Annotated in this window: 54 protein-coding genes, 1 tRNA gene and 1 other annotated feature (1 of these 56 running past the window's edge); of the genes, 21 read left to right on the forward strand and 34 right to left on the reverse strand. The window is 58.6% G+C overall.

What is annotated here, in order from left to right; all coding sequences use genetic code 11:
- Positions 1-60: 60 nt before the first annotated feature.
- On the reverse strand, positions 61-828 hold the full coding sequence (locus tag ACH2ED_RS08815) for a DUF1080 domain-containing protein (RefSeq protein ID WP_395090287.1): 768 nt from the start codon (positions 826-828) through the stop codon (positions 61-63).
- Positions 829-948: 120 nt separating this feature from the next.
- Here ACH2ED_RS08815 and polA point away from each other — a divergent pair, with 120 nt between their 5' ends.
- The 3 genes from polA (at position 949) to ACH2ED_RS08830 (ending at position 5,158) form a co-directional block, all read left to right on the forward strand.
- Positions 949-3,780 (forward strand): DNA polymerase I, encoded by a 2,832-nt coding sequence (gene polA / locus ACH2ED_RS08820; RefSeq protein WP_395090289.1) that lies wholly within the window; start codon positions 949-951, stop codon positions 3,778-3,780.
- 330 nt (positions 3,781-4,110) lie between these two features.
- Positions 4,111-4,725 (forward strand): hypothetical protein, encoded by a 615-nt coding sequence (locus ACH2ED_RS08825; protein WP_395090291.1) that lies wholly within the window; start codon positions 4,111-4,113, stop codon positions 4,723-4,725.
- Position 4,726: 1 nt separating this feature from the next.
- Positions 4,727-5,158 (forward strand): fibronectin type III domain-containing protein, encoded by a 432-nt coding sequence (locus ACH2ED_RS08830; protein WP_395090292.1) that lies wholly within the window; start codon positions 4,727-4,729, stop codon positions 5,156-5,158.
- A gap of 214 nt (positions 5,159-5,372) precedes the next feature.
- Here the strand turns inward: ACH2ED_RS08830 and ACH2ED_RS08835 are convergent, their stop codons facing one another.
- The 6 genes from ACH2ED_RS08835 to sthA all read right to left on the reverse strand — a co-directional run bounded on the left by ACH2ED_RS08835 (position 5,373) and on the right by sthA (position 9,334).
- Positions 5,373-5,786, reverse strand: coding sequence for a hypothetical protein (locus ACH2ED_RS08835; RefSeq protein ID WP_395090294.1), 414 nt, complete (start codon positions 5,784-5,786; stop codon positions 5,373-5,375).
- Positions 5,786-6,034, reverse strand: a complete 249-nt coding sequence (locus tag ACH2ED_RS08840) for a hypothetical protein (protein ID WP_395090296.1) — start codon at positions 6,032-6,034, stop codon at positions 5,786-5,788. Before ACH2ED_RS08840 ends, ACH2ED_RS08835 begins: the two co-directional genes overlap by 1 nt.
- A gap of 30 nt (positions 6,035-6,064) precedes the next feature.
- Entirely contained in the window at positions 6,065-6,253 is a 189-nt protein-coding gene (locus tag ACH2ED_RS08845; RefSeq protein ID WP_395090298.1) for a hypothetical protein, read from the reverse strand.
- A gap of 373 nt (positions 6,254-6,626) precedes the next feature.
- A tRNA-Glu gene (locus tag ACH2ED_RS08850) sits at positions 6,627-6,699 on the reverse strand.
- 36 nt (positions 6,700-6,735) lie between these two features.
- Positions 6,736-7,779, reverse strand: a complete 1,044-nt coding sequence (locus tag ACH2ED_RS08855; protein ID WP_395090300.1) for a hypothetical protein — start codon at positions 7,777-7,779, stop codon at positions 6,736-6,738.
- A gap of 148 nt (positions 7,780-7,927) precedes the next feature.
- Positions 7,928-9,334, reverse strand: coding sequence for a Si-specific NAD(P)(+) transhydrogenase (gene sthA / locus ACH2ED_RS08860; protein WP_395090301.1), 1,407 nt, complete (start codon positions 9,332-9,334; stop codon positions 7,928-7,930).
- Between the two features lie 68 nt (positions 9,335-9,402).
- Here sthA and ACH2ED_RS08865 point away from each other — a divergent pair, with 68 nt between their 5' ends.
- A complete protein-coding gene (locus ACH2ED_RS08865; RefSeq protein ID WP_395090303.1) occupies positions 9,403-9,558 on the forward strand; it encodes a hypothetical protein in 156 nt (51 codons plus the stop codon).
- A gap of 23 nt (positions 9,559-9,581) precedes the next feature.
- Complete coding sequence (locus tag ACH2ED_RS08870) at positions 9,582-11,435, forward strand: ABC transporter ATP-binding protein (RefSeq protein ID WP_395090305.1); 1,854 nt, start codon at positions 9,582-9,584, stop codon at positions 11,433-11,435.
- Positions 11,436-11,452: 17 nt separating this feature from the next.
- On the opposite strand, the gene ACH2ED_RS08875 is transcribed toward ACH2ED_RS08870, so the two are convergent.
- The 10 genes from ACH2ED_RS08875 to ACH2ED_RS08920 are packed head-to-tail and all read right to left on the reverse strand — an operon-like array spanning position 11,453 to position 22,049.
- Positions 11,453-12,121, reverse strand: a complete 669-nt coding sequence (locus tag ACH2ED_RS08875; protein WP_395090306.1) for an intradiol ring-cleavage dioxygenase — start codon at positions 12,119-12,121, stop codon at positions 11,453-11,455.
- 38 nt (positions 12,122-12,159) lie between these two features.
- On the reverse strand, positions 12,160-13,062 hold the full coding sequence (thrB, locus tag ACH2ED_RS08880) for a homoserine kinase (protein ID WP_395090308.1): 903 nt from the start codon (positions 13,060-13,062) through the stop codon (positions 12,160-12,162).
- Complete coding sequence (locus tag ACH2ED_RS08885; protein WP_395090310.1) at positions 13,055-14,551, reverse strand: AAA-like domain-containing protein; 1,497 nt, start codon at positions 14,549-14,551, stop codon at positions 13,055-13,057. The genes thrB and ACH2ED_RS08885 overlap by 8 nt, the downstream gene beginning before the upstream one ends.
- Entirely contained in the window at positions 14,548-15,921 is a 1,374-nt protein-coding gene (gene yvcK, locus ACH2ED_RS08890; protein ID WP_395090311.1) for a uridine diphosphate-N-acetylglucosamine-binding protein YvcK, read from the reverse strand. Before yvcK ends, ACH2ED_RS08885 begins: the two co-directional genes overlap by 4 nt.
- Positions 15,922-15,923: 2 nt before the next feature.
- A complete protein-coding gene (gene rapZ, locus ACH2ED_RS08895; RefSeq protein WP_395090312.1) occupies positions 15,924-16,766 on the reverse strand; it encodes an RNase adapter RapZ in 843 nt (280 codons plus the stop codon).
- A gap of 6 nt (positions 16,767-16,772) precedes the next feature.
- Positions 16,773-17,159, reverse strand: a complete 387-nt coding sequence (locus tag ACH2ED_RS08900) for a phage holin family protein (RefSeq protein ID WP_395090314.1) — start codon at positions 17,157-17,159, stop codon at positions 16,773-16,775.
- A gap of 24 nt (positions 17,160-17,183) precedes the next feature.
- A complete protein-coding gene (locus tag ACH2ED_RS08905; protein WP_395090316.1) occupies positions 17,184-17,897 on the reverse strand; it encodes an ABC transporter ATP-binding protein in 714 nt (237 codons plus the stop codon).
- Positions 17,890-19,128: an ABC transporter permease gene (locus ACH2ED_RS08910; RefSeq protein WP_395090318.1), complete on the reverse strand. Its 1,239-nt coding sequence runs from the start codon at positions 19,126-19,128 to the stop codon at positions 17,890-17,892. Before ACH2ED_RS08910 ends, ACH2ED_RS08905 begins: the two co-directional genes overlap by 8 nt.
- A gap of 9 nt (positions 19,129-19,137) precedes the next feature.
- Positions 19,138-20,724 carry an efflux RND transporter periplasmic adaptor subunit gene (locus tag ACH2ED_RS08915; protein WP_395090319.1) on the reverse strand — a complete coding sequence of 529 codons (1,587 nt, stop codon included), beginning with the start codon at positions 20,722-20,724 and terminating at the stop codon, positions 19,138-19,140.
- A 23-nt stretch (positions 20,725-20,747) separates the two neighbouring features.
- Positions 20,748-22,049 carry a sigma-70 family RNA polymerase sigma factor gene (locus ACH2ED_RS08920; protein WP_395090321.1) on the reverse strand — a complete coding sequence of 434 codons (1,302 nt, stop codon included), beginning with the start codon at positions 22,047-22,049 and terminating at the stop codon, positions 20,748-20,750.
- 104 nt (positions 22,050-22,153) lie between these two features.
- Here ACH2ED_RS08920 and ACH2ED_RS08925 point away from each other — a divergent pair, with 104 nt between their 5' ends.
- The 4 genes from ACH2ED_RS08925 (at position 22,154) to ACH2ED_RS08940 (ending at position 27,456) form a co-directional block, all read left to right on the forward strand.
- A complete protein-coding gene (locus ACH2ED_RS08925; RefSeq protein ID WP_395090323.1) occupies positions 22,154-23,440 on the forward strand; it encodes a type IV pilus twitching motility protein PilT in 1,287 nt (428 codons plus the stop codon).
- A 6-nt stretch (positions 23,441-23,446) separates the two neighbouring features.
- The gene (locus ACH2ED_RS08930; protein WP_395090325.1) at positions 23,447-24,661 is read left to right on the forward strand and encodes a type II secretion system F family protein; all 1,215 of its coding nucleotides are present in this window, start codon (positions 23,447-23,449) and stop codon (positions 24,659-24,661) included.
- 158 nt (positions 24,662-24,819) lie between these two features.
- Positions 24,820-26,589 carry an ATP-binding protein gene (locus tag ACH2ED_RS08935; protein ID WP_395090327.1) on the forward strand — a complete coding sequence of 590 codons (1,770 nt, stop codon included), beginning with the start codon at positions 24,820-24,822 and terminating at the stop codon, positions 26,587-26,589.
- A 162-nt stretch (positions 26,590-26,751) separates the two neighbouring features.
- Complete coding sequence (locus tag ACH2ED_RS08940; RefSeq protein ID WP_395090328.1) at positions 26,752-27,456, forward strand: winged helix-turn-helix domain-containing protein; 705 nt, start codon at positions 26,752-26,754, stop codon at positions 27,454-27,456.
- A gap of 4 nt (positions 27,457-27,460) precedes the next feature.
- On the opposite strand, the gene lon is transcribed toward ACH2ED_RS08940, so the two are convergent.
- Entirely contained in the window at positions 27,461-29,896 is a 2,436-nt protein-coding gene (lon, locus tag ACH2ED_RS08945) for an endopeptidase La (RefSeq protein ID WP_395090330.1), read from the reverse strand.
- 109 nt (positions 29,897-30,005) lie between these two features.
- Between lon and ACH2ED_RS08950 the strand changes: the two genes are divergently transcribed.
- Positions 30,006-30,617, forward strand: a complete 612-nt coding sequence (locus tag ACH2ED_RS08950; RefSeq protein ID WP_395090332.1) for a hypothetical protein — start codon at positions 30,006-30,008, stop codon at positions 30,615-30,617.
- An 18-nt stretch (positions 30,618-30,635) separates the two neighbouring features.
- Here the strand turns inward: ACH2ED_RS08950 and ACH2ED_RS08955 are convergent, their stop codons facing one another.
- Positions 30,636-31,616 carry an RIO1 family regulatory kinase/ATPase gene (locus ACH2ED_RS08955; protein WP_395090334.1) on the reverse strand — a complete coding sequence of 327 codons (981 nt, stop codon included), beginning with the start codon at positions 31,614-31,616 and terminating at the stop codon, positions 30,636-30,638.
- 52 nt (positions 31,617-31,668) lie between these two features.
- On the opposite strand from ACH2ED_RS08955, the gene ACH2ED_RS08960 reads away from it, so the two are divergent.
- The 3 genes from ACH2ED_RS08960 to ACH2ED_RS08970 all read left to right on the forward strand — a co-directional run bounded on the left by ACH2ED_RS08960 (position 31,669) and on the right by ACH2ED_RS08970 (position 34,841).
- Positions 31,669-33,810, forward strand: coding sequence for an ADP-ribosylglycohydrolase family protein (locus ACH2ED_RS08960; protein WP_395090336.1), 2,142 nt, complete (start codon positions 31,669-31,671; stop codon positions 33,808-33,810).
- 3 nt (positions 33,811-33,813) lie between these two features.
- A complete protein-coding gene (locus tag ACH2ED_RS08965; protein WP_395090338.1) occupies positions 33,814-34,482 on the forward strand; it encodes a hypothetical protein in 669 nt (222 codons plus the stop codon).
- Between the two features lie 74 nt (positions 34,483-34,556).
- Positions 34,557-34,841: an ArsR/SmtB family transcription factor gene (locus tag ACH2ED_RS08970; protein WP_395090340.1), complete on the forward strand. Its 285-nt coding sequence runs from the start codon at positions 34,557-34,559 to the stop codon at positions 34,839-34,841.
- Here the strand turns inward: ACH2ED_RS08970 and ACH2ED_RS08975 are convergent.
- From ACH2ED_RS08975 to ACH2ED_RS08990, 4 genes are all read right to left on the reverse strand, one after another.
- Positions 34,838-35,212 (reverse strand): 3D domain-containing protein, encoded by a 375-nt coding sequence (locus ACH2ED_RS08975; protein WP_395090342.1) that lies wholly within the window; start codon positions 35,210-35,212, stop codon positions 34,838-34,840. The genes ACH2ED_RS08970 and ACH2ED_RS08975 overlap by 4 nt on opposite strands.
- Before the next feature lie 165 nt (positions 35,213-35,377).
- Positions 35,378-36,043, reverse strand: a complete 666-nt coding sequence (locus ACH2ED_RS08980) for a hypothetical protein (RefSeq protein ID WP_395090344.1) — start codon at positions 36,041-36,043, stop codon at positions 35,378-35,380.
- Between the two features lie 2 nt (positions 36,044-36,045).
- Positions 36,046-36,597 carry a KdsC family phosphatase gene (locus tag ACH2ED_RS08985; RefSeq protein WP_395090346.1) on the reverse strand — a complete coding sequence of 184 codons (552 nt, stop codon included), beginning with the start codon at positions 36,595-36,597 and terminating at the stop codon, positions 36,046-36,048.
- 17 nt (positions 36,598-36,614) lie between these two features.
- Positions 36,615-37,610, reverse strand: coding sequence for a KpsF/GutQ family sugar-phosphate isomerase (locus tag ACH2ED_RS08990; protein WP_395090348.1), 996 nt, complete (start codon positions 37,608-37,610; stop codon positions 36,615-36,617).
- A gap of 54 nt (positions 37,611-37,664) precedes the next feature.
- Between ACH2ED_RS08990 and ACH2ED_RS08995 the strand changes: the two genes are divergently transcribed.
- The 4 genes from ACH2ED_RS08995 (at position 37,665) to rplL (ending at position 40,896) form a co-directional block, all read left to right on the forward strand.
- Entirely contained in the window at positions 37,665-38,270 is a 606-nt protein-coding gene (locus ACH2ED_RS08995; RefSeq protein WP_395090350.1) for a hypothetical protein, read from the forward strand.
- Positions 38,271-38,326: 56 nt separating this feature from the next.
- The gene (locus ACH2ED_RS09000) at positions 38,327-39,736 is read left to right on the forward strand and encodes an HD-GYP domain-containing protein (RefSeq protein WP_395090352.1); all 1,410 of its coding nucleotides are present in this window, start codon (positions 38,327-38,329) and stop codon (positions 39,734-39,736) included.
- Between the two features lie 65 nt (positions 39,737-39,801).
- Positions 39,802-39,956 (forward strand) — a sequence feature (ribosomal protein L10 leader region).
- Between the two features lie 21 nt (positions 39,957-39,977).
- Positions 39,978-40,493, forward strand: a complete 516-nt coding sequence (gene rplJ, locus ACH2ED_RS09005) for a 50S ribosomal protein L10 (protein ID WP_395090354.1) — start codon at positions 39,978-39,980, stop codon at positions 40,491-40,493.
- A 34-nt stretch (positions 40,494-40,527) separates the two neighbouring features.
- Positions 40,528-40,896: a 50S ribosomal protein L7/L12 gene (gene rplL / locus ACH2ED_RS09010; RefSeq protein ID WP_395090355.1), complete on the forward strand. Its 369-nt coding sequence runs from the start codon at positions 40,528-40,530 to the stop codon at positions 40,894-40,896.
- Positions 40,897-40,992: 96 nt separating this feature from the next.
- Here the strand turns inward: rplL and ACH2ED_RS09015 are convergent, their stop codons facing one another.
- On the reverse strand, positions 40,993-42,846 hold the full coding sequence (locus ACH2ED_RS09015) for a DUF1592 domain-containing protein (RefSeq protein ID WP_395090357.1): 1,854 nt from the start codon (positions 42,844-42,846) through the stop codon (positions 40,993-40,995).
- A 7-nt stretch (positions 42,847-42,853) separates the two neighbouring features.
- Entirely contained in the window at positions 42,854-46,219 is a 3,366-nt protein-coding gene (locus tag ACH2ED_RS09020; RefSeq protein WP_395090359.1) for a tubulin-like doman-containing protein, read from the reverse strand.
- A gap of 84 nt (positions 46,220-46,303) precedes the next feature.
- On the opposite strand from ACH2ED_RS09020, the gene ACH2ED_RS09025 reads away from it, so the two are divergent.
- Genes ACH2ED_RS09025 through iscX form a run of 3 tightly spaced genes read left to right on the forward strand, consistent with a single transcriptional unit; the run spans position 46,304 to position 47,538 of the window.
- Positions 46,304-46,504: a hypothetical protein gene (locus tag ACH2ED_RS09025; RefSeq protein ID WP_395090361.1), complete on the forward strand. Its 201-nt coding sequence runs from the start codon at positions 46,304-46,306 to the stop codon at positions 46,502-46,504.
- Positions 46,505-46,528: 24 nt separating this feature from the next.
- Positions 46,529-47,299: a hypothetical protein gene (locus ACH2ED_RS09030; RefSeq protein ID WP_395090362.1), complete on the forward strand. Its 771-nt coding sequence runs from the start codon at positions 46,529-46,531 to the stop codon at positions 47,297-47,299.
- A 29-nt stretch (positions 47,300-47,328) separates the two neighbouring features.
- On the forward strand, positions 47,329-47,538 hold the full coding sequence (iscX, locus tag ACH2ED_RS09035; RefSeq protein ID WP_395090363.1) for a Fe-S cluster assembly protein IscX: 210 nt from the start codon (positions 47,329-47,331) through the stop codon (positions 47,536-47,538).
- A gap of 1 nt (position 47,539) precedes the next feature.
- Here the strand turns inward: iscX and ACH2ED_RS09040 are convergent, their stop codons facing one another.
- From ACH2ED_RS09040 to ACH2ED_RS09080, 9 genes are all read right to left on the reverse strand, one after another.
- The gene (locus ACH2ED_RS09040) at positions 47,540-48,547 is read right to left on the reverse strand and encodes a Clp1/GlmU family protein (protein WP_395090365.1); all 1,008 of its coding nucleotides are present in this window, start codon (positions 48,545-48,547) and stop codon (positions 47,540-47,542) included.
- Between the two features lie 6 nt (positions 48,548-48,553).
- Positions 48,554-49,123 (reverse strand): peptide-methionine (S)-S-oxide reductase MsrA, encoded by a 570-nt coding sequence (gene msrA / locus ACH2ED_RS09045; protein ID WP_395090367.1) that lies wholly within the window; start codon positions 49,121-49,123, stop codon positions 48,554-48,556.
- A 99-nt stretch (positions 49,124-49,222) separates the two neighbouring features.
- Complete coding sequence (locus ACH2ED_RS09050; RefSeq protein WP_395090369.1) at positions 49,223-50,410, reverse strand: ABC transporter permease; 1,188 nt, start codon at positions 50,408-50,410, stop codon at positions 49,223-49,225.
- Positions 50,410-51,177 (reverse strand): ATP-binding cassette domain-containing protein, encoded by a 768-nt coding sequence (locus ACH2ED_RS09055; protein ID WP_395090371.1) that lies wholly within the window; start codon positions 51,175-51,177, stop codon positions 50,410-50,412. Before ACH2ED_RS09055 ends, ACH2ED_RS09050 begins: the two co-directional genes overlap by 1 nt.
- On the reverse strand, positions 51,177-51,962 hold the full coding sequence (locus tag ACH2ED_RS09060) for a hypothetical protein (protein WP_395090373.1): 786 nt from the start codon (positions 51,960-51,962) through the stop codon (positions 51,177-51,179). The genes ACH2ED_RS09055 and ACH2ED_RS09060 overlap by 1 nt, the downstream gene beginning before the upstream one ends.
- Positions 51,963-53,192, reverse strand: a complete 1,230-nt coding sequence (locus tag ACH2ED_RS09065) for a S41 family peptidase (RefSeq protein ID WP_395090375.1) — start codon at positions 53,190-53,192, stop codon at positions 51,963-51,965.
- 59 nt (positions 53,193-53,251) lie between these two features.
- Complete coding sequence (locus tag ACH2ED_RS09070) at positions 53,252-54,070, reverse strand: sugar phosphate isomerase/epimerase family protein (RefSeq protein WP_395090377.1); 819 nt, start codon at positions 54,068-54,070, stop codon at positions 53,252-53,254.
- Positions 54,051-55,178 carry a PQQ-binding-like beta-propeller repeat protein gene (locus ACH2ED_RS09075; RefSeq protein WP_395090379.1) on the reverse strand — a complete coding sequence of 376 codons (1,128 nt, stop codon included), beginning with the start codon at positions 55,176-55,178 and terminating at the stop codon, positions 54,051-54,053. Before ACH2ED_RS09075 ends, ACH2ED_RS09070 begins: the two co-directional genes overlap by 20 nt.
- Positions 55,175-56,245 carry a Gfo/Idh/MocA family protein gene (locus ACH2ED_RS09080; protein WP_395090381.1) on the reverse strand — a complete coding sequence of 357 codons (1,071 nt, stop codon included), beginning with the start codon at positions 56,243-56,245 and terminating at the stop codon, positions 55,175-55,177. The genes ACH2ED_RS09075 and ACH2ED_RS09080 overlap by 4 nt, the downstream gene beginning before the upstream one ends.
- Before the next feature lie 48 nt (positions 56,246-56,293).
- On the opposite strand from ACH2ED_RS09080, the gene ACH2ED_RS09085 reads away from it, so the two are divergent.
- Positions 56,294-56,555: the beginning of a phytanoyl-CoA dioxygenase family protein gene (locus tag ACH2ED_RS09085; RefSeq protein WP_395090383.1), read on the forward strand. 563 nt of this gene lie beyond the right edge of the window; the window shows 262 of its 825 coding nt (coding positions 1-262); the start codon lies at positions 56,294-56,296; its stop codon lies beyond the right edge, outside the window.

Consider the following 56,555-nt stretch of genomic DNA (forward strand, 5'->3'; position numbering starts at 1 on the left):
CAGGCATGGGGCATCCTCCGATCGAGATAAGATGCCTTGATTATGACATGAAATTCTGCTTCAATGTAGGGGGAGAAAATTTATGCCGGGTTGTACTAGCTTGGTATCAAGCGTGAGCTTCTGAATCCAGACATTTCGGAACCGCACCGGGTTGTGGTGCCCTTGCAAAAGAATAGGCAGGGGCTCCGGCCCTTCCTTTCGACCCGCGCCGGTCTTGCGGGGAATGGCGTAGTCATCGTGGATCAGCTGCTGATTCTGATACACCGTGATCCGCGCATTCTCGGTCTTTTTCTCACCGTCGAAACGGGCGGCGCGGAAGACAATATCATAGCTCTGCCACTCTCCGGCCTTTTTGTTGACAAGACGATCCGGCTTCTTCAGCTGGTACACGCTGCCGCCGTAGCTGGCCTTGTAGTCTTTTTCCGCCACGCCGAAGGAGTTGAGAATTTGGATTTCGTAGCGCTGTTGGAGGTAGATCCCGGAGTTGCCGTTCTTCTCTGGATCGGTGGCATCTTTGACTTCGTTGACATTGAATTCCACGTGCATACGGAAGTCCTGGTACGACTCTTTAGTGACGAGGCTCTCCCAGCCAAGAGGGGCGGTAAGGACGCCCCCCTCAAAGACCCACCGTGTGGGAGGCTCTTTCTCCGGAACCAGCTCGTATCTCGTTGCACCGACCAGTTGAACCGCATCCGCTGGACGACCCATCTTGTGGATGTCAATGATTCCACGAGTCGAGCCCAGACTCGGCTTCTCCTGTGCGGCGGCGCAGAGTGCGCACAGGAGAAGTGCCAGAAGAGTAAGCGGGGAGTTTAGCGTGCGCTGCATGGTTTTATAATCCTCACGTTGGACGGAACCGTTTTTGGTCTGCACCATTGTAACCCATCGAACATTTAGTTTCGCTCGGCGAGGCACCGTTCCTGGAACCGGGCAGGTAAAATAGCCCAAATGGCAAAAACACTCGTTCTCCTCGACGGTAACTCGCTGCTTTTCCGGGGCTTCTTTGCGGTGCGCTCACTCACAAACTCCAAGGGCCTACCCACTAACGCCCTGTTTGGCTTCACGCAGATGCTGTTGGGCGTGACGGAGAAGCACCACCCCGATCTGATGTTCTGTGCCTGGGACACGCACGAGCCCACTTTTCGACACGAGCTGTTCACCGAGTACAAAGGCACGCGCCAAGACACACCCGATGATCTTATTCAGCAAGGGCCGTATGCACGTCGCCTCGCCGATGTCTTTCGGGCAATCTCACTGGAAGCGCCCGGCTACGAGGCCGACGATATTATCGGGACGCTCGCCACGCGGGGCAAGGCGGCGGGCTACGACGTGCTCATTGTGAGTGGCGACTCCGATATGCTGCAACTCGTGCAGCCAGGAGTGACAGTGCTGACCACCATTAAAGGCATCACGGATACGGTGCTCTATGATGAGGCGGCAGTGGAGGCGCGCTACGGCCTCAAACCCTTCCAGCTCACGGACTACCGCGCACTCAAAGGCGACTCCAGCGACAATATCCCCGGCGTGCCGGGCATCGGCGAGAAAACGGCCACGACACTGCTGCAAGCCTTCCCGACCGTGGAGGAGCTGGAGGCGCGGCTCTCGGAAGTAACACCGGCACGCATTCAGGAGAAGATTCGCGAGAACTTAGATAAGATGCGCCTCTCGAAGTATCTGGCGGTGATTAAGAAAGACATTCCCCTCCCCGAGGCCGCTGCTCTCCCCACTCCCGACACCTGCCCCGATTACTCCCCTGACTACGCGGCGATAAAAGTCTTCTTCGATGAGCTAGAGTTCCGCACGCTGGCACGGCGGGTGGAGGCCATCAGCCAAGGCTCCCCGACCAGCCCCCCCCGCCCCCGCCCGGCGGGGGAGCCTGAAGCAGAGGTGGTAGCGGAGGCAAAGGCGGTTTTACTGACCGTCACTGAAGTTGAAACCGATGCCGATGTGGCGGAGCTGCTTGCTACGGCGAAAGCGGCAGGCAAGATTGCCATTCGGCTGCACACAGATGAGCAGTCAGCACTAGATGCGACTCTCTATGGAATTGCTATTGCCACCGGAGACGGACGCGTTTTCTACTGCGCCATCACCGATGTCCCTACCGTGCCAAGCAGCGACGGTCTCGGAGGGCTCTTCGATTCTCCTTCCTCAAATCCCCCCCGCCGGGCGGGGGATGGGGGGGAGGTTGTGCGGGCAGGGCGGATCACGACAGTCGCTCAGCTTCTTGTAGACAATGGCATTGGCAAGCTGACCTATGATGGACGAACTGACCTCACGGTTCTTTCACGGTACGGTATCAGTGTTTCCTCACTTGCCTTCGATGCAGAGCTAGCTGCGTATTTGCTCTTCGCCGGCCAGCGCGCGACCTATCCTTTGCGTGACATTGCGCAGAACCATGCCGGGCGGGAGTTGCCGCCTACCCTGGAGAAGAAAGAGCGTGCGACGCTGGATGTGGCGATGGTGTTTGAGCGCGATAAACAAATGGCGATTGCGTCGGCGGAGGCGATCTTTGCGCTACAAGAGGTGCTGGAGCCGCGCTTAGAAAAAAATAAACTCTCGGAACTTTTGCAGACTCTAGAGCTGCCGCTGGTGCCAGTTCTGGCCGAGATGGAACGCACGGGGCTGCTCCTAGACACGGTACTGCTGGGCAAGATCGCGGCGGAAATGGGGGGTCAGATCACGACACTGGAGAAGAGTATCCACGCACTCGCTGGGGAGCCGTTTGCGGTGAACTCGCCCAAGCAGCTCGCCGAGGTGCTCTTTGAAAAACTCAAGTTGCCGTCGGGGAAGAAGACCAAGACGGGATACTCAACCGATGCGGATGTGCTGGAGCCCCTTGCACTGGAGTACCCGATCGTGGCCAGTGTGGTGCAGTACCGCGAGCTGGCAAAACTCAAGAGCACCTACGCCGATGCGCTCCCGGCGCTAGTACGCTCAGACGGCCGGGTGCACACATCGCTGAACCAGACCGTGGCGGCGACGGGGCGCCTGTCGTCGTCGAATCCCAATCTTCAGAACATTCCCATTCGTACGGCCATTGGTCGGGAAATTAGAAAAGCGTTTGTCGCGCCGCCTGGAAGAATCCTGCTCTCGGCGGACTACTCCCAGATCGAGCTGCGTATCTTTGCCCACGTGGCAAACGACACGGACATGCGGGCGGCGTTCTCCTCGGGCGAGGACATCCATAAGTACACAGCGAGTAAAGTCTACGGTGTCGCGCCCGGGGACGTCACTTCCGATATGCGGCGTGCGGCCAAGACGGTGAACTTCGCGGTGCTCTATGGCATCTCGGACTTCGCGCTGGCGCGGCAGCTCAAGATTCCACAGAGCGAGGCAAAAGCCTTGAAAGAGTCGTACTTTGCGCGCTTCCCGGGCGTGAAGGTGTACTTAGACTCCACGATCGAGTTTGCGCAGAAGAACGGCTACGTCCAGACCCTCTTTGGCCGTCGCCGCTGGATCCCCGACATCAACAACCGCGTGTTTAACTTCCGCCAGGCGGCGGAGCGGGCGGCGGCGAACATGCCGATTCAGGGGCTGAGTGCGGACATCATGAAGAAGGCAATGCTCTCGGTGTCGGCGATGCTGAAAGACACGCAGCTCCCGGCGCTACTGCTGCTACAGGTGCACGATGAGCTGCTCTTTGAGGTGGAGAAAGACGCGGCAGGCGAGCTTGGGTCGCAGGTGAAGGCGTGCATGGAGGGAGCATATGCGCTGACAGTGAGCCTGGACGTGGAGGTAAAAACGGGGCTGTCGTGGGGCGATACGACGGTGGTCGGGTGAACCTAAAAACAAGCTCTGCAAAGACAGCAAGTAGCCCCGCCATAGCTCTGGCTGTGGGAGTCATCAAGTCCAAAGCCTCCGTCAAGGAGAGAAAGCCCGCCGCCTTGCCGCTTTCATCAGGGCTTCACGTTCAGGGCGGAGTTTTGCCCCGAATGAGATGTAGGTGACTTCACCAGCGATAGTCCAGCCCCGCGAGGTGACGTACTGGCACACAGGGCTCCGATCCGAATACGCTCCGGGAATTCGCCAACAAGGTCAATGATTGTCAGAGCCCATTTCCGGTATTTTAACGATCTCAGGGAAAGATATAACTCTGCCGCTATTTAGGGCATGATTAGACGCCGTTTCCTCAAATCGTTTCTGTCCACCGCGCTTGGTCTCGTGGGAGGTAGTCTGTTTCTCTCCCCCGTACCCGCTGCCGCACAATCTGCCCTGTTTAACATGAACACGGCCAGTGTGCCCAATGAGGTGCTCGTCGGCGTGAACCCGGAATTTGGGTCTCTTGCGCTGATGAATATCGAAGCCAGTGTGGGGCACGTGATCGAGTACCTTCCTGCGCTACGAGTCGCCCGAGTGCGCTTGTACGGAGGGCTGGAGGGCTACCGTGTGAGCACTTTCGCAAGCCGGATGGTTGGGGTGTCTTTTGTTGAGCCAAACTATGTACTAACGGCCTACCAGGCGACGACGGAAGCGGCTCCCAACGATCCTGGCTATGCCGCGCAACAGTGGGCACCGCAGAAAGTGAAAGCGGACCTCGCTTGGCCTCTCTGGAGCCCCAAAGAGTCCACCGTCATTGCCATTGTAGATACGGGAGTGGCGATGGATCATCCTGATCTGGTTGATAAGATCTACCGAAACTCCAGCGGTCAGGTTATCGGCTACGACTTTATCAATGGGGATGCCGACCCCAGCGACGATCATGGCGGCTCCTTTGGTAGCCGGTGAAGTGGCACTCTTAGCCTCGCACGCCCCCAATCTCTCCAATGCCGCCTTGCGTGACTTTGTGCTGAACAACACCGATCCTGTGAAATCCTTTTCGGGTCGGACGATCAAAGGAGGGCGGGTCAATATCTACAAGGCGATCTTTGCAATCAACTCACTGCCTGCCCCCCCCAGTAATCTCAGTGCAACAGCAAAATCGCGCTCGCAGATTACTCTGACGTGGACGGACAACTCCACCAACGAGGCCAATTTTGTGCTGGAGCGCTCCTTGGATAACATCACTTTCACGACGGTGGCAACGCTGGTAGCCGGGGCGAAGACCTACACGAACTCGTCGCTGATAGCAAATAAGCTCTACTACTACCGACTACGTGCAAAGAACACCTACGGAGTTTCGGACTACTCCAACGTCGCCAGCGCGAGAACCCTTCCGTAGCCTCCTGCCCCCCACAAGTGCTAATCTTGTCCCGTAACTTCTTGTGCGAAGAGGGGCCTTGATGCGCTCCATAGGACTTTCGTCAAGTTTGCCTTCAGCAGGGCCGTGGGTAAGGTAGTGCCCGAGAAGCCCACCAATACGCTCGCGGGAAGGGTGTCTTCCTGCGAGCCTAGTTTTTCAAAAGGAGGAATGCTTTCTACAGACCTATTTCGGGCTATCCGGTCTCCTGAGGGTAATCGGTATCGTCGCTCATGATCTCCTGTGCACTCTTTGTTTTCACCCCGACGTAACGAAGAATACGAACCTGGCCCGCATCGGGATCTTGCTGCGTAGGATCATAGATTGAGAAGACGATTTTGCAGCCTACCCACTCCGGGTTCTTTCGATCTGGCCCGCGATAAAGCCGTGTGCGCACTTCAGCCCGTCGGCGCTCTGACTCCGGGCCATTCCTGGGAAACGAACGTGGGCCGGGAAACTCAGCAATACCATCCGTCGCGGAGAGCATGCCATCCCACCAACGCCTCGCGTACTCAGCGCCACGGGCCTGGCCAATCGTCAAGAAGAGTACGTCACGCTCCGCATGGGCGACATCGGTCAGAATCACTTCCCAAGGAGCGGGATCAAGCATCAAACAAGACCCGCTGCCTTGAGTAATTCCTCAGCATGAGCAAGTGACTCAGCACGATTGTGTGGCCTCGTCTTGCCTGCTTCGACTTGCGCCAAAGCCTCATCTACCTTGCTCCATTCGTCGGGAGTTAAATCCATGTTTTCCTCCGCAAAGGCGGCGTCTACAATCTCTCCGGCCTTACGGAGCGCCTCAGGATCGTCTACGAGCCGTCGGGCAGTTTCGGGAGAGACATTTATCATCAGTGTCATAATTTTTCTTCTTCGCTTAAGTCTGTCGCACTAGGCGGAGGTCGCCCCCTCATTGATCCGAGCCTGTTCCTGCTTGAGAAGCCGCCGCACCACCTCAGACAATCCCCCTGGTTGCTGTTTCCCCCACTCTGCAAGCAGCTCATCAAGGTAGACAGTAGTACGAACACGCCCTGGAATGGGAGCTGGCCCTGGGGGTCTTCGTCGCTTTATCTCAGTCATGTTTACCAGTCTATCCTGGACATAAAAAACATGCAAAGTGGCAGGGATGTACTGACTCAGTGGTGAATCTCTCAGGGACAGGCGCTGAATACTCATGCACAACACCTCTGGCCTTACCCATAATTTTGCCCAACTTCAGGAGCACGATGTCGCGTGTGGGGCTGCTGACGGCACCCGATGCGACGTTCTTCGACCTGCTCGACCGACTGCGGGATGAGGACTTTCTCCCCCGTGAAGTAGCTCAGCTCTTCGGGGAGCGCCTTCCCCTTCGAAGGGCCAGAGTTTCAGCCCCTGGTCGGCTGAATTTGTCATGCAAGACTCACTAAAAAGCCTGCTGGAAGTATCTTCCAGCAGGCTTGGTTTCTAGCGAGAGTAGCCCGTAGGGGGATCGAACCCCTGGTCTCCTCCGTGAAAGGGAGGCGTCCTAACCGCTAGACCAACGGGCCAAAGCGTGAAGATTATACCGTGCTCCGACCACTGCGTCAAGCTTTGCGGCGACGACAGAAGGGAACAAGGCCAAGCAGGCAGAGCGCCACCGTCGTGGGCTCGGGAGCTACCGCTGCAGCCCCTTCGGACTGGGAATAGAGCCAGTCGCGGTTGGCAAGGCTACCAAAAACAGCGCTGGAGACGCTAAAGTGATTCTCCCCGGGGAGGAGCTGCGCGGTTCCGATTGCACCCGCGTTATTTAGAGCCGTCTGCATCTTGAGCAAGGCACTCTGCTGATCCGGGAGGTCGCTGCCCCCTGCGAAGGCACGTAAAGGCTGCGACAAAAGGCCAGATATCAGGTGGCTCCCAAAGGCCCCCGAATCCCCCACACCAGAGAGAGGAATTGCCGCGGCGTACTTGTGAGGCTGGCGGGTGACAGCATCCCAGACACCATCGCCTCCGGATGACCAACCGACCAGGTACTGACGGTTAGGATCTACCAGAGGAATGCTAAACGGGGTGCTGTCTACTAGATTCGTAAAGGTCGGGGAGGTCAGTAGAGCATCGGTGAGGCTAAAGGTGCCGCGCAGGCTCGCGGAGATTGGGAAGTTACGGTAGTCGTACTCATCACTCGTGCCATAGTTATTGAGCCAGTATTCACCCAGGCTATCGTAGCCATAGTTGACCGGCGCAGTGCTTCCCCAGCGTGCCTGGTTCTCCAGATACTCCGCATCGCTCGGGAGAAAGTCCTTGATCCCACGAGGCGCGACATAGATCGCGGGGCGGTCAATGAGCTGGAGGGAGTCGGCAAAGGCCCAGCTATCAATTCCCGGAGTGCCATCTATATCAATCCCATTACCGCGCTCGCCCTGTCCATGCAGATACATCACCACGGGCAGCGGCACCAGAGGATTGTAGGTTCCCGGCGCAGGGATATAGACCTTAGTAGGAATCGTCCTCGTCACCGATGCGCCCCCCGCAGTCGTGTAGCTGTAGGTGTAGTTGAAGACTTTCAAGCTACTCTCTGTAGGTTGAGCAAGAGCGGGCACACTCGCCAACCCGACCCAGGCAAAAACAAGGAGAAAACGCGAATTATTCACAAAGTCGAGACATGAGCAAGAGTTATGCCAGTAGCACTCGGCCTTCACCCACCGATTGGATCGGTGATTCGTGAAAAACATTAAGATCTCAACGTCATTTGGATCTGGCTACCCTCTAGGCAAGAACAATGCCAAAGTGTATAGTTCTTCAGACAGGCTCTCGACGTTTTAGAGCATCATAGGTGGCAGATTTATAGGATTCGGAGAGCGTCGGATAGTTGTAGCAAGTGCGCAGAAACAAGTCCGCCCCTTGTTCGGCCAGCATCGCAGTCAGACCGATGTGCACGAGCTCCGAGGCGCTCTCGCCGATAATATGCACTCCAATAAGCCGCATGTCCTCGCGACGGAACACCAGCTTGATAAACCCGAACTGCTCCCCGATAATCTGCCCTCGGGCGTTGGCGGCAAAGCTGGCACGCCCACAGACCGCGTCTATGTTTTTCTCCCGTGCGCTCTGCTCGGTCTCGCCCGCACTACTCGCCTCAGGGATGGTGTAGATGCCGTACGGGAGAATCGGGGCCAGATGGCCCGTGAAGTTGCTCTGAAACGCGTGCGACATCGCCAGGCGCGCCTGCTCCATAGAGGCGGAGGCAAGCGACGGAAAGCCTACGACATCACCCGCCGCGTAGATTGAGGGGACGTTAGTCTGAAAGCACCCATTGACCGTGAGCAGCCCCCGTTTGACAGCCTCCAGCCCGGCGGCGGCTAGATTCAGGCTCTCGGTATTGCCGCTACGCCCCGCCGCAATCAGAACCGTATCGGCAACAATCGAGCCGCCGTAGCACAGGGCGCAGCGCCAGCCCACTTCATCGCCTTCGTCGTCGCGCTCTACATGCTCGATCTGATCAGGCATCCGAAAGAGTATCCCCAGGGCGACCATACGCTCTTTCAGCGCACGTGAGAGATCGCGGTCAAGAAATGAGAGTAGCTCGTCGCGAGCCTCCACCACGGTCACTTTCACGCCCAGGGTCGCAAAGAGGCAGGCATACTCGCATCCGATCACGCCGCCCCCCGCAATAATCAGACTCTGTGGGATATGCTGCAGCTGCAAGATCGTATCGGAGTCGTAGATATCAGGCTGGCCTGAGGGGAAAACCGGCGGGTGCCAGGGCCGAGAGCCGGTGGCGATGAGCACAATATCGCCCCGCAGAACCGTCGTCGTCGCCCCCTCAACTTTCACGGTGTGTGCATCCACGAACGACGCCGCGCCGCGATAGAGCTCAATGCCGTGGCTGCCGATGCTGCCCGCGATCCGCTGCCGCTCGGTCTCGGCCACACGCCGCTCACGCCGCAGAAAATCCTGCACGGTAGCTTTATCACGTAGGCACGCATCCAGGCCATAGAGCTCTCTCTGCTGAAACCCCGAGAGAAAGAGTGCCGTCTCTCGCAGCGTTTTCGAGGGAAGCGTCCCCGTGTTGGCCGCCGCCCCGCCCAGATGTTGGCCCCGTTCAATCAGCGCGACTTTCTTTCCCAGAAGCGCCGCCTGCGCCGCCCCTTTCTCCCCCGCCGGGCCGGAGCCAATCACGATCAAGTCGTAGCGCGTTGTCTCTTCCATGTAAGCCTCAGCATACCCGAAATGTCAGAGAGCGTATCTTGCAGCACACTTTCTGCGTCTACTTTGCTATGACTCTTTTCTTCACCGGACTCGCCTGGTGCTTTCAGGGCTTTGGGCTCCCCACTCTCCTCGTTCTTACCTTTGTGGGTCTGGGGCTCGTCGCTTACAACCGTCGTAATCCTCCGCAGACCAGTCCCCCGGAGCGCCTGAAGCAGCACTACTAGCCCAAAACGGGTATGGTAGAGCCATGGGTGTAGGAGGTGGGTGGCGGGGGCCGGATCAGAGCCTGGGGGGCTTGCCTCGGACGTTTGGGTTGCAGAACCGCAATACCGGCGGCGAGGGGCCAAAAGGGCCGCTGGATCGAGCGCTGCTAAAACGCGTGCTGACGTGCCTTGCTCCGTACAAAACGCTCTGGCTGGGGATTTTTGGCTGCCTCGGGGTGAACGCGGCGCTCGGGGTGGTGCCCCCGCTTTTGGTGCGCGGGATTCTCGACGACGCGATTCCCAAGCACCAGCTCGCTCTCCTCTTCTGGCTGGTCGGCGGCATCCTCGGAGTGAATATCCTGATGGGCCTGCTCGGGGTTTTGCAGAGCTTCTTGAGCGCCCAAGTCGGCGAGGGACTACTCTACGATCTTCGCAATCGCTTATTTTTGCGCCTCCAGCAGATGTCACTTAGCTACTACACGAATACCCGGGCAGGGGAGATTGTGGCGCGGGTGAGCAGTGATGTCGGGGCGGTTCAGGGCGTCGCGACGGGCACGGTGATTAGCATTGCCAATAACTTGCTGACCGTGATTGCGACCATTATCGTGATCTTTGGGATGAATCCCAAGCTGGCGTTGGTGGCGCTGATCGTGGTGCCGGGCCTCTACCTGCCGACAAAGCTTGTTGGGAAGCTGCGGCGCAGGCTCGCCACCGAGGCGCAGGAGACGCAGGCGGACTTGCTGGCCTTTGTGCAGGAGCGCCTGCATGTGGGCGGGATGCTACTGACTCAGCTCTACGGCCAGGCAAGGCCCGATGCGAGCGCATTCGAAAAACTCACACAGCAAGTGAAGTCTCTGAATCTGCGCCAGACACTCGCGGGGCGCTGGCTGTTCATGAGCCTAAGCGTTTTCTCCGTGGCAGGGCCCGCCCTCATCTATCTTTTTGGTGGCATTGAGGCATTGAGCGGGCGGCTGACCCTAGGGAGCATTATTGCAATCGTGGCATATCTGGCAAACCTCTACCGCCCGCTGGCGAATTTAGCGAATGTTTATGTAGATGTGCAAGGTGCACTGGCGATCTTCGAGCGCATCTTCTCCCTACTCGATCAAGCGCCAGAGATCGCCGATGCACCAACTGCCAAAACGCTCACACAAACACGCGGCGAAGTCCGCTTTGAGAGTGTGGGTTTTTCCTACCCAAACGCCGCGACTCCCGCACTAGCTGAGGTCTCTTTTACGATTGCGCCAGGTGAGCGCGTGGCCTTGGTCGGGCCAAGCGGCGCGGGCAAGACGACGATTACCTACTTACTGCCGCGCTTTTTCGATCCCACGTCGGGCAAGATCACACTCGACGGCCTGGACTTGCGCGAGATTACGCTGGAGAGCCTACGGGCGCGGCTCGGGATGGTGACCCAAGAGACTTTTTTGTTCCACGCCACCGTCCGACAGAACCTGCTCTATGCCCGCCCCGATGCCACTGATGAACAGCTTAGCGCCGCCGCAAAATCCGCCCACATCCATGACTTTCTCGCCAGCCTTCCCGATGGCTACGACACTATCGTGGGCGAGCGCGCGTTTCGCCTCTCCGGCGGTGAGCGTCAGCGGCTCTCAATTGCGCGTGCTTTGCTCAAGAATCCACAGCTCTTGATCCTAGACGAAGCCACGAGCAGCCTGGATGCCACGTCCGAAGCGCTGATCCAGGAGGCACTGGAGACGCTGCTTAAAAACCGCACGGCGCTGATTATCGCCCACCGGCTCTCTACCATCCGCACCTGCGACAAGATTGTCGTGCTGGAACAAGGCCGCGTGGTGGAAGTGGGGCCGCACGAGCAGCTCCTCGCCCAGAACGGCCTCTACGCGGAGCTGTACCACAAGCAGTTTCGCACAAACGCCCAATAAAATTGCCGACACCGATCTCAATCAGCGTCGGGGGTGATGCCCAGCACGATATCAAAACCCGCCGTGAGCTCCCCGATCTTGGAACCCTTCAGCGGCTTGAATTCGGCTAAAAGCAGCTTGCGCTGCGCCTCGGCGATTCCCTTCAACACACCGTCGGTCTGGTTTTGCGCCTCGCCCGCAATGTAGCACTGGGTGACGAACTTCTCTTTGCCTTTGAGCTTCACGGCCACATGAATGTGCGGCGTGCGCCCTGGGTACGGAACCGGCTTGATCGTGCGGAACAGATACTCGCCGGTCGAGCCGGTAATAAAGCGCCCAAAGCCCTGGAAGCCTTTGTCTTGCTTCTCTTTTTTAGGAACGCTGTCCTGGCTGTGGATATAGACCCCGTTGTTGTCGCACTGCCAGATCTCCACCGTGGCGCTGCGCAGGGGGTTGCCCCGTGCATCCAGAATCCGACCAGAGAGATAGGTGACGACTCCCACGGCAGGCGTGAGAGCATCGTTGATGGATAGCAAGTCGTTGTCCGTATCAAGCGGGAGCTTGTCCGGGTAGAACGGCCCTTCCGTTTGTTTGGGCGTGCGTACCAGTTGTTTAGGCGTACGCGCCGAGGCTAGCTCTTGGGCGAACGCGCCCGGTGTGGCGAGCAGCACGCTGCCCAGTGTCAGAAAACTTCGTCGTTGCATCATAGGAAAAGCGTACCATACATTCGCCCGCTCTGTGCAGGTCAAGGGGCTTCAATGCTCGCCCCATTCGCATCCAGATTGAGAGCCATCCACTGGGCTAGCACCCCAGCACTGCGGATAGCACCCGCCATTGCCTCCCCAATACGCTCTTCGTGGGCTTCGGTGAAGGCCAGCATGGCACTGCCGCTGCCAGAGAGAGCGGCTCCGTAGGCCCCTGCGGCGAGTGCGGCATCGAGTGCGGCACGAAAACCAGGGATGAGTTTCTCACGGTAGGGCTGGTGAAGGCGATCGTCCATTCCCACACGCAAAAGCTCCCAGCGGCGGGAGAGCAGTGCCGTCATGAGCACCGCAACCCGGCCCAGGTTGGCGACAGTCTCCGCGCGTGTCCAGGACTCCGGCAGAGCGGCGCGCGCTTGCTCGGTGGGAAGAATCAGCTCCGGGATGCAGACAACGGCTTTTAATCCCTCAGGCGCGGGCACCGAGACGCGTGTAATCGTGCCATCGGGCTCACGCACGGCAATCTGAAAGCCGCCGAAGAGTGCAGGTGCGACATTGTCCGGGTGTCCCTCGATCTCCAGCGCAAGCGCAAGAATTTCTTCGCGATCCAGAGGGTTCCCTAGCAGCGCATTGCCTCCCAGCAAGCCGCCCACAACCGCCGTGGAGCTACTTCCTAAACCACGGGAGAAGGGAATGTTTGCCTCGGTCTGCACAAAGAGCTTCGGGCGCTGTTTGCCCAGCTTTTCGTAGAGCCGATTGAGCGCGAGATGCGCCAGGCTATCCTCACCCAGCACGAGGGTACGGGGCCGTAGCACAGGCGATGCGCTGGCCGTGAGCACATCGAAGTAGAAGACATTGTGCAGATCCAGCGCAACCCCAATGGTATCAAAGCCGGGGCCGATATTAGCCGATGTTGCAGGGACACGAACCGAAATAGAGTTACTCAAGGTGTTTTCTCAGGTAGTTTTCGTAGAGTAGGCAGCGCAGACGTGTCTCGGAGGCACTCTCTCCAAACAGCACACCCGCAGCCCGCAGGCGGAAAAAGGCATCCACGGAGGGAGTTTTGCCTCCCAGTACCCGCAAAATGGCTTCACGAAGAAGGGGTTCCTGGCTCAAGGAGAAGAGGAGCCGCTCCAGGTGATCGTCGAAGACGTGGGTTGTCTCCAGCGTACCACCTGTGGCCAGCACTTCCAAGCCCCGACGGGTCAGATACGGGTGCCCACTCAGCAGCGCATACAGTGCGGCGGTTGCATCGCTTTGGTAGCGCCTGGCAAGCTGCTCGACTTCGCTTAGTGTAAAGTCCGTGAGAAGCAGGCGCACACCGACATTGAACGGCGACTGATTGGGATCCGTAATAAAAAGATGCGCCTCCGTGGCATAGGCAATCGCCACGCTCAGACGGCTCCACGGCCCTTCGGGATCAAGCGTCCGACGGTTGTGCCAGGAGCGCAGGAGCCCGAAGACCTCGCTCCCAAAGCTCAGGGGAAACAGCCGGTCAGCTTCATCCAACCCCCAGACCAGCGGGCGCTCACTAACGGCAAAAATAACCCGTCGCAGATAACGCTCTAAGTTCGCCGCCCCCGAGCGACTTGCACTCCAGTGGCTCTCGGGGAGTGTGTCGAGGTCGAGCTGTTCACACAGGCTCTCGGCCATTGCCCGGTAGAGGCTCTCCGCCGAAGCAAGAACATCACTGCCCAGGCTCTGAAAATCCAAAATCACCACTTGTGCGCCACGCTGGCGTGCCGCCTGCAAGCCACGAGCGAGCAGGCTCGTCTTCCCCACCTGACGTGCGCCTTTAAGCAGCACAATAGCCGACTGTGCCTGCAACGCTGCATGAAACTGCCCGTCTGTAGCGCGCACCACGTAGTGCTCCGAAGTTAGAGGGACGGCACCACCAGGGGTAGCGCCGTGGATTAAAATCCATGGTGCCAGCTCCCACACGCGCACCCGCTCCCCGTGCTTGGTGTCGCGCTCGCCCACAAACTCAAGTCGCTCTTTCCAGGCATCGTGCTCTCTCACTAAAGCAACGGCAGCATCGGAGAGAAAGATCTGGCCCGCATCGGCAAGGTCCATGATGCGCTTGGCAGTGTTGATCCCACTTCCCGTGACACTTACCGCGCCGTTGATATCACTGACACGTGTCACCGGGCCAACATGAATCCCCATGCGCAGCGGAAGCGCGGCGGCCTTCTCCCTCACCTCACAAGCACAGGTCAGGGGCGCTAGCGCGTAGCGCAAAAAGACAAGTGCCACGCCATCGCCCGTTGCGATAGGAATAAGCTCTCCCGCCTGCTCCGCCCTCTGAAAGGCAGTCGTACTTCGAACACACGCCAGCAGCTCGGTGACACGCGCTGCCTGCGCCTCTTGCGAGAGCAGTGAGTAGCCCACGAGATCCAGAAAGAGAACGTGGCCTGTCTCTGTCAGGTTGACCGTCACAGCGGGCCTCGTCGCTTGATACGCCGCTCCTGCCAGAGACGAAGAATCGCACGGGCGAGGCGCTCATGGTCGTGGCGGACGAGCTGCGCTTCAAAGAGGAACTTACCGACGATAGGCCGGTAGCCCATGTCTTTAATGGCCTCAATATCCGCGGAAACAATCTCAGCCCCGGTCTTTGCATAGCGCTCCATCGCCTCCAAAGACGGGCGTGTCGTGTTCACTAACACATAGTCCACGATCTTACGGCCGACAGGCAAAGGGAGCAGATGCCTCTCAATAGCCGCCAGATGCTGAGAGGCCGTAAAACCATCGGTCTCACCAGGCTGAGTCATGACATTGCAAATATAAATACGTAGCGCACGGCTTTTGGCAAGCTCCTCCGCAATAGGACGTACCAGCAAGTTCGGGATCACCGATGTAAACACACTCCCAGGGCCGAGCACCACAATATCGGCATCGCGGATGGCTTCCAGAACAGCCTGTGGAGGAGTCGGCGCTTCTGGACAGAGCATAATCTGATCAATCGCACTCGGGTCCTTGACAATCTTCGTCTCCCCCGTCACTTCCCGACCATCGGCAAGCTTCCCCACAAGAACGACGGACTCCACGGTGGAGGGCAGTACCCGGCCACGAATCGCCAGAATCTCACTGGTCTTCTCCACGGCCTTTTCAAAATCCCCCGTAATCTGCATCATCGCCGCAATGAGAAGATTACCAAAACTATGACCGCTCAGACCGTCTTTCGTGTCTCGGGTCTCGAAGCGAAACTGAAAAAGCTGCTGCATCAGCGGCTCCGCATCGGCGAGCGCCACTAAACAGTTCCGGATGTCCCCCGGTGGCGGCATTCCCCCGAGCTGCTGCTGAAGCAAGCCCGACGAGCCACCGTCATCGGTCATGGTCACCACCGCCGTTAGATTCGAGGAATATTGTTTCAGGCCGCGCAAGAGAGTCGAGAGCCCCGTCCCGCCCCCGATCACCACGATCCGCGCCCCCTGATTGAGCGAGCGCTTCCTCTGAATTACCTCAGGCAGGCTCTCTAAATGCTCGGGCGAGATCACCCCGACGATACTGCGATTGACAGCGATCAAGGCGCTGAGAATCAGCAAGAGGCCCAATAGAATCAGCGCCAGCCCCACCGGCAGATAGAAGCGCATGTCGGCGATATCCACATGCAGAAGCTGGTTGATCCGGTGATCGAGCCAGTCGTAGTAGTCCGTATTGCGAATATTGATGAGAAGCGCCACCCCGATCACAACCGGCAAAAGCCCGATGGGGATCAGTAAAAGATAGCGCTTGACCTTCAGACCAGGTGCCAGCCACTTGACACCACTGACGACCATCTGCTGCGGATTGGAGAGCGGAGTGGCCACGCTTAGCGCCTCTCCACATCACGGTGCTGGGTGAGCACTCTGTAGCCCAGCGCTTTCAAGAACGCCGAGAGCTTCTCCGAGATCATCACGGAGCGGTGCTTGCCCCCTGTGCAGCCAATGCCAATGGTCAAGTAGGCCTTTCCCTCCGCAATATAGTGCGGGAGCGACCAGCCCACCAGATCATAGAGCCGCTCCAGAAACGCTCCGGTTCTTTCATCCGCCTCCACAAAGGTTCGGACTTCTTCGTCGCGCCCGTCTTTTTCTCTGAGTGCCTGATTGTAGTAGGGATTGCGCAAAAAACGCACGTCAAATAATAAATCCGCGTCGAGGGGTGTCCCGTGCTTGAAGCCAAACGAGGCAACGGTCACCGTGATGGGCTGCTGCTGGTGCTCGGGGGCGGCAAAGCGCTCGCGCAGAAACGCCTGTAGCTCGGGCATGCTCATGCCCGACGTGTCAATCACAAGATCAGCCTGCTCCTTGAGAGAGGTTAACCGTGTTCGTTCCAGAGCAATCGCGGGGAGGATCCCGCCTGCCTCAAAGAAAAACGGATGGGGACGGCGGGTTTCCTTGAAGCGGCGGATCAGGATCTCATCACTAGAGTCCAGAAAGACAAGAGTGGGCGCGACGGACAGAGAGAGAATTCCGGCGGGGAGCGCCTCAAACTCCCCGGAGCGCACATCGTTGACAATGCAGAGCGGCTCGTCCTTGGGCATGCCCGCAAGCAAAGACGAAAACAGGCGCGGCGGGATATTCTCCACGACCTGCCAGCCCATGTCCTCAAAACTGCGCGCCGCTGTCTGCTTGCCCGCCCCGCTCATTCCTGTCAGCACCACCACGGGAGTCATGCGCGCTTAGTCCTTATCCTTGGGAATCAGCAAATCCAGCACCCCCGAGATAGACGAGAGTGCTATGGAGCCATAGAGCGCGGGCAGAAACCCCTGCACCGAGAGCCCCAGCCCTACCGACCCGGCGATCCAGAAGAGAAGCGCATTGACCACGAAGCGCATCAGGCCCATTGTCAGGCAGTTCAGAGGCGCGGCCAGCAAGCGCAGGAGCGGCCCCACAAAGGCATTGACCAGGGTTACCACGGCGATGGCGAAAAACGCCCCGACCGCCCCCTCCAGCACCAGCCCCCGCTTGCCTCCGAGAAACGGTGCGAGCGGCTGAACATAACTCCAGGAAAACACGGTCAGGTAGAGCGCCACGGCCCCCACGATCCAGCGAACAATCCAGTTCATTTCTTTAATTTTCTCCCTTGGGCATTATACCGGGGACGAACCACCCCCAGAGACTTCGCTGATCAGGCCGTCTTCGATCCGCAGGATCCGGTCGGCGGCGGCGGCTAAGCGATCGTCGTGCGTTACCATGAGAAACGCGACACCCGTCTCTCGGGCGATCTCGCGCATGAGCTTGAACACGTCCTGGCCGGAGCGTGAGTCAAGGTTCCCCGTGGGCTCATCGGCGAGCACCAGCTTGGGCTTGTTGCAGAGCGCCCGCACAATCGCGTTGCGCTGCTGCTGCCCGCCCGACATCTGGTTTGCCCGCTTGTGCATCTGGCTCTCCAGCCCGACGCGCAGAAGGAGGTGCTTGGCGTAGGCGATATCCGCTTTCTCAGGCGCACCCTTCTGGATCGCGACCGGCATGAGGGTGTTCTCAAGGCAGCTAAACTCATCGAGTAAGTGATGGAATTGAAAGACAAACCCGATCTTCGTGCCGCGCAGGTTCGCCAGGCCATCCGACGAGAGCGTGGCGATATCAATGCCATCAATCAGCACCTGACCGCTTGTGGGCGTGTCCAGTGCCCCCAAAATATTGAGCAGTGTGGACTTGCCCGAGCCCGACTGCCCGATAATGGCCACAAACTCCCCCGCGAACGCCTGCATGTCTACTCCGTGCAGCACCTCAACTTCTTTGTTGGTGCCCGGGTTGTAAGCTTTGTACAGTCGGATCGCTTGAACAATCGGTTGCTCAGCCACGGATCACCTCGACCGGGTTGAGCTTGGAGGCACGACTTGCAGGAAGAATCGCGGCGATCAGGGTGGCGATAATCGCAGCAGCGGCAGCTCCCCCAAAGATGGTGGGGTCGTAGATTATCGTGAAAAGCTTGTCCACTTTGCCAAAACGCGCGGCCTGTGGGATGTTTTCCAAGGCACGAAGAATTAAGTAGCCCCAGAGACAGCCGACGAGTGCTCCCGCCACTGCGACACCTATCCCCTCCAAGGTGAAGACAATAAGAATCTGCTTATCCCGCGCGCCCATGCTCTTTAAGATTCCGATTTGCTTTTGCTTCTGAATCACGGAGACAATCAGCACCGAGGCAATCGCAAAAGCACTGGCAAGTAACACAAAGCCACAGATCATATTGCGTGTCTGGTTCTGCGAGCGGATGGCATTAACAATAAATGCCGAGTCCTTCATCCAGGACTCAACTTTATAGGGCAGACTGGCCGCGATCTGATCCGCCACGGCATCCGCGAGAAAGGCATCGTCGAGCTTGAGCAGCATTGAGCTAACATTCTGCCCGGTGTGAAAGAGGCTCTGGGCATCGCGCAGTAGCATAAATGCCTGCCCGAGGTCGGTGGCATTGTTGCCGGTGTAGATCAGGCCCGCAATCGTGAAGCTCTCGGTGACACCCTGTGCGGACTGGAGCCGCACGCGATCCCCCAGCCGCACCCCGGCATCCTCTGCCAGTCGCACCCCGATCACCAGCTCGCCAGGGCGCAGATCCAGCCAGCGCCCGGCAATCAGGTCTTTCTGGAGCAGGCTGATCCGCTCTAGTTTAGCAGGCTCCGCGCCGGAGATGCTCACAGCAAAGCGCTTCTCGCCTCGGATCAGAAAGGCACTGCCACGCACTGCCGGTGCCACGGTCGTGACATGAGAAAACTGTGCCAGCTCCGTTTCCAGACGCTGCCACTGCTCCAGCTCGGTCCGCTGCTGCACCGCTTTTTGCTGGTTCGTCGCCAGCAGCTCCCCTTCTTTTTGCGCCACTACCTCCGAGAGCATCTTAGGCAGCGGATCAGGTGCCTTGACGGTCACGTGTGCCAGCGAGCCTACCAGATCTCCGATAAAGCGCCGCTGAACCCCCGTGATCAGTGTCTGGATAAAGATAATCACCGCCACCGCAATCGCCACTGCAAAGACCGTCAGCACCGTCTGCCCCCCGCCAGAAACTAAGTGCCGCCACGCCAACTTGCTCTCAAATCTCATGGTAAGCGCCTACTTCCCGGGGCCGGGTGAGGGCTTGACGATGACCGGTTCGAGCTTGTCGCCTGGCTTGTGCCCCACAGGATTGAGGAGTACCTGCGTGGTCGCCTCCAGGCCCGCGAGCACGGGAATCCCATCGGGGCCGGGTGGCCCCGCTGTAATCACTTTCTTTTTGACCTCGTCGCCCTCCACGATCAATACCGTCGAGATGCCGCCAATGGTGGTGACACTCGTGAGCGGAATCACCAGACGCGACATCGGTTCGCCGAGCTTAATATTAACGGAGAGAGTCTGGCCGGGCCGCAGCCAAGCGGGTGGGTTTACGGGTGTCAGGCGCACCTCCACCGTGCCACGCTCGGTGTCTACCTGCGCTCCGAGCTCACGGACTTTGGCGCGGAAGGTCTGGCCGGGGTAGGCATCACTGGTGACAACGGCTTCCTGGCCCGTCTGGAGCTTGCCCAGGTTCACCTCATCCAGATCAATGCGGATCTCCGGCACGGAGGTTCGCACCAGCCGCACCAGCGCCGCGTTGGGGCCGGTGACACCGCCCGCCTCGGTGACGATCTGGGTGACCGTGCCCTCGAACGGAGCCGTGACAATCACATCGGCAAGCCGCTGCTTTGCGACTTCCTGCGCACGCTCCGCCTCGGCAAGCCGGGCCTGGGCGACCTCTCGGGCACGGGTAGCTTCACGCACCCGGTTTTGGGTCACGGTGATGTCTTCCGCGCGCGGGCTTGCTAGCAGCGAGGTGAGCTGTGCTTTGCCGGAGGCTCTTGCCCCGGTCACAGTGGCTTCGCTGGCACGGATCTCGGACTCCGCCGCTTTCGTATCGGCCTCGGCCTGTTCGAGTTGCTCGGGGCGTGTGCCCGCTTTAAGCTGCCGTAGCCGTGCCTGGGCGTTCTCCAGCGTGCGCTTCGCCACCCAGAACCCAGTCTCCGCCTGGTCGGCAGCGGCCTGGGACACGGCTCCCTCTTTGGCGAGCTGGGCCTGACGATTTCTATCCCGATCGGCCTGTGCGAGGCTGGCCTCCGCCTGACGTACCTGCGCTTCAGTGGCGTCTATTTCTTCGTCGCGTGGGCCTTTTCGGAGCTCCGCCAGCCGCCGCTGGGCGAAAATAAGCTTCTGTCTGGCCACTGCAAGCCGCGCCTCAGCCACCGCGACTGCCTGGTTGGTATCGGCCTTGAGGCGCGTTATATCAGAGGGAAGAGGGTTTCGAGAGGCCACAGCAACCTGCGACTGCGCCGTACGAATGGCGTCCTGTGCCTGTCCGAGTGCGGCACGTGCCGTCAGAACCGCATCCTGGGTCTGGGAGAGCTGTGAGCGCAAGACTTCGTCATCGAGTCGGGCAAGGATCTGGCCGGAGCGAACTTTATCGCCCTCGCGCACGGCAACACTCGCCACTCGCCCACTCACCCGCGCGCCCACACTGGTCTCAAGCTCACCCCGCAAGCGCCCCGAGGCCGCAATGCTCTCGGTTACGATCTTGGCTTGGGGAAGAACAACGTCAACTTTGGGAGGGAGAGCGCGCCAGTAGGAGACACCGCCTCCCGCAGCGGCGAGCACCACGAGCCCAGCAAGCACCTGTGGAATTTTTGGCATAGCACGGGCATTGTACCCGGAGGCTACGCTGCTTTTTGAAGACTTTGGGGCTGCTGTTCCAGGGCTTTGTCCACGGAGCGCTGCGCCTCGCGGAAGAGTTCATCCGCCGTTCGGCCCTGCTCCGGGTGCCAGGCAGTTCCCGCCACGACACGCAGAGGCAAGCGTACGTGAGCGCTCGCACTCTCCAAAACGCGGATCAAGCGCTGGGCTGCCAGCTCTACCTGGGGGCCCGTCCCAGCTAGAATTGCCAGCAGACTATCGCCCCCGCCCCGCCCCGCCATGTCCAGGCGACGGATCGAGCAGCGCAGTTGGCTCCCACACTGCTCCAAAGCTTCGTCCCGTGCCCGCCCACTGGAGGGGATTCCCAGGATATGAAACTGTATCAGAGAGATGGGCATCCCTGCCCGCACGGCCCGTGAGATCCCCTCGTCAAGGCGTGCCCGGAAGTGATCCAGCGTATAGAGGCCTGTGAGTGTGTCTACCACGGAGGCTTCGGGGCGACGGTGCCGGTCGTAGGCCTCGGCCTCCCCCATCATCTTGCCCAGGCGCTCCACAGACTTGCGCAGCATCACTGAAATGTAGTTACAGGAGACCCCCAGCTTTGTGGCAATCTCCGTCTGGTTGAGGTTACGGAAGTAGAACTCGTAGATTACCTGCTGCTCAAAAGGGCGAAGACGCTGCATGCTCTCATGAAGCACCACACGGTTCTCTACCAGTGCGGACAGGGATGCTTTATCGCCAAGATTGAAGCGCTCCAGCAGGTCTTCCGCACTCTCATCGCCGCTGCTCACATCATAGGAGATAACCCGGGAAGTACTCCGCGAGGCAAGAATCTCCTCAACTGTTTCCACAGGGATCGCGAGTGCGGCGGCAATTTCCCCTGAGGTTGGCTCATGTTCCAGTTGGGCTGTCAGCCCCTCGATGGCCCGCTCCATCTTTCCAGCCATCTCCTGAAGCCAGGCGGGCTCGCGGATCATTCGGCTTCGATCCCGGAGAAAGTGACGGATTGCGCCACTAATAAAATGGGTCGCGTAGGTGGAAAAACGCACGCCCTTGCTAGGGTCGTAGTACTCAAGCGCAGAGAGAAGCCCGACATAGCCTTCTTGAGCCAGATCTTCCAGGGGCTCACCGGTTCCCAAGAACTTACGTGCGACGGACTCTACCAGGGAGCTGTGTGCACAAGCAATATTCTCCTTGAGAAGAGGCAGTGGTAAGTCGCTAGAGGAGCGCCCATCCCCCGCCCCACGACGGCGTACATACTCTTGCAGCCAGCGCTGCACCGTCGGTTCGGGGACGATTCCGATATTATCAGAGAAAAAAGCCATAGTTTGCCCACTTAATATTTGGCACTCACACAAGTTTTTTCTACTTTTTTTTCGTCCCCACTCCGCCCTGAAGAGTTTAAGAGGATCGTCCGAAAATGGAGAGCATGAACTCACTCCTGCCTGACGATGATCTTGCACCCCTGTCTCAAGGAGGAGGGAGCCGGACTGCGGCACCCTCTGCTCCACCCGCACTGGATAGCACACAGATGCTTCGTGGACTTCTTGAGGATGGTGCCCTGCTCATGCCACCAGGCATGTCCAACCAGAGCCCTCTGGGAAATGATAGCTTCGAAGAAGTACGCTCCGCCCCCAGTGTGACACCGCTTGGAGATACCCATCTTGATGACATCCTGCGCTATAGCCAGCAGATGAAGGCATCGGATATCCACTTAACGGTCAACCTTCCCCCGATGGTTCGTGTGGATGGCAAGCTCATTCCTACCCCCTGGGAAGTGGTCACCCCACGCGAAGCACAGCGGCTGGTCTACGATATTTTGCTCTCGGATCAGATCGAGCGCTACGAGCGTACGAAAGAGCTGGACTTCTCCTATGGAGTGCATGGCGTGGGGCGCTTCCGCTTCAATGTGTACCGTCAGCGCGGCTCGGTGGGCTGCGCGATGCGTGCCATTCCCGCCAAGATTCCCTCGCTCGACTCCCTGCGCATGCCTCCTATTCTTAAGGAGCTGACCAAAAAACACTCGGGGGTGATTCTGGTGACGGGGCCAACGGGCTCGGGCAAGTCCACCACAATTGCATCCATGATTGATGTGATCAACGCCGAGCGTCCGGTACACATCCTGACCATGGAAGACCCTATTGAGTACATCCACAGTCATAAAGTAGCGATGGTTAATCAGCGCGAGATAGGCCACGACTCGCAAACCTTTGCCAATGCGATTCGCGCCGCCCTCCGCGAAGACCCTGATGTGATTCTAGTCGGTGAGCTTCGCGACAAAAAGACGATTGCGGCAGCACTCACCCTGGCGGAGACAGGTCACCTTGTCTTCGGAACACTCCACACGAGAAGCGCCCCGGCTACCGTGGACCGTATTATTGATGTCTTCCCCTCCGATCAACAAGATCAGATCCGTGTTCAGTTCGCGGGTTCTCTGCAGGCAGTCGTCGCCCAGCAGCTTCTCCCCATGGTGGGAGGGGGGCGTGTGGCGGCCATTGAGATCATGGTGGCCACCTCCGCCGTCCGCAATCTGATTCGTGAAGGTAAGAGCCACCAGCTACTGAGCTCCATTGAGACCGGTGGCCAGATTGGTATGCAACAAATGGACAAAGTGCTGGCCGAGTTACACCGCTCTGGAATGGTCACGATGGAGGAAGCACTCTCTCGCTCGAACGACCGTGATAGCTTCTTACGTCACCTAAAGGGAGGAAGCTAAACTTCCATGCCAACCTTTGTTTACGATGTCATTGACTCCTCCGGCAACACGGTAAAAGGCCGAATGGAGGCCGAATCCGAGGGAGCGGTTCTCAGCCGCCTCCACGAGCAGCGCCTCCATATCCTGGGCATTAGCGAGCAAAAAACCAGTAGCCTGTTCTCTGGCGGCTCCCAAAAGGCCATGGGGGCTCCCAAGCTCCAGTCGCTGGTGGTCTTCTCTAGGCAGTTCGCCACGATGATAGATGCTGGTCTTGCCGTTCTGAAGTGCCTCGATATTCTGGAGCAGCAGACCAAGGACCCGCCCCTGAAGCAGGCCCTGACGGCGATTAAGCGCGACGTTCAGACCGGCATCTCTCTAGGGGATTCGCTCACAAAATACCCCAACTGTTTTTCTAAGCTCTACATCAACATGATCCGTGCGGCGGAACTAGGAGGTATCCTCGATACGATCCTGGACCGTCTGGCTCAGTTTTTGGAGAAAGAGCAAGAGATCCGCCAGAAGGTCAAGTCGGCGCTTACCTACCCCGTTATCGTCCTGGTCTTTGCCATGATTATCCTCGCGGCAATGTTTATGTTTATTCTTCCGACTTTCAAGCAGATGTTTAGCGATATGGGGGCTAAAATGCCACCCATGACCGAAGCACTGTTTAACATGTCGGATTTCATGGTGCACAACTGGTATGTGTTTGTTTTTGGCCCTCTATTCACCGCGATAGGTGTCAAACAATATGGCAAGAGTGATGCTGGTCGCTACAAGCTTGATTTTCTTAAGCTCAAGGTTCCGATCATGGGGGAGATCGTGCTCAAGCTCTCCGTGGCGCGCTTTTGTCGTACTTTCGGAACTCTGCTGAACTCGGGCGTGCCCATGATGCGTGCTATTGAGATCGTCTCCGAGACGGCGGGCAACGAAGTGCTGACCCGTGCCATCATGGAGACAAAGGCAGCGCTACGCGAAGGCAGTCGCCTCTCCCCACCACTGGTCAAGTCTGGGCTCTTCCCGCCGATGGTCACTCACATGATTGATATTGGTGAGGAAACGGGTCGTATGTCGGAGATGCTCGTAAAAGTTGCCGAGTTCTATGAGCAAGAGGTGGATGCGACTGTCAAGGCCCTTACCAGTCTTATTGAGCCGATCCTGATCATCTTTCTAGGAGTGATTGTCGGCTTTATTGTGATCTCGATCATGGGACCGATGTTCTCGATCATCAATCAGATTCGCTAGAAATCTTAACCTGTCAGTTTCTCCACTTCCTCCCTCATGCGTTGACTGTATGGGGGAGATTGCTGTATACTGAGTTTCCGGCGCGGCAGCTCTGCCGCGCCGTAGCATTTCCTAGTTATTTGGTAGATTCTTGTTAACAAGAAAGGACCCTCCCCTCGATGAACTTGGACGACAGCGTCGAGTCCCTTAAGGCACGTATTTCCAGTCTGGAGTCGGAGCTCAATCAGAAAACTCAAGCGGTCACTCAGCTTGAGAAATCGATCAGAGACCTCAACCAGAAGGTTCAGACCGCCAGTGAAAATGCCCAGCCTACTGCCGAGCTCTCCGAGCTGGAGGAGACCCTCAAGCGCCTGATGACCCGAATCGCAATGATCGTGCAGGGCGGTAAGTGCCTCTTCATGATCCACGATCCGGAGACTCACGAGCTCTATGCCGGTCAGCCCGCGCTGGGTTTTGAGGAGGGGCAACTAGAGGACTTTCGTATCGGTGAGAGCGAGGGTGCCTCCGGTGTGTGCTACGCCTCCAGCAAGTCCGTCATTCTCTACGATACCGAGACCGATACACGTGAGGACAGCAAAGCCTTCGCCCGTTTTGGGGTTCGCAACGGAATTTCGGTTCCTCTCATCGTGGAGAAACGCGACGAGGAGACGAACGCCGTTGTAGACCGCAAGACCATTGGGGTGATCTGGGTCTTCAACAAAAAGTTCGGCGGGATCTTCATTGACGAGGATGTGCAGCTTCTGGATCGCATGTCGCGCAACGCCGCTGCCGTGATCAATACCGCCTCAATTTTCCGCCGCCTCTCGAATGAAAAAGAGCAGCTCCACGAGATGACCGATGCTCTGACGGCAGGGTTGGTCATGATTGGGCGCAACGGGCGCGTGCTTCAGATGAACTCGTCGGCGCGCAAAATCTTCGGGCTGGAGGCGGGGGAGGTGCTCGGCGTACGTACCTACGACCAGCTTGTCAAAGATGATACCGTCCGCGAGGTGCTTGGTAAAGCGGTCTCCGAGGAGCTGGACACCAATGTCCAGGAGGAAGTCACCATCACGGGTGCCGACGAGATAACCCGCACCTTCCAGATCCAGTCCACGGTCGTGCGCAACGAGAACGGCGACATGGTCGGCACTGCTGCCATCTTCAGTGACATCACGGAGCTGAAGAATATTGACAAGCTCAAGACCGCCTTCGTCTCCACTGTCTCTCACGAGCTGCGCACCCCGATGACCTCGATCAAGGGCTTTATTTCCACACTCCTCATGGACGAAGACGGCACGATGTTCCAGCACGCGGACCGCCTTGAGTTCTACGGCATTGTGGACAAAGAATGCGACCGTCTGAAGCGCTTAATTGACGACTTACTCAATGTGAGCCGCATCGAGGCCGGTGCCTCCATGATGCCCAACTTTGAGGAAGTACCGCTCCACGAGCTCGTCAAGAAGGCCATCATGATTGACAATGGCTCCACCTACAAAAAAGAAAACCATACTCTGGGCTTCAGTATTGACAGTGATGTCCCAGAGATCATCGAAGCCGACGGCGACAAGTTTGAGCAGATCCTTCATAACCTCGTGGGTAACTCGCTGAAATACTCCCCCGATGGGGGGGCGGTGCACCTGCACGTGAGCAAGAAGGACGAAGACACCCTTCAGTTCGCGATCTCGGATCATGGCCTGGGCATGACCCCAGAGTTCTTGCAGAAGTTTGGCCAGAAGTTCGCCCGCGCCGACAACCGTGATACGCGCTCTATCAACGGTACGGGAATCGGAGCGTTTCTAGTGAAGTCCTTTGTGGACATCCATAATGGCGAGATGTGGGCGCACTCCGATGGCCTCGGCAAGGGCACCACAGCCTACTTCACCCTCCCGATCAAGCAGCCCGAGTTCGACGAGAACGCTGCCTCACTCTCCAGCCGGGTCGCGGGGTAGAAACAAAGCACTCCCCCGGGGGCACTCCCCCGGGGCACTCCCCCGGCTCGTCCCTCGCCACCCCCTCTCGCCGTTTTCCCGCTTCGCGGGCGCGAGAGGGGGTTTTTCTATTTGAGAATAGTTGCATCCCCTACAGATAGGGCGATACAACAGCTCTCAGAGTTGCAAAACGTTCTTATTTTAACCCGTGACGCTCCTGAGCGTCCGCCGCTGCAAGTGACGCACGCGCTGATGGCGGCGAGTCTGCATGTCTGCCCCCTGCCCTTTGACGCCGATGAAGGGGAGTGGATCGGGGCATTTAATGGAGTGCCGCCGCATCTGATTGTGGCCGATCTCTCGGATAGCAGTGACTTATTTTTGCTCCGGAGCGCCCGGAGCCGGCTGCTGGCGATCTGGGGAGAAGGCGTCCCGATCCCGCCCCTGCTGGCCCTGCTCACGCGCCGACACCTGGCCTCTCCAGAGCTGCGCGCCTTTGTGGATGATTTTTTGCTGCCCCCCTACGAACCTGAGGAAGTTAAAGCTAGGGTCGCCCTGCTCTTTTTCCGCAAGCGCTCCGTCGAGGCGGGCGACATGCTTCACTTCGGCGGAATTCGACTGAGTCTGGGAGCGGGGAAGGTCTCCACGGCGGAGGGTAAGCCGCTGGCTCTCACGCCGCGCGAGTTTCAGCTTCTACGCTTTTTGCTCACCCATAGGGGGCGACGCTACCCCCGTGAGCAGATTCTAGCGATGGTCTGGGGCGTGGACTATGAGGGCGGTGAGCGCACCGTGGACATCCATATCCGCAGGCTACGCGCTAAGCTCCCCCCCGAGACCGCCGCGCTCCTAGAGACCCGGCGGGGGCTGGGGTATGGGTTTCGGGTGGAGTAGAAAGCTACCGCAAAGAAGCTTTCAAGGCATCGTCGGCGTGGCGCAGAAAGACAAAGCTCAGCTCCGCTCGCACATCCTCCGGAAGATCGTCCAGGTCTTTCTCGTTCTCGGCGGGCAGGAGCACGATGCGAATCCCAGAACGGTGTGCGGCGAGCACTTTCTCCTTGATTCCCCCAACCGGGAGTACCTTCCCTCGCAGCGTGATCTCACCGGTCATTGCCACGTCGCAGCGCACAGGCCGACCAGAGATCGCCGAGGCCAGCGCCACGACCATAGTGACACCCGCCGAGGGGCCATCTTTAGGAACCGCCCCCGCAGGAACGTGAATGTGAATATCTTTGCCCTTATCCGCATCCTCAGCAATTCCTAGAGTTGTCAGGCGCGAGCGCACAAAAGTCCATGCTGTCTGTGCCGACTCCCGCATCACCTCCCCTAGCTGGCCTGTGAGGGTCAGCTTGCCCTCGCCGCGTGTGGGAAGTACCTCAATGGTGATCGTGTCGCCCCCGGCCTCTGTATAGACCAGGCCCGTCGCCGCCCCCACCTCATCGGCGTCTTCCATCTTGCCCCAGTCGTAGCGCGGCTTGCCCAGGAGCGCCTCCAGTGTCGGCACATCCACCGCCACCACCGTGCTCTCATCGCCCGCGATCTTACGCGCCGCCTTCCGGCAGAGCGAGCCGATCTCCCGGTGGAGGTTGCGGACGCCCGCCTCACGCGTGTACTCGCGAATCAAGTGCACCAGTCCCTCAGGAGAGAGCGTGAAGTTCTCCTCGCTCAGCCCATGGCTCTCGCGCTGCCGGGGCAGGAGATGGTTTTGTGCAATCGCGCGCTTCTCGCTCTCGATGTAGCCCGAAAAATAAATAACCTCCAGCCGGTCACGTAGCGCCGGAGGGATCGTGTCGAGCAAGTTTGCGGTGGCGATAAAAAGCGCCTGCGAGAGATCAAAAGGCACTTCAAGGTAGTGATCCGAGAACTCTTTGTTCTGCTCCGGGTCAAGCGCCTCCAGAAGCGCGGAGCTGGGATCGCCGCGAAAGTCATTGCCCAGCTTATCAATTTCATCCAGCACGATCACGGGATTGCGGCTACCCGCCTGCCGAATGGCCTGTAAAATACGGCCTGGCATCGCTCCGACATAGGTCCGACGGTGCCCACGAATCTCGGCCTCATCACGCACTCCCCCCAGGGAGAGGCGTGCGAATTTGCGCCCCAGTGCCCGCGCCACCGAGCGGCCCAGGCTGGTCTTGCCGACACCCGGTGGCCCGACGAAACAAAGAATCGGTGCCTTGAGCTTGTCGCCCGCCAGCTTACGCACTGCCAGAAACTCCAAAATCCGTTCCTTGACTTTCGGCAAGCCGTAGTGATCCTCATCGAGAATACGCTCCGCCTCTGTAATATCCAGGCGATCCTCGGTGAGGGTGCTCCAGGGCATCGAGACCAGCAGATCCAAATAGTTGCGCAGAACCCCCGCCTCAGGGCTGACCAGCGGGGTCTTCTCGAAGCGATCCAGTTCCTTAAAGGCACGCGCCTCAATCTCCTCCGGCATCTTCGCGGACTGGATCTTCTCCCGATACTCGGAGAGCTCACTAGCGCGGTCATCGGCCTCGCCCAGCTCGGACTGAATCGCCTTGAGCTGCTCGCGCAGGAAGAACTCGCGCTGGTGATCGCCCATCTCTTTCTCGACGCGGGAGCGGATGTCTTTCTGAATCTCCAGAATCGCGCTCTCTTCGTGAAGTACAGCAGCCAGCTTCTCCAGGCGCTCGACGACGGAGAGAGTTTCTAGGAGCTTCTGTTTCTGCTCTACCCGCAACGCCAGATAGGGAATGATCGTATCCGCCAGTCGCCCAGGCTCGTCCACGGAGAGCACATTGACCAGCGCCTCGGGGGGAATCCCCTTGGCATCGGTGACCAGCCGCTCAAACTGCACTGTCACCGTTCGGGCAAGTGCCTCGACCTGTGGCGTCGGAGGCTCCGGTGGCAGAGGAAGCGACTCAACCTCGATCCGCAGGTAAGGATCAGTCTGTAGGAAGCGCCGCACCCGAATACGCGGCCCCGCCTCCAGAAGCACGCGCAGCATTCCATCAGGGATACGCGTGAACTGCATCACCTCCGCTGCAATCCCAATGTCGTAGAGATCTCCCGGGCGTGGGTCTTCCACTTGAAGATCACGCTGGGTGATGAGTGCCACCATCCGTGGCCTGCCCTCCTGCGCAACCTCCACCGCACGCACGGAGCACTCGCGCCCCAGGGTAAGCGGAAAGATCATCCCCGGAAAATAGACACTGTCCCGGATAGGAATCAGGGGCAAGACACCGGGTACCGGCTCCCCTTCCCAGTCCGCTTCTAGCTCCTCCAGAAACGCTTCGTCCTCTCTCAGGAGGACATCCTCTAATAAATCCAGCCCCAGCGGGGCGATATCTACACTCTTCTTGGCCTTGCGTGGCATTCGCCCATTGTACCAAGCCTCCCTGCCTCTGCCACCGCCAATAATGCTAGAGCTTGAAAAACAAGATTAATCTCTTGCAGTGGCGTGATTTGTGCGATAATTTCGGTATATGCAGCGCCAAGCAATTTTAGAGGAAGAGACGATCACCACCGCTCCGGCTCCCCCACAAGAAAATACCGCTCAGTCCGCGATCTCCTGGCTGGCGGGTGTGGCCAGCGGGACTCTGGGAGCGGCCGCCATGACAACTCTGGCGCGTTTCCAGAACCCGGACATGGTGATTGGGCAGCAGAATGCCTGGCTGCTCTATGCACTGCTCGGCGCGATCCTGGGCTTCTGTGCCGCTTCCGGTCGCCGCAAGGCGGCACGGGTAGCGGCGGGAATGAGCATTGCAGTCTTTCTGAGCCCGTGGCTACTGGAGATAATGTGTGCCTTCTTGCGGCTGCCGGTTCCTCCCGCAGCGCAGTCTCCGCTCGTGATTAATGCGTGCTTGCCTATCGGGGCCTTTGTCTTTCTTCAGAAATGGTCTCCGAGACGTGCGGCAATCTACGGGGGGATCGCCTTCTTTTTTCTGGACTTGCTCTACAACCTGGTCACTGTCGGCCCTGGCAGTGGTCTAGGACTCGCGGTGATAATCTCCACACTCCATGGTGCCCTTCTGGGTGGTCTGCTGGCCTTTCTGCGCGAGTGCTTCGCTGCCCTCCAGCCACGTAAACCAAAATAGATCCCCCAATATTTGGGGCTAAGGGGCTGTTTCGCGCAGTTCCCGCGCCAGTGTCACCGGGTCGCACACAACCCCCGCCCGCTTGAAGTAGTCGCAGAGGCGGGTGAGATCGCGCAGGAAGATCTCTTCGGCGTGCTCGTTCTGGTCGAAGCGCACCACCTGGGGCAGATCAATAATTGTAGCCCGCTCGCCATCGTAGAGGATATTGTAGGCGGAGAGATCGCCGTGCACCATACCCAACCCCACAAGAATTGCCAGGCTCTCTTTTACTTGGGCAAAGACACGCTGTGCCTCGGGCTTGGGTAAGATCAGCTCGATCAGGGTGGAGGCGGCGCGGGTCTCCTCGCCTTTGTAGCCCATCAAGATCGCGTTCTCCCCCACGGCGTAGGGCTCCGGAACGGCGCAGCCCGCCGCGAAGAGCGCTTGGAGTGTGGTGTACTCGTACAGAAGCCAGCTAGAGTGCTGCACCTGCATCCCAAACTCGGTCTTCTTACCCAGTGCGCGCATCAGGCGCTGGTCGGTAGCCTTGGCGGCTCGGCCTTCATCGGTGAGCACAGCGCGGCCCTGCCGGTACATCGCATCGTTGCGCAGGTTGCGGAACTGGCGCGGACGGTACACTTTCGCAGCCACCCGCTCCGCTCCCAGGGCTCTCTGGGCATCGGGGGCAACATGGCAGCAGTACACCGTGGCCTCTTTGCCGCCTTTCACCTGAAAAAGGACATCGTCAATGAGCTTCTGCTCATCGAAGAACGGCCGCAACGACGAATACAGCCAGACCGCTTCGTGGCGACTGGGCTTGTAGGTCGTTGTAAGAAGCACATTCTCATCCTCTTGCGCCAGCGTGGACGCGGCCTTCGCTTGCTTTTTAGTCGTGCGAGCCTTCACACGGCTATCGTGGAAGCGCTCAAACGTCTCAGGTTCGTCATCAATGTCAATGTCAAGGTCGAGATCAAAATCATCGGCATCGGCATCCTCGTCGGAGTTTTCTTCAGGCATCATCTACTCTATCGCCCTCGGGAGCCAGAGTGCTAAATTAGGGTAAAATGCGTCCATGTCTTCTTTGCCCACCGACTATGAGGAGCGCGTTTATGCAGGCGTGCTTGGTAAGATCATTGGCGTCTATCTGGGACGTCCCTTTGAAGGCTGGACCAATGCCCGGATCGAAAAAGAGCTGGGTGAGGTCTGGTACTACGTCCACGATAAGCTCGGGAAGCCGCTGATCGTCACCGATGACGATATTTCCGGGACTTTCACTTTCCCCCGCGCTTTTCCGGACAATAACAACGCCTATGATATTACGCCTGAGCAAGTGGGCAAGACCTGGCTGAACTATCTTATTGAGAACCGCACCGTTCTCTGGTGGGGCGGCATGGGGGTAAGCACGGAACACACAGCTTATCTGCGGCTCAAACACGGGGTGGTGCCTCCTGCCTCGGGGAGCGCGGAGATGAACGGGCAAGTGGTGGCGGAGCAGATCGGATCACAGATATTCATTGATGGCTGGGCGATGCTCTGCCCGGGCGATCCCGATAAAGCGGCGGCACTCGCACAGAAAGCCGCCAGTGTCTCCCACGACGGCGAGGCAATCTACGGGGCGCAAGTCATCGCCGCCCTGGAAGCGCTGGCCTTTACCGAGAGCGATCTAGGGCTGCTGCTGGATCAAGCGGTCACCTATATCCCCCGTGCCTCGGTGATCTGGAAGCTGATCCACGATATGCGTGCCTGGCATGAAGAGGAGCCTCGGAACTGGCGCGCCACTCTGCGCAAGATTGAGGAAACCTACGGCTACGACACGTTCGGCGGTGGGTGCCACCTGGTGCCCAACCACGCCGTGATCCTTCTGGCCCTGCTCTATGGCGACGATGACTTCCAGAAGTCGCTCATGATTGCCAATACGGCGGGCTGGGACACAGACTGCAACAGCGGCAATGTCGGCTGCTTACTAGGGATCAAGAACGGACTGGCGGGTCTCAGCCGTGGTGCGGACTTCCGCACGCCCGTCGCGGATCGCCTGTATATCCCCACAGCCGATGGGGGCCGAGCGATTACCGATGCCGCCACCGTCACCTACGAGCTGGTAAACAGTGCCCGCGCCATGCAGGGATTACGTCCCCTCGCGCCCAACAATGGCATGCAGTACCACTTCGCTCTGCCCGGTAGTCTCCAGGGTTTTATAACGGAGGACTCCCCTGAGTCGGCAGGAACGACCCGTCTTGAGAATGTCGTGTTGGGGGCACTTGCGGAGGGGGCAGGCGTGGCGGCAGATGAGCGAGCGCTCAAGCTCTCCTACACCGGCGTTGCTCAGGGACGCACGGCACGCGCGGCCACGGCTACTTTTACGCCACCCGATGCCCTGAACCTGCCGGGCTATAGCCTGATTGCCTCGCCGCGTCTCTACCCAGGACAGACCGTGCGTGCCCGTGTGGTCGCCGATGACACCAATGCCCGTCTGGCGCTGATTCGGCTCTATGTACGCTACTACGGCAAGGATGACCAGCTAGAGACGCTCGGAGGGCCGCTGACACAGCTAGCCTCCGGCGAGTTCGCCAACCTGACGTGGCAGCTTCCCGACATGGGCGGCTGCCCCATCGCCGAAGTGGGGATTAAAGTCGGTGGCCACAGCGGCGAGGGCGCGATCTACCTGGACTGGCTGGGCTGGTCAGGCATCCCCGAAACGGTGCTGGGAGCCAGTCAAGGTAAAGCCGCTCAGCACACATGGGTCAATGCGGCGGATCACTTCTGGGTGCGGGGCGGCGATTTCCCCTTCCGAATCGTACAGAACGAGGGCACGGGCTATGTCTTCCAAGGCTGCCACGAGTGGAGCGAGTACAGTGTCCATACCGAGGTGCAGGCACACCTTGCCGACACGGTGGGGCTCGTCGCAGCCGTGCGTGGCCTGAGGCGACATGTGGCCCTGGTTCTCTCTCCGGATGGCGCGGCACGGCTGGTGTGGACCCACGACGACCAGAGAGTGGTTCTCTCCGATGCTAGCATTGCCTGGCAGTACGACCATCCCTACCGGCTCGTCATGAGCGTGCACAGCGACGGGCGCATCACGGCTTCCGTGGAGGATGGAGACTCCGTCCAGCTTCTGGAGGGCAATATTCCGGCGGAGCAGGCACACGGCGCGATTGGGCTGCTCACCACCGTCGGTAATGCGTCGTTTGGCCCCGTGGGGATCGAGCCCGTCTAAGCCATGCGTCTGCTCGTCTGCGCGGCAACGGCTTGGGAGCTCTCGGCCTGGGGCGAGGTGCACGAGAGTGAGGAGCAAGAGAGTATCACGCTCCAAGTCACGGGAGTGGGGGCACCTGCCACTTTTGCCGCGCTCTCGCAGCGCCCCGAAGCCGATCTGATCCTCGCGATAGGGATTGCCGGGGCCTACCGCGAGACGGGTCTGGAGATTGGGGAGCTTGTGATCGGGGAGAGCGAGGTCTGGGGCGATATCGGCTTCGCACTTCCCGAGCCGCCCTACTTCCGTCCGATCCAGCAGAGCGAGTTTGGTGGCTTTTATAGTCAGCCCCAGCCTCTATGGGCACCAGAGTGGCTCCCGGCCAGGCGCGGGCGGGGTTGCACGGTTCACACGTGTACAGGCACCGAGGAGCAAGGCGCACTCCGGCGCGAGCTTTTCTCGGCCCATTTTGAAAGCATGGAGGGAGCTGCTCTGGCACAATTGGGACAGAGCTGGGGAATCCCCGTTTGTGAAATCCGCGCCATCAGCAATATTGCCGCGCACCGCGACATGCGCCCGGAGCATCTTGGTCTGGCGAAAGAGCGCCTGACAATGTTCCTGAAAAACCTTAAAGCAGGCAGTGATTTTTTTCACAGGCTGTCCGTGGAACTGTTTCGAGAGGAGTCGCAGTCATAGTTCAGGTACTACGTTCTGAAAGAACAATACGCTAGAAACCACGAACCCTATCTATGACAAAAATCACTCTTGACATGCCAACTCTGGAGCGCATCGCGCCTATTATCCGCGTTTTATCTCATCCTCTACGCCTACGTATCCTTGACTTCCTCGAAAAATCAGATTGTCCACAACGGGTAACCGAAATAGTGAATGCTTCTGACGGTGCACAGCAAGCCATTGTTAGCCAGCAACTCAAGATATTGCGTGATACGGGCATTTTAAATTCAGATCGCCGTGGTAACTGCGTTTATTATTCTATAGCGAACACGAAGGCTCTCTATTTCCTTGATTGTATCCGTCGTCATGAGGTCGTTTAATTCAGCACATAAACTTGAATATTTCTCACACCCCACTGTCTCATGTTACTCGCACTCTGCATTCTCAGGTCAATCCGATGCCCTTTAATCGCTCCTCCAATATCATCGGCAATCGCATGACCATAACCAGGAATCCAGAGACGGGTTCCTAAAGGGATCAGGGCGGGATCCACGGCCACTCCGTGAACCGCCCGGCCATCCCGCTCCGTCTTCGTCCAGCGGCCCCCTTCCATGGGGTCATCAATGGGCTGGTAGGCGGTTGCGGAAACAGACAGGCGGCGCTGGTAGCTCCCTCGGCTCGGATGTGCCTTCAAGTCGCTGTCCCAGCGCCGCCTTGGGGGAGCAGGCCGCCTTGGGGGAGTTTTAGACACATGCTTCTTCGTCACACTTTTGACGGGAAAGGGAGGTGTTGTGTGCCCAATATTTCCCCGAAACATTCCTATTCCCAATAGAAAAACGCATGCGATTCCCTGAGTTTCTGTGATGCTAAAACGCACTATTACGTAGTCTCCTCGATAAATTAAAGCTTTTCGCTCTTATTTATCGGCTAGACTATTTAATTGCTTGAGTATTTCTGTTGCAAGGAGCTGTGTCGCAGGGTCCTGAGCAAAGAGATCCGGATGGAGCGCACGTGCCAGAACACGACGTGCAGCAAGCACCGCAGGGCGTGGAAGGCGGGCTGCGGCAACCGAGAGTCCACTCCCTCCCGATGTGCCAGGCCGTGTTGCACCACGCTGCATCGCGGCCCGAGTTCCTGCCGAAAAGCCATCCGCATAGGCCTGAGTCCGGATGCGCTCCGCCTCACTGGTGCTAGGGGTATCCGTTGTGCTTTCCTGCTGGCGTCGCTCACGCTCCAGCGCCGCGCAGCGCCCCAGAAGCTCATCCACGCGCTTTTTAGTCTCGTTGAGCTCCCGGCGAAGCGCACGCCGTTCGCTCGCCAGAGTCTTTTTCTCGCTCTCAAGCTGAGCCACAAGCCGGGCATCGGCAGGGCGAACCTGGGGACCATCCCCGCGCGAGCCAACCAGATCGCGTAGCGCGGCATCGCGGTAGAGCGTAGCACGCGAGACTCCTGCACGATCAGCGACATCCTGCATGGTAAAGGGCAGATTCATGCTACCCAACTCCTGAACCGCCGCCACAACCAGCGCACGCCGTGCACGCGCATCCACCGGCCGTCGCCCCCGCTGCCGTTTTGCCTCCATGGCTACTGCCCCGGTGTCAATTTGTCGAGGTAGAGTGCCACCGCTTTTTCATAGTCACCGCGCGCGGTTAAAATCAGCTCGATTGCCTCACGGACAGCCCCTTCGCCGCCGCGTCGTGTAGCGACCCAGTCCGCCGCTCCCTGAATGTGCGAGGCAGCATCTGCGGGACAAAGGGCCACCCCGACCTCGCTCATGGCAGCCAGATCATTGAGATCATCACCCATAAATGCCATTTCCGAGAGCGTTATCTCCATCTCTTTTGCCAGAAAATTGACGGCTTTAATCTTGTCTTTCACTCCCTGAAGAACCAGGTTGCGCGGAGTTGCCAGCTCCTGCGAGCGCCGCCAGACAATGCTAGACTCGCGCCCGGTGACCCAGGCGGTCTGTAGCCCCACCCCACGCGCCAAAACCATTCCCAGGCCATCTTGTGTGTGAAAGCGCTTTAGCTCCTCGCCATTCCCCCCAAAGTAGATCCCTCCGTTGGTCAAAGTTCCATCCACATCCAGCACAAGGAGCCGAATACGGGAAAGCCGTGTCTCAAGATCGTCACTCATCTCGCTCTTTCTCTTTCTTATTCATTTCTGCTACTGGGCGGCATGATTCCCGCACGTACTAAATCCTTGAGGGTCAGCACTCCAAGCGGGCGCTGCTCGCTATCTACCACGGGAACATCACCAAAGCGCACGGGGCCACTCTCGAAGCTCTCCATCGCCTCAGCCGCGAGCCGGTCACCTTCGACCAAGCTTGGATTTCTTGTCATTGCCTCCGTGACGGGCCGATCCCATGCCTCGGGGCCAAGCGCCACGAAAAACCTCCGGGAGTCGCCATCTGAGAGTACTCCCACCAGCTTGCCTGCCACATCCACCACACAGGCCAACCCGGCACGCGCCCGTGTGATCGCGGTCATCGCATCGTGAACACTCACGGTATCGAAAACAACAGCCAGCTCGTCGCCTTTCCGCATTAAGTCTGAGACTTTTAAGAGCAGCCGTCGCCCCAGCGAGCCCGCGGGATGAAGGCGGGCATAGTCTTCGGAGCGGAAGCCACGTGCTTCCATAACAGCCACGGCGAGCGCATCCCCCAGAGCGAGCATTGCCGTGGTGGACGTCGTGGGTGCCAGGTTCATGGGACAGGCTTCTTTAGGAACACTCGTATCTAAAATCAGATCGGCGGCACGCCCCAGCGTGGACTCACGCCGCCCCGTCATCGCAATTAAACATGAGACGCGGCGCTTCAGAGCGGGCAGGAGTGCCCGCAGCTCATCCGACTCACCCGAGTTAGAGAGTACCAACGCGGTATCACCGGGGGCGGCCATCCCCAGATCACCATGCATCGCCTCCGCTGGGTGCAAAAACAGAGCAGGAGTGCCCGTAGAGGCCAAGGTCGCGGCGATCTTTCGCCCGATATGGCCGCTCTTGCCCATTCCGGAGACCACCACCCGCCCTGAAAGCCCCACCAACTGTGCGACCGCCGCATCAAACTCCTCATCGAGCCGGTGGGCAAGCAGACTCAGAGCCTCCGCTTCTTCCAACAGGACACGTCGGGCATGCACTCTAGCTTGGGACATCACGCCAGATTATACCTACACACTGATGATTTCTCAGCCAATGATAGCAATAGCATGAAATGGTTTCAAAAGCCCTCGGCAGAAACACTCCCTTCCTCTCAGGAGCTCTATGCCATCACGGTGATGGCAGCGGCGCGTCTGCTCTCCCGTTTACACAGCTCCACACAGCTTGAGGAGTCCCGCCTGGAGCTTGAGTGCCGCCGCGCACAAGAGCTGAACCAGCCACTGACCTTGCTCCAGCTGGAGCTGGCGGACTGGGCAGGTGTAGTCACAGCCATTGGGCCCGAGAGCGCCACGCAGACCCAGGATGAGCTTGCGCTCGTCCTCAGAGGAACCCTTCGTGCCACAGATATTATCTCCCCGGAGGGCATGGGCACTTTTACGATTTTTCTTCCAGGCACTCTGGCAGTGGATCTACCGACGATCACCCGTAACCTGCGTCAAGCCCTCCGTGGCTATCGTATCCTTGCTACAGACGGCGCTCCATTTTTTCTACGCCTACACCCATGGATAGCTAGCGCCTCCCTGCCTGATGATGGCCAGACGGCTTTAGAGCTCACCTCCTTGCTCAAGAGTCGCCTCGCTCAAGAGCGCATGCATCCCCTCCCTTCGTTAAGCGATGACGATTACAATAGCCCACCCCTACGCTTGGTTGCCTAAAATCCTTAGAGCAAACTCTAAAATAGCCTTCTCTTTCTGCCGATAATTTTGAAACAATGACCGAGCGTCTGCCAAAAACAGCAATCGCTTATATCGTAGCAATAACTCTTCTAGCCCTAGGGGCAGTCGTGGATACTTACCTACGCCAGCCACTCTCAGTACAAGATATAAAATTTCTTCCGGTGTTAATAATAATAGGCATGTTCTCCGGTAGCCTTAGAGTCCCTCTGACTTCCCATAAAAAAGGACATAGCGTCGCCTATACGAATTTAGGATTCATCACAACGATCATCTCTTTACTCGTGTATGGCCCATTTTTTGGTGTTATTGTTGGAGCATCAACCTTCATCACCTTCAAAAGAATAAAGTCAGAATTCTATAAAAAACTATTTAATATATCTGCGATAATAGTAACAGTCTGGATAACAAGCCACTTTCTTATCTTAGCAAATTATCTAAACCTATCAGTTGGAGAAAATTTCAAAAACGACAGTAAATCCAACATAATACCATCCATTGCGTTTACTGGAATCATATTAATTAGTGTACTATGCCATCATACTATAAATTCCCTATTTATAACAGGCGCAATATCAACATCACTAAAATGGAACAGAAGAAAAGCATTTGAATTCCTTGTTAATAGTACCATATGGACAATACCGACATATTTAGCTGCGGGATGCTTCGTAATAATGTCTACCTGGATATTCATAAAGATACAAGATGGACATTATAATGCGATCCCACTTCTTCTTTCTATAATCCCACTACCTTTTTTCTATTTTAATAATCTTCAATTGCACCGGGAACGCGATGAGGAGCGTGAGAATCGTTTCCAAGAACTAGAGAGTCTTTACTCCTCGCTCGTTCAGGCAATGGGGCGTGCTATTGAGGCCAAGGATCGCTACACAAAGGAACATATTGGTCGGGTTGTGGCAATGTCACTAGCAATTGGTCAGCAGCTTGGTCTATCGGAAGATAAGCTGAGAGCGCTTGAGGTTGGTGCAGCACTCCATGATATTGGTAAAATCGCCATTCCAGATACTGTCCTCAACAAGCCTGGCAAGCTCACCCCCGAAGAGTTCGATTTAATTAAAGAACATGCTGCACTAGGTAGTGATATCCTCCAGCCCATCCCCTTCCCCCCCGAGGTTGTCGAGGCCGTACGCCATCATCATGAGAAGTGGGATGGAACGGGCTATCCAGATAAGCTTATCGGTGAGAAAATCCCCTTTGTGGCGCGTATTGTCGCGGTCGCGGATGTCTACGATGCGCTGACATCCGATCGCCCTTACCGTGCGGCTTGGTCACACCAGAAGACGATGGAATTCATGGAAAGCCAGGTAGGCACGCATTTCAACGCGGAAGTCTTCACTGCCTTTAAAGTGGCGATGCTAGCTAACCCAGAGATGTGCTCCCAGGCAGTTGATCCTCCGCCTTCTGTTCTACGCCTTGCGGCCTGAGGCCGAGGCGAGAAGGCGAGAACAAATCGTTGCGCATGTGACGAGAGCATGATAGACTCCCTCCTTGGAAATCAATACTTCCACCCGAGACAGCCGGTACGCGTCCGCGTTTAATGGGTTTCTCATAGAAATCCGCCCGCCGAGGTAGAGAAGATGACAGCATCTTAAATATCTTCGTGCGCCCTCGACTGTCTTCGGTCGGGGGTTTTGTGTTTTTATCAGTAAGGAGGTGAAACTTTAAATGGCACAACCGCAAAAGAAACTCGGCACCAAACCTGGTGTCGTCGGAGAGATCAGCGACCTGATCAAAGGCAGCTCTGCCGTGATCTTGACTGAGTATCGTGGCCTGAGCGTTCCTCAGGTCGGTGATATCCGCACCAAGTTGCACGCAGCCGATAGTGGCAGCGACTTCTCTGTCGTGAAGAATACACTCTTCAAGCGCGCCGCCGACGGTATTATCGCCGCCGATCCTAACCTGGATGCGGCCCTCAACGGCCCTACCGCTGTTGTCTTCGCAAAAGACTCCCTGGCTGCCGCCAAGGTACTAAGCGACTACATTACGGGCAACCGCAACACGCCCCTCAAAATTAAGGGCGGTGTGGTCGACGGGGTATTCCAGAACGCGGAGCAAATTGATGCTCTGGCGAAAATCCCGCCGCGCGACACTCTCTACGCGATGATTCTCGGGGCTTTCCAGTCCCCTCTCTCTAGCCTTGCCGCTACTCTTGCTTCCATTGCGGAGCAGAAGGCAGCATAGGGCTAACCCAACTTACGTTTTAAAGGAAACTAAAATGGCTATCAATACCGCAGATTTTATTGAGCAGCTGAAGGGCATGACCATTCTTGAGGTAAACGACCTCGTGAAGGCCCTCCAGACCGAATTTGGCGTCTCCGCCGCGGTTGCTTCTGGCCCCTCGACGGGTGCAGCAGCACCTGTCGAGGAAGAGCAGACCGAGTTTGACGTTATTCTTGTGCACCCTGGTGACAAGAAGATCCAGGTGATCAAGATCATCCGTGATCTCACCGGCCTTGGTCTGAAGGAAGCGAAGGAAGTGGCTGACACCGCTCCTAAGGCTGTCAAGACCGCCGTCAGCAAGGAAGAAGCCGAGAAACTCAAGGCCCAGTTCGAGGCCGAAGGCGCTACCATCGAGCTCAAGTAAGAGCCCGTCTCGCACGCCCCGCCCCCTAGCCCCCGCCCAGCGGGGGAACTCTGGAGGCGGGTTTTCTTTTGCCGTATTTATTGCTTAAAGCCGTACTTATTGCTTAAACAGGAACGGCAACGAGAGCACTACCTCGCGGATTAGTGTCTCCGACTTATAGCCATCGGTCTTCAGCGCAGCTAGAATCTTCTTGACGGCGGGCTGGTCATGAGGCTCCAGGCCACGGCCCAAGGCGTAGGCCAGAGTCTTCTCCGTGAGGTTTTTGAGGAACGTCTCCTGCTGCTTGAGCACCAGTGCCTTGAACTCGGCGGGGCCGTTGTAGCTCTCGCCCGTAAGGAGCTTCGCGCTAGCCTCCACGGGATCGCCGCTGATTTTCTCGCGCCAGCGGCCAATCGGGTCGTAGTTTTCCAGGCCGAAGCCCATTGGGTCAATACGCGCATGGCACCCCGCGCAGGCGGGCTGTTCCCGGTGTTTTTCGAGACGCTGCTTGAAGGTCAGTCCCCCCTCTTTGCTATCGCTTGGCGGCAGAGTTTTAGTAACGGGCGGCGGCGGCGGTGGCGGCGTCCCTAAGACCTCGGAGAGAACCCACTTGCCCCGCAGCACCGGCGACGTGCGCTGTGGGTAGCTACTGATCGTCAGGGGCGCCGCCATCGTGAGAATCCCTCCCCGCCGCGCCGTGTCCACTGCCACCCGCTTAAAGCTCCCGCCCACCACCGGCTCCATCCCGTAGTGCGCGGCTAGTTTGTCGTTGACAAAGGTATAGTCTGCGGAAAGGAGCAGTGTTAAAGGCGCGTTGTCGCGAAAAAGGCTCTCAAAAAACAGAACGGGCTCCTGGTAGATCGCCTCTTTTAGCTCGGTGGTGAATTCAGGGAAGCGGCCCCGGTCGGGCGCAGCGACTCCCGTTTGCAAGTCACGGGTGTGGAGCCACTGACTCACGAAGCTATCGTAGAAACTGCGGGATTTGGGATCGAGCAGCATCCGTCGCACCTGCACCGCGAGCACGCCGGGCTGGCGCAGTTTTTTCTGGCGAGCAAGCGCAAAGAGGGCATCATCAGGCATGGATGACCACAAGAAATACGAAAGACGGCTAATTAGCTCGTAGTCCGAGAGCGCGATATTTCCCGCATTCACCGGCGCTTCCTCGACCCGAAACAGAAAACTCGGTGAGATGAGGACGGCCTTGAGCGCCGCCTTCACGCCGTCCTCATGGACTCTCTTGCTGTCGTAGAGGCGCATCAAGCGCACGGCCTCCTCGGGCAGAACAGGCCGACGGAAAGCGCGGGAGGCGTGACGTTCAATCACTACCTTCGCAGCGGCACGGGCGGAGAGCTTTGCGCTGGGCTTAACAAAAAATAATCGCTCCCCAGGCGCCGCCTCCAGAACGTCCTGCGCGGCCACCAGGTAGCGCTCCAGAAGCACTGGCGGCAGAAAGAGCGTGTCGGCGTTGTTGTCAAAGCCACCACCGCCACCACCATCGGCAGGGAACGTGTCGGCGGGCTTGATGCCTACTCCAAACAAATCGCGGACGGTGTTGTTGTACTCCAGCCGACTCAGGCGACGCAGCACCGTGTGCCCCGGCACCGCCTTCACCGGCGCGGCATCGAGCACGACAGTGAGATCGGCAATCAGTACATCGCGCTGTACCTGCGAAAGCCGTGCTGAGCCCTGCGGCGGCATACTTCGGTCTTTGAGGCGCACCAGCCCTTTGCGCCAGTTCTCCGCATTTTTATGGATCCCAGATACATCCGCCGGATCGAGTGAGACGCCTCCACTGGGCTGACTCCCCGCGTGGCAGCTCAGGCAGTATTGCTTTAAGAGCGGCTGCGCCTCTTTCTCATGGCGAGCGGTGAGTTCCGCAGGCGGCTGCACAGAGGGCGTAGCCGAAGCCAGTACTAGCAATCCAAACGGCAGCAGAGCCAGAAAGCCTCCACGACGGATAAGACGAGTCATGGCTTACTTACACCTCAGTCAGAATCGAAGCTTTTCTGGCCTCGAAGTCCGCTTCGGTGATCAGTCCCTCCGTCAGCAGTTCCCGGAGGTTCGCAAGGCGCTCCTTGAGACTCCCCAGGCTGGCCGGAACGGGGGCAGCAGCGACCGGTGCAGCGCCCCTAGTGACTCCCCCGCCGGGCGGGGGCTGGGGGGGTGGCACGGGAGCAACCACAACAGCGGGCATCTCAGGGTTGTAGTTGATGCTCTCTAAGTAGTCCGTGATGGCCTGCTGGTAAGGGCGTAGAATAATACGCCCGAAGTTTCTTGCGTTCTGTGCCTCCACATGCGCTAAAAGCTGCTGCCCCAAAAGCTGGACGCCCTGCTCTACTAACTTGGCCTGGATCCCTCGGTCAATCTGCTCTTTCAACAAGCGTTGGTCACTCAGTAGCAACACCATCTCGCGGGCTTCGCGTGGCGGACGGCTCGACTGCTCAGCCTCACTCTCGGCGGCTTGCCTGTATTTGGCAAGATCGCCCGTGATCGAGACGAAGGTTCCGAGCGGATCGGTCTTGGCCATGCCGAAGCGATCCCGGTAGCTCGCAATGAACTTGACTGTCTCCTTAGCACCGGCAGCAGTGTAGCGCGTGTCACGCTCCTCGCTGATCACCCCGACCGCCCAGCCCACACAGAATGTCTGCCAGGCGGCTTTCTGATCCTCGAAGCTCGGGGGGGCGATACGGAGCCACTCTTTAATGTCTTTACGCGTGTGTATCGGGTTGGCGCTCGCTCCGGCAGCCTTAGACTGCTCGTAGGCGAACTGGTAGTTCTCCATGCCCTCCAAGAGCCGCAGGGGAAACGCCGCCCGCTCCCGCAGAAATAGCACCTGGTGCTGCTCGCCCGCGTTGGTGATCTGGCCGTCACGGATGCCCTGTACCGTCTCCTTGAGCATCTTCATGAAGACATGCTCGCCATCTGAGCGCGGCTCGGAGCCGTGCATGACGCCCACAATGGTCTGGGATTTGTTCTGGTGGTGCTTGTAGTTTGGTGCATTCTCGGCCAAGTGAATAAACGGCTGAGAGAGCGCATGGATGCGCCGCAGCTCCTCAATGGCGCGATCCGTGCCCACGCCAAAGCGCTCAAAGAACTTCTCTAAGACCGACTCCTGCTCCACAGCCTTGAAGACCACGCGGCAGCGCCCAATAATCCCCGAGCGCACCCGGTTCAGATCGGCATCGCGCAGACCGTAGATATTGCCGTTCGTGCCCAGCTCCGCGAGAATATCCGATGAGGTGGTATTGACAGTGGCATTGCCCGCATCCGCGCCATTGCCCACATAGGCCGTGTAGCGCTTGTCAATATCGCCTTCCACGTAGGTGACCTGGCCATTCTCCAGCTCGACACGGCGACCTCGATCAAAGATCACCAGGCCATTGACATCCACGGGATTCTCGACAGCGGTCTGCTCCTCTTTGTGGAAGAACGCCTCCAGGCCTTTCATCCGCTCGATGTAGGCGTCCATCTCGGTCTTGAGGTTCTCCAGGACGCTCAGCATGCCGGTGTAGAAATAAATGGCGTGCTCTGCGGTGCGGATATCCAGAAGGGTTGTCTCCCACTGCCGGGCGCGGGTCAGATACTCTTCTTTTTTCTCATCAATCTCCTTGCGCTTGGCTCCCATAATCAGGCTGAGCATGTTATCTTTGGCCAGGCGGTTTATCTCCGCTATCTGAGCGTCCCGTTTTTCTGCAATCGGAGCCATCGTCGGCTGGGCCTCATCACGAATCCGCCCCAGTTCCACGGCGTAGGCACGAAAGCGCTCCACCGCATGATCTAAAAACGCCCGAGCCACTCCATGCCGTCGGTTCGGATCATTCACACACTCGCTGATAAAACTGCGAAGCGCGTGCTCTTTGGCCGGAACCATTCCCCGCAGGTTCTGCTGCATCTGGAAAAGATACTCACCTAAATTGCCGCGCTGCTTGGAGAGAATATCCGGGTTGGGATCGGTGTCGTTGAAGCGGCTCTGGTGCTCACCCTGACGCGCCATTAAAAACGCCCCGACACTGTCGTGGCCCGGATACGCCGCGCCGTAGCTGCGATTCACCCCGTTCCAGTAGGCCAGCGCCACATCACGCAATAGCTCTCCAGATTCGATATTGGCCACTTGAATACCGCGCTGGATGTTCTCCGTATCGAGCCCCAGTCGCCCGATCTCCTGCTCCGCGAACGCCCCGACATTGCTGACGCGTGCCAGGGGCTCGGTCCAGCGGGTAAGAATCTGCCGCGCCAGACGGCTGGCGCAGGCATGGAGCACTTTATCTTTTGGAAAGTGAACCGCAGCCAAGCCCATCGCGAGATAGTTCTGCGCACAGCCTAGATCATCGGGCGTGGTCAGGAACTGGTCAAAATTATCGCGGTTGGATTTCTTCTGGCGCTGGAACTCACTGGTTAGATCCAGAAACACCGAGTGTCCCACCATCTCGACCATCTTGTCCACACTGCCTAGATTAGCCGCCGGACTTGACGTGTCCACCAGATAGGTGTAGCGAAAGGGCGGGTCGGCGTTCTCGATGCCGGGCTGGTCGGGCTTGTACTGCGCGGTAAACGCCGACGCTGAGTCCGTGTAGTGATTGAGTTCTAATAAGCTCGCGTAGGCATTGGGCCGGTTATCCACGGACACAGCGGAGGTGTTGGGAGGGATTCCGAAGATGCCAATGATCTCCAACATGCGCTGGTCTTTGAGCAGCTCTTTGACAGTGTAGGCAAGGTCTAAAAACATCCCCGAGCCCGTGCCGCCCAGCAGTGAGCCGACGATATAGACCGTGACGCCCTCCGAGACTTGAAGGCCATTTTTGATCGCTAGCGCCTTGCTGGCGTCCTTGGTGATCTCGGTGTACTCCTCCTCGACGCGCCGGGCGATGGTATCGTAGTTCCAGAAGTAGGCCAGCCGCCCCCGCGCACGGACTGCGCCCGCCCCCTGGTGGATATCCCCCGAGAGCGTCCGAGGGTCGAGCCAGTCTCTTAAATGCGGGTACTCTCGTAAGTTTCGGCGGAGCTGCTCCACGCCGTGCACCGAGCAGTGGATCTTGTCGGCATTATCTAAATTGGCAGCATCCGAGTAGTTAGGGTTCTTACCGAAGATCGCCTGGTCGGTGTCGAGAAGCAAGAACGAAACAATGGGCAGCTTGTCCAGGGAGCCATATTTCTGAATCATGCGCTGGCGCACGTCCAGCAAGATCTTATGACCCGTCCCCCCCACCGCGATCAGCAGCGAGCGGGAGATCCCCCGGAGCTTCTGATCCTCATTCTGGGCAAGAGGCGGGGCGGCAGAAGAAGAGGCAGGGGTAGACGTGGGCAGCGGTGGTGGCGCGGAAGGTGTCGTGGTCTCGTCAGGCATAGGAACATTATACTCCGAAGCATAGGACGCATCACAGTGCGCTTCGGTTGCGGGCACGCAAGGCTTGCTGTGTTATAGTGCACTATGCAAACACCTAGGGCAATCCTTACCCCGGAGGAAGTTTCCCAGCAAGTGAACGCCTGGCAACCGACGGCGCGTGAGCGGGCATGGGAGGCAATCGGCTGGGCCCCAACTCTGCTGGAGGCGCAGCGGCTCGCCAAAAAAGAAAACCGCCTTGTCTTTCTCTTTACCCTAGATGGCCGCATGCAGCGTGGCCGCTGCTGAGGGGGAGCCTTTGCGACACGGGCCGTGTCCTTCAATGACTCCCGCGTGGTAGCTGCTCTCAACAGCCTGAGTGTTCCTGTCTACCTGGCCAACGATACGCTTGCGGGCGAGGAGAAAGCCACGCTTCAGGCAATTCACCGTGAGGGATTTGCCAAGAAGCTCTCCGTGGGGACGGTGCACTGCTTTCTTCTGGCGCCCGATGGAACGCTACTCGACACGATCCATGTGGCGCAGGCCAGCCCCCAGAAAATTCTGGCGATGATTGAGCGCGAAGCCACGGCACTAAAAATCCACTCGGGAAAACCTCTCGTTGCGCCCTTGCCTCCGGCTCTGCCACCTACTCCCAAGAACGGTCTGCGGCTCCACGTGGTCGCTCGGTACTTGGAGAAAAAACCGGATGGCTCTCTAGGGTTGATCACCGGTGCAGGTGGAAACTGGAGCGCACTGCCCGGCGAGGACTGGCCTCTTTTTGATGCCGCTGCTGTGCGGGCACTTCTTGCGGGAGACAGAGCAGTCGCAGAGCGCCTGGTGACCCACTTCTACCCTCCCACGGAGAACAACGATCTGAGTAAGAATGTTCTTCAGGCCCTGGAGTGGAGGGCGGAAGCGCAGCCCGCCGGAGCGATCCGGCTCTCCGGCAGCCTGACTCTGAAGCACTCGTTCTACAGCCGCGATGATGACCGTCGGGTGAGCGCGGATTTTGTCGGCTATGCCAAAGGTGCACAGTTTATGCTCGTCACAACCCGAGCGACCTATAATAATCAGCCCTTCGCCATCGCGGTACAGGCAGTTTAAACAGTGCGACGGCGGGTACACTTCAGACTATGAAACTGACCTGGACAGATGCCGAGGATATCGGTATCGAGCTCTACGACGCAAATCCGACCACAGATCCGCTGACCGTGCGCTTCACGGATCTACACAAGCTCGTCACAGCGCTCCCCGACTTCGCCGACGACCCGCTGGCCTCAAACGAAGCCAAACTGGAGGCAATCCAGATGGCCTGGTACGAGGAGTACAAAGACAACCAATAGCCTACACTTCGCCAGGCTTGAGTTCCCCCAGAAATTGCCCGTTGGCGGCGGCACGAAAACGCCCGAAAGTAAGCAATGTGAGGCGCTCCGTGGAGGCAGTCGTGGAGAGTTTCAGGCGCTGGGTTTCGGGGTCGAAGCCAAGAAAGCGGCCCAGGCCCAGGAAGCGTCCGGTCTCGTCGTGAAGGCCCAGGCAGGTTCCCTCCAGCGCCGTGAGCGAGAGCGCTCGCACCCGCGCCACGCCAAAATGATCCAAGACAGGCCCCACCAGCGACTCCCAGCCGGGCCGCAACGTCCCCGTGATAAAGAGCGTCAGGGTAGACTCCGAAATCTCGCCGTAGACCACACTCAGGTGCAGCGCCGTGCCTGCCCAGCGTGCTAGATGAGGGGCGATAGGTGCGCCCGCTCCCAAAAGAGTGCCCAGTGTGGTGAGCCCCTCCAAGGAAGCCTGACGCTCGACGGCGTCTTCCAGAGCCCGTGCAAGCCGAGTCAGGCGACGGGTCGCACGAACACTAGGAGACTTTCGCAGCACGGCATCGGCAACGGGTAAAGAAGTGAGATCCGCACCACTGAGCGTGGCGAGCATCCCCGGCAGGCTCCCCAGCTCGCCCTCACGCTCCAGAACTAAGATCCGGCTCGGAGGGATTGCCTGCACCAGTGCGGCCAGAAAGCGCCGTGCGCCCGGCCCTTGCACGTAGCCGGGGGTGTCTACAAAGAGCAAGTTGGCTCCTGCACTCTCCGCTTGTCGCACGACTTCGAGAAGCGAAACGACTTGCTCCAAGGCCGCACTGGCCGGACTCAGCGCCCCGACAAAGCGTGTCCCCCCGCGCTGTGGGCCTTCGGGGGTCATCCACGCCCAGCTCACGGTTCCGGGCGGCCCCAGCTCAGACTGGCCCGTATCCGCATCAATGAGCGCCACTTTATGGGTTCGAGCCGCCTCACGCGCGAGCTGATGAGCCGTGTAGGTCTTCCCCCGGTCACTCACCCCCAGAATCAGAATCCGCTCAGCCACGGGCTCTTATTTTTTAAGCCGATCCGCGTATTTTTTACGGAACTCCGCGACATGAGGCTCGATAATGTACTGGCAGTAGCCCGCGTTCATCTTCATCTTCTTGAAGTAGTCCGCCTTGGTAAAGTTGGCAAAGTAGTTCTGATGGTACTCCTCGGCCTTGTAGAAAACCGTCAGCGGCTCCAGACTCGTGACCAGCTTATGTCGCCAGATCTTGGCCTTGACGACCTCCGCCATCACTTCCTGCGCTAGAGACTTCTCTACCGGGCTCTTAAAGAAGATTGCAGACCGGTACTGGGTGCCGTGGTCTTGTCCCTGCTGATTGAGGGTCGTGGGGTCGTGGACGGTAAAGAAGATCCGCAAAATATCACGCGACGAGATCACTTTGGGATCATAGGTGAGCTTGACCGCCTCCGCGTGACCTGTCTGACCCGTAAGAACTTGCTCATAAGTAGGATTAATCCCGCGTCCGCCACAGTAGCCAGACTCCGCCTTTACCACGCCCCTCAGCTCATTGTAGACGGCCTCAACACACCAAAAACAGCCACCTGCCACAACCATTGTCTCTTCTGCTTTCATCTCATCTTCCTCACTTAGTTGCTCTTCCATAGTGCTTCTAAATACATTCGACGGGCCAGGAAAGTTCCGTGTTCACTCCCGCCGGTTGGAGCGGCGGGCCTAAAACCGTGCGAGAACGCTCTCACGCTTGAACAGGCTGGCGGCGAAGGCAACCGCGATGACGGCGTAAACCACGGAGGTCCCGCAGGCAAGCGCCACAAAAGTCGGGTTGAGCATTCCTTGAAGCGCCTGCTTGAGTACCAGTCCCGAGTTCGTGATCGGCACGAGCGACCAGTAGAGCGCTGCATCGGCACGCACCAGCATGGAGAGCATCGCCCCCACGCTTCCCACCAGAATAATCGGGCCCACCATGGTCTGCATCTCTTTTTGGTTGCGCGCCATTGTGGAGATCGCCAGCAAGACCCCAGAGCCCAGAACCGCTAGGGGGAGTTGCACTAGGAGAATCGCCGCAAAAGCCGCCGGTCCTAGGCTCAGGCCATCCTGAGTCATCCAGTGGAAAAACGGAAGCTTGATATAGAACGGCCAGAAGAGCCCCACCACCGAGAGCAAGCTACTCACGAGCGCCGTGGCCGTGACGGTGCAGAACTTGCCTAGCGCAATGTCCCGGCGCGAGAGGGGCGCCACGAGAAGTGTCTCCAGTGTCCCCCGCTCTTTCTCTCCCGCCACGGAGTCGGTCGCGGCCATCAGGCCCCCCATGATCGCGGAGAGCGCCAGAATGTAGGGAAGAAATGTCGCGAGGAGCTGCATCCCGCTGCCGCCGCTGCCTTTGAGCTTCTTATCGCCCACAAGAAATGGCTTGACCAGCTGCTTAGAAAGCCCCGCGTCCTGGAGGCGCCGTGCTGCCAGAAGATCGCCGCGCTCGGTGAGGAGCTCTTTAACACGTTTTGCCGCCTGCCCAGAAGCCTCGTTGCCCGCATCTTGAACCACGGGAATAGAGAGCGAGTCTCCGTTGACAAGCCGCTCGTCGGCGTCGTCAGGGAGGATCAGTGCGACTTTGTGGCTTCGATCACGCACCTTTGCTTCCGCCGCCTCGACACTTGCCACGGGCTCCAGGGTGATCTTACTCGCGCCCTTGAGCTCCTCCATAAGCTGCGGCGCTCGTTGCATCCCGACCACGCCCACTTTGATGGTCTCACTGCGGCCCTCTTTTGCCTGCTTCTGCGCCATCGTGCCCACCAGCGCCAGGATGAGCGGGGTGATGAGCAGCGGGCTGGCAATCACATTAAAACGCGTCCGGGAGTCGGAGAAGATCTCCTTGAACTCTTTCTTAAAAACAACACGCCACATTAGTGCCCCCTATCCCCCGCCGGGCAGGGGGAATCCTCGAACCCGATCAGCCGCAGAAAGACGGTCTCGAAAAACTCCGCACCCGCCCGCTCCCGTAGCTCGGCGAGCGTGCCGATCGCCGCCACTTTGCCGTCGTAGATAATGGCAATTCGGTCACAGAGCGCCTCGACCTCACTCATAATATGCGTTGAAAAAACCACACACTTGCCTTGCTCTTTACAGCGCCGGATGTAGCGCACCACCGTTCGCGCCGCCATGAGATCCAGCCCACTGGTCGGCTCGTCGAAGAAGACCACCGGCGGGTCGTGCAGCACCGAGCGGGCGATGGAGACGCGCTGTTTCTGGCCCGTGGAGAGCTTGTCGCAGCGGCCATCCAGAAAATCCGCCATGTCCAGCTCAGCGCTCAGCTCCCGGATGCGCGCGTCTATCTTCTCAGGCGCCATGCCATAGAGCGCCCCAAAGTAGCGCAGGGTATCGCGCCCCGTGAGACGCTCATAGAGCCCTGCGGAGCCCGTCAGATAGCCAATCTGGGATCGTACTTTCTCTGGCTCACGGACAATATCATAGCCGCCGACCGTTGCCGTGCCCGAGGTGGGCGTCAGAATGGTGGCGAGCATTCGCAGGAGTGTGGTCTTTCCCGCGCCGTTAGGGCCGAGCACCCCGAAGATCTCGCCGGACTGGGCATCGAGCGAGACTTCCTGAACCGCATGCACCTCACCACGCTTCTTGTCGGTGAAGGTCTTGCACAAACTTTGAACATGGATCATTATTCTTTTGGCTTTACAAAACTCGCATCGTCTACTGTTGTATTGACCTTGAGCTCGGTGAACTGGATTGTCACCTCGATTTGCCCAAGCAACTGCCGGGTTTTGAAGGGAATCTTGACTCCACTCACGGTTCGGTAATCGGAGAGATACGACTCCACCGCGATCTTGCCCTGCGGGCTCTCGACAACCTGATCACTACGAACTTGGAGCCCGGTCTTCACATCGAAGTACTGTGTCTCCGGGTTGCCTGACTTGGGTGTGAGCTTCACTTTGTAGGCGGATGCCCCATTGACCTTCACGGTTCCTGATAGAACCGCGCTGGCGTAGACCCCTTTCCACTGCGCCGGGCGCAACGAGAGCGACGACTGCGCCTTGAGCGCGGCAAGCTCTGCCCCACTCAGGACACGCAGGCCAGAGAACGGGTCTTTTGACCAGCCGACCGACCCATCGAAGCCACTGCTCGACTCCCCCACCCCTTTGATGTTCTGTTTCATCGCGAACTTATTGGGGGCTTTGGCAAACACTTCCATGGTCCCCGTAATGCTCTGTGCCGGGATCGAGATTGTTCCTTTGGCCGTAAAATTCTGCACATCCAGCCACGCAGCGCCGCCACTGGCAAGAACATGCTTGCTCATGAGGGCACTGCCCGTAGGAGGGACAGGCTTGGCGGGAGGGGCGGCCTTCTTCGACTTCACAACTGTCGTTGACTTGGCTGTCTTAGGTGCCTGAGCACTAGCCGGGGCGACACAGAGTGCCGCAAGTAACAGTAAACCGTAACGATTCATCTATTTTTTCTCCGTTTGAGTTCGAAAATAAGCCAGTGCCGCCGCGATATCCGGGTCGCCAAGCTGGCGCAGTGACGATTGCGTAAGAGGGACGGCAATATCAGGGATCACTCCCTTGCCCTCCAGAAGCACCCCACGGGGGGTTTTGAAGTCCGCGAAGGCATACTGGAGCCGTACACCACCGGGGAGCTTGTCCACGGCGGAGGGCAACACCATTCCTGCGGTCTTGCGCCCAATCACCACGGCGCGTTTTAGCTCCTGTAAGCCCCCCGCTAAAATCTCCGAGCACGATGCGGAGAGCTCATCGGTGAGCACCACGACAGGCCCGGCATAGCGCGGTGCTTGAGGGAGTATGGGAAACTGAACCGTTGCCCGGCGCATCGTCATGGTTCCGAGCGTGCCAGGCTTCTGGCTCAGCATCCCCGCAATCGCGTAGGTCACAGGCCCCAGCCCCCCCGGGTTTCCGCGCAGGTCAATGATCATGCCGGGGGCATCGGCCACTTCCTTGAAAGCTTTCCTCAGGTCGTCCATCAGCAGCGCGGTGAAGAGGGAGAAACGCACGTAGCCGATATTGTTCTCCAGCCGCCGAGTCTCCAGCTCCGCCGGGAAAGGCGGGAAGCCAGGGAGAACATCATCGCGCTTCTTTGGCCCGACGCCCAGAGTGAGTTCTATTTCGTGGACACTGCCGTCGGGCTCGCGCAGCCGTAGTGCTCGCTTCTGGCCCTCATCGCCACCCAGGGCGCGCGTGAGAAGCACGCGCGACAGATAGCCCGTCTTTTTCTGGTCAGGCGTGAGCCGTGCAAGAACTTGCAAGAGTGGCTTGCCGTCCACGGCTTCAAGAATCGCACCAGGCAGTATGCCCGCCGCCTGCCCCGCGGAGCTTGGGGCGACAGCAATAACCATCGGCTGACTGTCAATCAGGCCCACGGTCAGCCCGCTTGCGCCCTCGCCCTTTGCCGCTTTACCCACTGCCTCACTCACGCTGTAGGCTTCCGGGGGCAAGATAGCGAAATGGCTCTGCTTAAGCTCCCCGATCAGCCGGGTGAGCAGTGTGTAGAACTCGGCATTGTTCTTGACTTTAGCAACCAGCGGCGCGTACTTTGTCTTCATCGCCGCCCAGCTCACCCCTCCAAAAGCCGTGTCGAAGTGGGTGACATTGATGCGGTTCCAGATTGCCTCAAACACTTGCTGTCTTGTCTTAGGATCAAGTTCTTTTTGTGATATTTTCATTTTTGGAACGGGTCAAGAAAAAAGCGCCCCAGAGATTTCTGGGGCGCCACAGAGACGACTTACTTCTTTCCGATGCCTAGCCCGCGGACGAAGCCGATACAGGCGGCAACATCTTCCAGCGGACCGTCGCCATTGATCTCGTACTCAATCGAGAGATGGCCTTGGTAGCCCTGACTGCGGAACTCAGCAAGAATCGCGGGAATATCGCTGACTCCCGTACCAAAGGGGACATCGTGACCGTGGGGCTCGCCAAACTGGTTGAGGTCTTTTAAGTGCGAGGCATGAATGCGCCCCTTGAGGATCTTAATGGCATCCACGGGCTTGATGCCGCTACGCACCCAGTGCCCCGTGTCGGCGCAGGATCCAATACGCTTGTCAAACGGAGAAACGAGCTCTAAAACATACTTCGGATCCCAGACCTTGTAGTTGGGGTTCTTGGGCTGGCGCGGGTGGTTGTGGATCGCCAGATAGAGATCCATCTCCTTGAGAAATGGCTCCATCACCTTGAGTTCCGCAGCCCCGGACTCGGTGACAATTGTACGGATGCCTAGCTTCTTGGCGAAAGTCGCGAGCTTGCGGGCATCCGCCTCGTTGGCACCAAAGCCGGTGACCCCAAAGGCAACGGGCGTAATCCCGGCCTGCTTACACCAGTCCTTGACCTTGGCAATGGTCGCATCGGAGTTGTCGGGGCCAAGCCCCTCGCCTCCCGCTTCCAGTTTCTGCCCAGGGAAGAACTCGATCGTCTTGCCCCCGGCCTTTGCGGTGAGCGCAATCGCCTCCGGGACGGTGCGCTTATTGAATGTCCAGGCCTGGCAACCCAGCCAGAAACCACCGATCTTGGGTGCGTTGATAGACGCACTATTGGATTGAAAATGCATAAAAGTATCCATTCGTTGATGCAAGATAGAGCCGTCCGCCCAAAAGAGCAGGAGCGGCCAGGAGAGAGCCGAGCTTGTAGTCCCAGACCTGTGTGCCTGTGCGTGTGCTCAGGGCAGTCAGGGTGGGATTATCACGGTAGGTGATGCTGCTCAGGTAGAGCAGCTCCCGTTTTTCGTCGAGCGCGGGCCGCGCCAGGGCGGAGCCAAGCACTTTGGTAGACCACTTTAGCTTGCCCGTGGTAGCGTCCAGCGCATAGACATTGCGGCGGTAGCTAGAGACATAGAGCGTCTTACCAACCACCAGAGGGGATCCGAACCAGTCCGGCCCTGTTTTTTCATCGCCCACTCGAAAGCGCCAGCGGCGCTCTCCGGTCTCGGCATCCAGAGCGACCACGCCCGCGCCGTCTCCTGCGACGTAGACCCGCCCGCCACTCAGCGCCGGAGTTCCCAGCGCCTTGCCGCCCACATTGGAGCGCCAGATCTCCTGACCCGTTGCGGCGTTGAGCCGGTAGACCGTGCTCTCGCCGCAGACAAGGACACTGCCTGGGGGTCCTAGGCTTGGCCCGGCATAACCCAGAGAGCCATCGGGGCGGACAAACTTCCACTTGACGGTTCCCGTTGCCAGCTCCAGTGCATAGACATAGTTGTCCAGACACTCCATGATCAGGCGATCCCCGACCACAACCGGAGCCATTCGTACCGCGTTGCCCAAGGTCGCTTTCCAGGCCACCGCCCCGCTCTGCCGATCCAGTGCGTAGACCGTCCCCCGCTCCGAGCCCACGTAGACCCGCTTGGCATCCAAAGTCACCTCGGCCAGGGATGTCCCAATCTCCGTGGCCCAGTCCGTGCGGCCCTCACTATTGAAGCGATGCACCGCCGTCCCTCCGGCCACGAACACTCCCTCCTTGCCAATAGCCGCCGTGCCCTCCCCGCGCTTAACCGTGGTGCGCCAGAGAAGTATCGGTCGCCAGGCAGCGGGCTCCGGCGGCATGGCGGTTGTGTCCTGAGGAGAGGGAGTTGGAGTCGCCAGCCTAGGCGCGGTCACCAGCGGCTTCTTGCCGGGAATCGGCGTAAACTGTCCCAGTGCGAGCAGTGCCAGTAACATCATAAAGCTTCCTCCAGAATCTCTCGAATCTCAATCCGACGGCCTGTCTCTGCGGAGCGAATCACGGCCTTACAGACCGCCACATCGGTGCAGCCCACACGCACGGGGACTTCAGGCGTAGCCCCCCGCCGCACGGCTTCCAGAAACGCGACATGCTGATCAAACTGCCCACCCTTGCCACGCACGGCCCCCGCCCCGATGGCCTTGCGCGAGAAACGCCCCTCGGTATCGGTGTAAAGCGCGTGGCCCGCAAAGGGCTTTCCAGCCTTCCCCTCGATGCGTGCGCCCTCGGTGCCATAAATAGTGACGTCTCCCTCCGAGCCGTAGAGCTGAAAGCAGGTTCCTTCCGCGTTCCATGCTGACTCAAAAACGCCAACCGCCCCGCCCGCAAACTCCGCCACACACGCCGCCGTGTCGTCGCCGCCGATATTGGCGCACATCAAGTTTTTGGCGTAGCCCACCACGGAGAGAATCTCCTCACCCAGAAGCCACGACGCCAAATTCGTATGATGAATGGCAAGCTGGATAAACGAGCCACCGCCGGTTTTTTCGGCGGAGCCACGCCAAGCACTGGGCGGCGCAGTCAGGCCGCCCCGGTGAGCGTAGCGTGCCCGAATCCCGGTGACGCGGCCAAAGTAGCCCCTGTGTACCATAGTGCGCAGGTCCCAGACCGCCGGGTCCTCTAAGTCAGAAAGATAGACACCCGCCTGCGTGCCACTTTGCTGCGCGGCCTCGACAATCCGGTGACACGCCGCGACACTCGGGGCGAGGGGCTTCTGAATAATCACATGCTTGCCCGCATTGAGCAACGCGACAGCTTGCTCCTCGTGCAGGTGATTGGGCGTGGAGATGTCCACCACATCAATTTCAAGATCTTCGGCGAGTGCCTCGCGCCAGTCCGTGGACCAGCGGGCGACCCCAAGCTCCTGGGCAACACTCTGTGCGACTTCGGCATTGGCATCCACCACCAGCCGAAATGGCGCGTGCGGATAGTGGGCATAGACCGCGCGGTAGTGGCTCGCCATGCCGCCACAGCCAATCAAAGCGGTTCCTCGCAAATTCTCCAGCACGGCGGCATTATACCGCCTTTCGTCTGTGGTGAGGGTATACTCACACGGATGTTTGAGGACGATGGCTATAAACTTATTCCGGGGGTGCTAGATCTGCCCCTGGTGGAGCGGCTCAGGGCGGCACTAGGCAGCGCGGGTGATGGCAATGCGACTGGTCGGTCGCAGCGCGGCGAGAGTGTCTATGCCCGGCGCAATATTCTCAGCCTGCCCGAAGTGCAAGCCGTGGCAACCGATCCACGGGTTCTCGCACTCACGGGCTGCGCGACAATCGCCACCCGTGCGCTCTTTTTTGATAAAGTGCCCGGTGCAA

Origin of the sequence: Armatimonas sp., from assembly GCF_043757465.1 — a bacterium.
In the GTDB taxonomy this organism is placed as follows: domain Bacteria; phylum Armatimonadota; class Armatimonadia; order Armatimonadales; family Armatimonadaceae; genus Armatimonas.

Bases quoted from the DNA above. Each gene is read 5' to 3' on its own strand.
- ACH2ED_RS08925 (WP_395090323.1), top strand. From the start codon at position 22,154: ATGAACTCACTCCTGCCTGACGATGATCTTGCACCCCTGTCTCAAGGA.
- ACH2ED_RS08900 (WP_395090314.1), bottom strand. From the start codon at position 17,159: ATGAACTGGATTGTTCGCTGGATCGTGGGGGCCGTGGCGCTCTACCTG.
- ACH2ED_RS08960 (WP_395090336.1), top strand. From the start codon at position 31,669: ATGTCTTCTTTGCCCACCGACTATGAGGAGCGCGTTTATGCAGGCGTG.
- ACH2ED_RS08950 (WP_395090332.1), top strand. From the start codon at position 30,006: ATGCAGCGCCAAGCAATTTTAGAGGAAGAGACGATCACCACCGCTCCG.
- ACH2ED_RS08815 (WP_395090287.1), bottom strand. From the start codon at position 828: ATGCAGCGCACGCTAAACTCCCCGCTTACTCTTCTGGCACTTCTCCTG.
- ACH2ED_RS08980 (WP_395090344.1), bottom strand. From the start codon at position 36,043: ATGGAGGCAAAACGGCAGCGGGGGCGACGGCCGGTGGATGCGCGTGCA.
- rplL (WP_395090355.1), top strand. From the start codon at position 40,528: ATGGCTATCAATACCGCAGATTTTATTGAGCAGCTGAAGGGCATGACC.
- ACH2ED_RS09050 (WP_395090369.1), bottom strand. From the start codon at position 50,410: ATGTGGCGTGTTGTTTTTAAGAAAGAGTTCAAGGAGATCTTCTCCGAC.
- ACH2ED_RS08915 (WP_395090319.1), bottom strand. From the start codon at position 20,724: ATGCCAAAAATTCCACAGGTGCTTGCTGGGCTCGTGGTGCTCGCCGCT.
- ACH2ED_RS08990 (WP_395090348.1), bottom strand. From the start codon at position 37,610: ATGTCCCAAGCTAGAGTGCATGCCCGACGTGTCCTGTTGGAAGAAGCG.
- ACH2ED_RS09025 (WP_395090361.1), top strand. From the start codon at position 46,304: ATGCAAACACCTAGGGCAATCCTTACCCCGGAGGAAGTTTCCCAGCAA.
- iscX (WP_395090363.1), top strand. From the start codon at position 47,329: ATGAAACTGACCTGGACAGATGCCGAGGATATCGGTATCGAGCTCTAC.
- ACH2ED_RS08835 (WP_395090294.1), bottom strand. From the start codon at position 5,786: ATGCTTGATCCCGCTCCTTGGGAAGTGATTCTGACCGATGTCGCCCAT.
- ACH2ED_RS08970 (WP_395090340.1), top strand. From the start codon at position 34,557: ATGCCAACTCTGGAGCGCATCGCGCCTATTATCCGCGTTTTATCTCAT.
- ACH2ED_RS09060 (WP_395090373.1), bottom strand. From the start codon at position 51,962: ATGAATCGTTACGGTTTACTGTTACTTGCGGCACTCTGTGTCGCCCCG.
- ACH2ED_RS08865 (WP_395090303.1), top strand. From the start codon at position 9,403: ATGACTCTTTTCTTCACCGGACTCGCCTGGTGCTTTCAGGGCTTTGGG.
- ACH2ED_RS08930 (WP_395090325.1), top strand. From the start codon at position 23,447: ATGCCAACCTTTGTTTACGATGTCATTGACTCCTCCGGCAACACGGTA.
- ACH2ED_RS09020 (WP_395090359.1), bottom strand. From the start codon at position 46,219: ATGCCTGACGAGACCACGACACCTTCCGCGCCACCACCGCTGCCCACG.
- ACH2ED_RS08935 (WP_395090327.1), top strand. From the start codon at position 24,820: ATGAACTTGGACGACAGCGTCGAGTCCCTTAAGGCACGTATTTCCAGT.
- ACH2ED_RS09075 (WP_395090379.1), bottom strand. From the start codon at position 55,178: ATGATGTTACTGGCACTGCTCGCACTGGGACAGTTTACGCCGATTCCC.
- sthA (WP_395090301.1), bottom strand. From the start codon at position 9,334: ATGGAAGAGACAACGCGCTACGACTTGATCGTGATTGGCTCCGGCCCG.
- ACH2ED_RS08985 (WP_395090346.1), bottom strand. From the start codon at position 36,597: ATGAGTGACGATCTTGAGACACGGCTTTCCCGTATTCGGCTCCTTGTG.
- rapZ (WP_395090312.1), bottom strand. From the start codon at position 16,766: ATGACTCCCGTGGTGGTGCTGACAGGAATGAGCGGGGCGGGCAAGCAG.
- ACH2ED_RS08845 (WP_395090298.1), bottom strand. From the start codon at position 6,253: ATGACTGAGATAAAGCGACGAAGACCCCCAGGGCCAGCTCCCATTCCA.
- ACH2ED_RS08995 (WP_395090350.1), top strand. From the start codon at position 37,665: ATGAAATGGTTTCAAAAGCCCTCGGCAGAAACACTCCCTTCCTCTCAG.
- lon (WP_395090330.1), bottom strand. From the start codon at position 29,896: ATGCCACGCAAGGCCAAGAAGAGTGTAGATATCGCCCCGCTGGGGCTG.
- ACH2ED_RS09070 (WP_395090377.1), bottom strand. From the start codon at position 54,070: ATGCATTTTCAATCCAATAGTGCGTCTATCAACGCACCCAAGATCGGT.
- ACH2ED_RS08870 (WP_395090305.1), top strand. From the start codon at position 9,582: ATGGGTGTAGGAGGTGGGTGGCGGGGGCCGGATCAGAGCCTGGGGGGC.
- ACH2ED_RS08910 (WP_395090318.1), bottom strand. From the start codon at position 19,128: ATGAGATTTGAGAGCAAGTTGGCGTGGCGGCACTTAGTTTCTGGCGGG.
- ACH2ED_RS08965 (WP_395090338.1), top strand. From the start codon at position 33,814: ATGCGTCTGCTCGTCTGCGCGGCAACGGCTTGGGAGCTCTCGGCCTGG.
- ACH2ED_RS08920 (WP_395090321.1), bottom strand. From the start codon at position 22,049: ATGGCTTTTTTCTCTGATAATATCGGAATCGTCCCCGAACCGACGGTG.
- ACH2ED_RS08955 (WP_395090334.1), bottom strand. From the start codon at position 31,616: ATGATGCCTGAAGAAAACTCCGACGAGGATGCCGATGCCGATGATTTT.
- ACH2ED_RS08840 (WP_395090296.1), bottom strand. From the start codon at position 6,034: ATGACACTGATGATAAATGTCTCTCCCGAAACTGCCCGACGGCTCGTA.
- ACH2ED_RS09015 (WP_395090357.1), bottom strand. From the start codon at position 42,846: ATGACTCGTCTTATCCGTCGTGGAGGCTTTCTGGCTCTGCTGCCGTTT.
- polA (WP_395090289.1), top strand. From the start codon at position 949: ATGGCAAAAACACTCGTTCTCCTCGACGGTAACTCGCTGCTTTTCCGG.
- ACH2ED_RS09065 (WP_395090375.1), bottom strand. From the start codon at position 53,192: ATGAAAATATCACAAAAAGAACTTGATCCTAAGACAAGACAGCAAGTG.
- msrA (WP_395090367.1), bottom strand. From the start codon at position 49,123: ATGAAAGCAGAAGAGACAATGGTTGTGGCAGGTGGCTGTTTTTGGTGT.
- ACH2ED_RS09055 (WP_395090371.1), bottom strand. From the start codon at position 51,177: ATGATCCATGTTCAAAGTTTGTGCAAGACCTTCACCGACAAGAAGCGT.
- ACH2ED_RS09000 (WP_395090352.1), top strand. From the start codon at position 38,327: ATGACCGAGCGTCTGCCAAAAACAGCAATCGCTTATATCGTAGCAATA.
- rplJ (WP_395090354.1), top strand. From the start codon at position 39,978: ATGGCACAACCGCAAAAGAAACTCGGCACCAAACCTGGTGTCGTCGGA.
- ACH2ED_RS08875 (WP_395090306.1), bottom strand. From the start codon at position 12,121: ATGATGCAACGACGAAGTTTTCTGACACTGGGCAGCGTGCTGCTCGCC.
- ACH2ED_RS08825 (WP_395090291.1), top strand. From the start codon at position 4,111: ATGATTAGACGCCGTTTCCTCAAATCGTTTCTGTCCACCGCGCTTGGT.